Origin of the sequence: Chromohalobacter sp. 296-RDG, assembly GCF_029889885.1 — a bacterium.
Lineage (GTDB): Bacteria > Pseudomonadota > Gammaproteobacteria > Pseudomonadales > Halomonadaceae > Chromohalobacter.
This window is the reverse complement of the sequence record NZ_JARANY010000020.1, coordinates 1-51498: the sequence shown is the minus strand read 5'-3', so window position 1 is coordinate 51498 and position 51498 is coordinate 1. Positions and strand designations below refer to the sequence as shown.

Here is a 51498-nt window from a genome sequence, read left to right as displayed (position 1 = left end):
TTGTTGCCGAAGCGCCTAACGAGGAAGGCGTATTCTACCGAAAGCGCCGTGATTGTCAAGGCCGAAGCCGGCGAGACAATGCTTGGCAACGCTTCAAATCGCGGCGTTGCCCGAGGCCTTTCGAGATGCGGCGCATTCTACCGAAATCGGCGTTACTGTCAAGCGAGAAGCCACCCGAAGGCTTGAATTTCTCAAGCAAGTCAGCCACTTGCGCCACCCCTTCACCGCCGGCCACGAAGCCCGTCGCCGGCAGCGGATGCGTACTTTACGGATCCGCCGACGCGAACGCAAGGGGTTTTTGCTCAGATTACAAAGCTATCGACGAAACGGTGTACAGGGGTGCTTTCCAGGCGCGCCTGATCCGCGCACAGCGCCAGAATGTCATCACAGTGACGCGTCGGGAATCGTGTCGCGAGATTAGCGCTAAACTTCGCTTCCAGGAGGGGCATACCTTCCTCCCGGCGCCGACGATGGCCGATGGGATATTCGACAGCCACTTGCTCGGTCTTACTGCCATCCTTGAAGAACACCTGAATCGCATTGGCGATGGAGCGTTTGTCGGCCTCGAGATACTCGCGGCTGTAACGTGCGTCTTCAACCACTTCCATCTTGTCACGCAATTGATCGATGACCGGATTCGCCGCATGGAAAGCATCTTCGTAATGCTCGGCGACCAGATGTCCGAAGATCAAGGGGACAGCCGTCATGTACTGAAGGCAATGGTCGCGGTCGGCGGGGTTGGCTAGATGCCCTTCCTTGGAGATGATGCGAATCGCCGATTCATGGGTGGTAATCACGACCTTATCGATGTCCTCCAGGCGGTCCTTGATCTGAGGATGCAGCGTCACGGCTGCTTCGCAGGCGGTCTGGGCATGGAACTCCGCCGGAAAGCTGATCTTGAACAGCACATTTTCCATGACATAGGAGCCATAGTCCTGACTGACACGAAAGTGGCGATCTTCTTCCGGCTTGAGCTTCTGATCCTTGTTGGTCTTGGAGAACAACACATCATAGAAGCCCCATTGTGGCGCAGTCAGCACACCGGGAATCCCCATTTCGCCACGCATGGCGATATCCGCCAGGCGTACGCCGCGCGAGGTTGCATCGCCCGCCGCCCAGGACTTACGTGACCCGGCGTTCGGCGCATGTCGATAAGTGCGCAGACTCTGGCCGTCGACGAAGGCATGCGACAGCGCGGCGAGCAGCTGTTCACGGTCTGCTCCCATCAGCTTGGCGGCCACTGCGGTAGACGCCACCTTGACCAGGGCGACATGATCTAGCCCTACCCGATTGAACGAGTTCTCGAGTGCCAGTACGCCCTGAATCTCATGGGCCATGACCATCGCCTCGAGTACATCACGCACGGTCAACGGTGCTTCGCCTTCGGCTACGCGCTTTTGCGATAGATGATCGGCAATCGCCAGGATCCCCCCCAGATTGTCTGAAGGATGCCCCCACTCCGCTGCCAGCCAGGTGTCGTTGTAATCCAGCCAACGAATGATGGCGCCGATATCCCAGGCTGCCTTGACCGGATCGAGACGCAACTGGGTACCCGGCACACGCGCACCGTGCGGTACGACCGTCCCCTCGACCAACGGCCCTAGATGTTTGGTGCACTCGGGAAAGCGCAGTGCCAACAAGCCGCACCCCAGTGTATCCATCAAGCAGTAACGGGCGGTTTTCAGTGCCTCCTGCCCGGTGACGCGATAGTCCAGCACATAATCGGCGATGGCCTGCAGCTCGGGATCGTAGTCAGGACGTTGGTTCTGTTCGACGTTGGCACTCATGTTGATTCCTTGAAGTCAGACTCGAAGCTCGAAGCTCGAAGCTCGAAGCTCGAAGCCAGTATTATTGGCGCTGCTCGATGGGCACCCAGTCGCGCTTCTCCGGCCCTACATAATCCGCGCTGGGGCGAATGATGCGATTGTTCTCGCGCTGCTCGAACACATGGGCACACCAGCCGGTGAGGCGCGAGCACACGAAGATCGGGGTGAATAGCTTGGTGGGAATACCCATGAAGTGGTAGGCGCTGGCGTGGAAGAAGTCGGCATTGCAGAACAGTTTCTTCTCCCGCCACATCACCGCCTCGACACGCTCGGAGACGGGATAGAGCTGCGTATCGCCCACGTCGTCCGCGAGACGTTTCGAGCACTGCTTGATGATGGCGTTACGCGGGTCGGATTCGCGATAGATCGCATGCCCGAAGCCCATGATCTTTTCCTTGCGTTCGAGCATGCCCATCAGCTCGCGTTCGGCCTCCTCCGGCGTTTGCCAGTTCTCGATCATGGCCATCGCGGCTTCGTTGGCTCCACCATGCAGCGGACCGCGCAACGAGCCGATGGCGCCGGTCACGCAGGAATGAATGTCCGACAGCGTCGAGGCGCACACGCGTGCAGTGAAGGTCGAGGCATTGAACTCATGCTCGGCGTACAGGATCAACGAAACGTTCATCACTCGTGCATGCAGCTCGGAGGCCGGCTTGCCATGCAGCAAATGCAGGAAATGGCCGCCCACCGAGTCATCGTCTGTCTCGGTATCGATCCGCACGCCGTCATGACTGAAGCGATACCAGTAGTTGATGATCGAGGGAAACGCCGCCAGCATCCGGTCGCTCTTATCCTGCTGCGCGGCGAAGTCCTCCTCCGTCTCGAGATTGCCCAGCATGGACGCCCCGGTACGCATCACATCCATCGGGTGGGCATCGGCGGGAATCTGTTCAAGCACGGCCTTCAGCGGACCGGGCAGGCCACGTAGCGATTTGAGCCTGGCCACGTAGGCCTCGAGCTCCGCCTGATTGGGCAATTTCCCCTTGAACAATAGATAGGCGACTTCCTCGAAGCGCGCCTGCTCGGCAAGGTCGTGAATGTCATAGCCACGATACGTGAGTCCGGAGCCGGACTGGCCCACGGTACATAACGCAGTGCTGCCGGCGCTCATGCCGCGCAAGCCGGTACTGGTAGGCGTTTTATCCGCCATGGCGAGCCTCCTTGTGCCAGATCGTTATCGTTGTTGCCTCATGCCGATAGTGCATAGCCATGCCGCCCGTTCACTTGTCCTCGTCGAACAGGGCATCCAGCTTGCGCTCGAAGGTGTGGTAATCGAGAAACTCGTAAAGCTCATCGCGCGTCTGCATTTTGTCGAGGACATCGCGCTGATGCCCGTTGTCGTGAATGCTGCGGTACACCTCAAGTGCTGCGGCATTCATGGCCCGGAACGCCGACAACGGATACAGCACCATGCGGCAACCCACATCATGCAGTTCCTGTTGGGTGAACAATGGCGTGGCGCCAAACTCGGTGATATTGGCCAGGATCGGCGCATTGATGCGCGTGCAAAACGCGCGATAGTCCTCGAGGGTATGCACGGCCTCGGCGAAGATGGCATCGGCACCGGCCTCGAGACACGCATTGGCGCGCTCGATGGCCGCTTCCAGCCCTTCCTTCTGGAAGGCATCGGTGCGCGCAATCAGATAAAAATCGTCATCCAGACGCGCATCGGCTGCCGCCTTGATGCGATCCACCATCTCTTGCTGCGACACGATGGCCTTGTTGGGCCGATGTCCGCAGCGCTTCTGGGCCACCTGGTCTTCCAGGTGCACCGCCGCCACGCCAGCGCGCTGCATTTCCTTGATGGTGCGCGCGATATTGAACGCTCCGCCCCAGCCAGTATCGATATCGACCAGTAGCGGAGTCTCTGAGGCTGCCGTAATACGCCGGGCGTCCTCGGCCACATCGTTCATGGTGGTCATGCCCAGATCGGGCAAGCCGAAGGACGCATTGGCCACGCCACCTCCGGAGAGATAAATCGCCGGATGGCCGACTTTCTCGGCCATGAGCGCCGTATAGGCATTGATGGTGCCGACGATCGGCAAGGGGCGATGCGCCTCGAGTGCCGCACGGAAACGTGCACCGGGAGTAGGATGGCTCATGACGTCGTATTCTCCTCGAAACGGGTTTGGGACGTCTGCTCGTCGAGTGTCTCGGCATAATGCTTGGCGACATTCTCGCGAGACGCACTGACGTGGCGACGCATCAAGAGTTCGGCCAGTTCCTCGTCGCCTGCCTCGATGGCATCGACGATACGATGGTGCTCGACGAAGGCGCGCTGCGGGCGCGCGCCGCTGGCACTGAATTGCGTGCGGTAAAGACGCACCAGGTAATAAAGGTCGTCACAAAGCATGGTCATCAGCATGCGATTGTGGCTGCCCTGCACGATGCAGTAGTGGAAATCCAGGTCACCCTCGCGCTGGAAATAGGCCTCGTCGCGCTGCAGGTCCTCCTGACGCTCGTGGATCGCCAGCACATCGCGCAGTCCGGCGATTTCAGGCGCCGTCATGTATCGCGCCGCCAGGCGCGCCGCCATGCTCTCGAGGGCTTCGCGCAGATCGAACAACTCCAGCAGTTCACGCATGGAGAGTTTGACTACGCGCGCACCGACATGCGGGACACGCTCGATCAAGCGGTGGGCTTCCAGGCGTCGCATAGCCTCGCGCAGCGGGCCGCGCGAGATGCCATACGTCTTGGCAAGGCCCGGCTCGGTGATCTTGGCACCGGGGGCCAGCTCACCTCGCACGATGGCGCTTTGAAGTTGGTGAAAGACGCGCTCGGCGAGTGTGCGCACTTCGGGAGCGTCGTCATGACCAGTCGCCGACTGCCAAGCATCATGGGAATCGGCGTTATGAGGTAAAGGAGGAAGCGTCATGTAATTGTCGACAATAAAGAATAAGCATTACCTTAGTAATCTACTCCAAAAGGGTCAACTGCCTGAAGCCCGGCGCTCCTACACCTTTCGCCGCATGGCCAGCACTCACCGGTGACCACGTTGTCGACAATTACTCATCGTCATCCTTATTAAGCGAAGCTGCTTATTGCAACAGGCCGGCGAGTCGCCGGGGTTTTTGAAACGGCAGGGAATGGTCAGTGCCCGGCAGTTCAATGTAGCGCCAGTCGGACCGCCGCTGCGCCAAGGTTGAGTGGTAGGCTTGCATGGCCGCGAGGCTCTTGCCCCCCACGACGCTCGTGACGTCGCATTGCGCTTCGAGCAGGGCATCGCGGTCGAGACGCCGAACGGCATCGGTCACGCAATCCAGCGCATTGGCGAACCCTTGGGGACGGTACGCGAGACGGCGTATCATCATGCGCTCGGCTCGTGGGTTGCGCGATCGATGCGGCGCAATCAAATCCAGAAAGGCGACGATACCCGCTTCCGGTGTCGGTGCCTCGCGAATGGCACACGCCGCCTCGGCATAGCCATCGCGCACCCGTACCATGGTCGCGTGATCCTCGCGCTCCAGAAGTGCCGGCTCGAGCAGCATCGTACGTTCAATACGGGCGCCTAAGCGTTGCTTGAGACGCATCGCTACCAGCCCGCCAAACGAATAGCCCATGACATCGCATTGCTCGATACTCTGGGCGTCGAGCACGGCTTCGATATCGTCGACGACGTCATCCAGCGAGAAAGGCCGCTCACGACCATCTATCGCACGCGTCGCCCCCATGCCCCGCAAGTCGGGCATCAGGAACGTTCGCCAGGTATCGAGATAAGTCACCATCGGCCCCCAGGTCAGCTCGGCCGCTACCCCGGCACCGTGCAGCATGACCACATTGCCCGCGCCCTCGCGACGCTCGAGGCGACGCCAATGGCACTGCTGATCCGGGCGCACCAATATGCCTTGCCGCATCTCGGCCTCGTCCGGCGACATTGTCATATTCGTCATCCTCTATGTGCCGCGCCTCAGGGGCGTTGAATGGCCGTCATTATCCGCACACGCTCACGGGCGGACAAATCCGGCTAGTTTCCCTACAATGAGTCGCCCGTGACAGGACGCTGCACCGATGCCGAGACTCGAACTGACGCCCCTGCCCTATCATGGCGACCCGCTGGCACGCTTCGAGCGCATGCGCCGTCGCCCCGGCGCCGTACTGCTGGACAGCGGCTTCCCGGCGGCTCCCGGTGGACGTTACGACATCCTTAGCTGCGACCCCATCGCCTGGCTGGAGGTCAACCGAGACGGCCGGGTAGCCAGTGACGTCGCGGACCTTCCCGATGATCCGCTCGCCGCTCAGCGTGCCTTGCTCGAGCACCTTCCCGACCCTGGCGTGACGAGCGAGCTGCCGTTTCTGGGCGGCTTGATCGGCTATTGGAGCTACGATTTCGGGCGTCACCTGGAGACTTTTGCGGATCATGCCTGCGAGGCAGTCACGCTGCCCCACAGCCGTGTCGGACTCTACGACTGGGCCCTCATCCACGATCATCACGCTCGCCAAGCCTGGCTCGTGGCTACACCGGCGCGGCGCGCCCAGGTGTGGGAATGGCTAAAAGTCGCGCCAGCGTTGGACTCGACATTCAAGTTGCTCTCCCCCTTTCGAGGCGAACTCGACCGCGTCGCCTACGGCGAGCGCTTCCGTGCCGTACAGCATTACATCCGCAGTGGCGACTGTTACCAGATCAACCTGGCCCAGCGTTTCAGCGCCCCCTACCAAGGCGATTTATGGCACGCCTATCGGCGACTGCGCCAAGCCACGCCGACACCTTATGGCGCCTACCTCGCCTGGGACGACAAGGGCATTCTGTCGCTGTCGCCGGAGCGCTTCCTCGAAGTCGTCGAGGGACGCGTAGAAACGCGCCCCATCAAGGGCACCCGGCCGCGCGGCAACACTACCATCGAGGATCGGCGCTACGCCCGCGAGCTGCGCGACAGCCTCAAGGATACCGCCGAAAACGTGATGATCGTCGACTTGCTGCGCAACGATCTGGGGCGTGTCTGTCAGCCGGGGAGCGTCCGCGTCCCCCAATTATGCCGCCTGGAGAGCTACGCCAATGTTCACCACCTGGTCAGCGTGGTGACCGGTAAACTCGACGCGACACGCCATGCGCTGGACCTTCTGGGAGCGGCGTTTCCCGGCGGCTCGATCACGGGCGCGCCCAAGATCCGCGCCATGCAGCTCATCGACAGTCTCGAACCCAGTCGCCGTAGCGTGTATTGCGGCAGCATCGGCTACGTCGATGTGCGCGGACGAATGGATACCTCCATCGCCATCCGCACCGCCGTGGCGGATGCCGGGCAACTGCATCTCTGGGGCGGTGGTGGCCTGGTCGCGGACTCCGACGAGGAAGCCGAGTACCAAGAGACACTCGCCAAGATTTCGCGCCTGATGGAGGCGCTCGGCACCGAAGAGCCGCATGAGCGCAACGAATCGCGTATCCTGAACGAATGACAACCGCTATGCCTGAATCCGCGTCTACCGACAGCGTCAGCCGGTATCGCATGCGTCGGCGCCGTCAGCGGCGTCTCATCGTCGGCGTCAGCGTACTGACGCTCGCCATGGTCATCGCCGATATCGCCACCGGCCCAGGTCACTATCCGTTGCGCGATGTGCTCATGACCCTGGTCGCGCCGAATCAATCGTCGGATGCGCTGCGCGTCATCGTGTGGAACATTCGTCTGCCGGTGGCCTTGATGGCAATCGTTGTCGGTGTGAGCCTGGCACTCGCTGGCGCCGAGATGCAGACTATCCTCAACAACCCCCTGGCCGACCCGTTCACGCTGGGCATTTCCTCGGCGGCGAGTGTCGGCGCAGCGCTCGCTATCACTCTTGGCGTCGGCATCGTGCCCTTCGCCGATACGTTACTGGTCACCGGCAACGCTTTCCTGCTGGCCCTGGCCGCATCGCTTATCATCTGGGGCGTGAGTCGCCTGCGTGGTGTCAGCGTGCAGACCCTGGTGCTGATGGGCATCGCCATCATGTTCTTCTTCAACGCCATGCTCGGCCTGATGCAGTACGTCGCTTCCCCCGAGGCCTTGCAGCAACTGGTGTTCTGGTCACTGGGCAGCCTCGGCAAGGCCAGTTGGGGCAAGGTCGGCCTGGCGACACTGGCGCTTTGCGTGACGCTGCCGGTATTTCTTCATGCCGGCTGGCGACTCACCGCGCTGCGCCTGGGCGATCTTCACGCCCAGGCCATGGGCATCGATGTCGCGCGCTTGCGGCTGCGTATTCTTCTGTGCTGCTCGCTGTTGGCGGCCACCGCCGTGGCCTTCGTGGGGACGATCGGCTTCGTCGGCTTGGTGGGCCCGCATATCGCTCGCTTGCTAGTCGGTGAGGATCAGCGTGTCTTTCTGCCCATGTCCGCCCTCAGCGGGGCACTGATCATGTCCGTCACCTCGATCCTCTCGAAAACGCTGGTGCCCGGCATTCTGCTGCCGATCGGTTTGCTCACTGCACTCATCGGGCTGCCGTTTTTCGTCTCGCTGATCCTGCGCAGCCGCAAGGAGATATGGAGATGACGCTAACACTCGAACGCCTCGATTGCCGCTTGGGTGACACACCCATCCTCGAGGGTATCGCCGGCCTCGAGGCCCGACCGGGCGAGATCACTGCCTTGGTCGGCCCCAACGGTGCCGGGAAATCCACACTGCTCAAGGCCGTCGCCGGCCTCCAACGCGCCAACGGTTCGTTCATGTTGCATGGCCAGGGATTGGCGGCACTATCGCTCGAACAGCGTGCCCGACATCTTTATTACTTACCGCAAGAACTCGGCTCCCGCGCCGTCCTCAACGTATTCGAGGCCGTGCTGCTGGCACGTCGCACCTGCATTCACGAGCCACATGAACGCGCGCTGTTCAAGGTGCAGGAGACACTTCAGGCTCTGGAACTGGAACCGCTGGCCGAGCATGAATTGAGCCAGCTCTCGGGCGGGCAGCGTCAACGGGTCGCCATCGCGCAAGCCGTGACGCGCGAGCCGTCGCTGATGCTGCTCGACGAACCGACCAGCGCGCTGGATCTGCATCATCAATTGCAAGTGCTCGACTGGCTGACTCGACTCGCAGCACAGCGCCATATCATCGTCGTCATCGCCATTCACGACCTAAGCCTGGCGGCGCGCTTCGCCCAGCATGTATGGATGCTCAAGGCAGGCCGCGTCGCCGCCAGTGGTACTCCCGGCGGCGTCCTGACCCATGCGCGTCTACGCGATGTCTATGCCATCGAGGCGCACATTGAATGGCCGGACGACGAACCGCCGCGTATCACGCCCCTCACAGCGATTCACTCATTGGGGCGATGAACACAGGATTTAATGCAGATAAGTTCTAACAAGTAACCCGAAACCTTCGTTAAAGGTATATAAGCTTCGAACCAATCGATATTGGGGGATCGTTTCGGCGGTTTGCTAGGGTATATCCATTCGTCGAAGTCGACAGACTTCACGCCACCTTCCACAGGAGCTCATCATGTCCCTCGATATCGATGCCATCAATCGCGATCTTGGCCACGACCCGGAGGCCCTGGTTCGCTGGGCACTCTCGCTCGATGGCAAGGCGATCTGCACGACCAACTTCCGGCCTTTCGAGGCAGTGATCCTGCATATGATCACGCAGGTGCAGCCGAACATTCCCGTGGTCTGGATGGACTCAGGCTATAACACCGAGGCCACTTATCGCTTCGCAGAAGAGATCAGCCGTCAGCTGGACCTCAACTTGACGATCTATCATCCGCGCCGCTCACGCGCGCATCGCGATGCCGTCGAGGGTGAGTTTCCAACCATCGACGATCCGCGCCACGCGGCGTTCACTGAGGAAGTCAAGTTAGAGCCATTCCAGCGGGCGCTGCGCGAGGCCGCGCCGCGTGTCTGGCTCACCGCGCTGCGCGCCGAGGACACCGCTGAACGTGCCCAGATGCAGCCGGTCTCGGTCAATCAGGATGGCTTGATCAAGGTCGCGCCCGTGCTGCACTGGAGCGCCAAGGACATGTATCAGTACCTGCAGAAGCACGATCTACCCAACAACTTCGATTACTTCGACCCGACCAAGGTGGAAGACAAGCGCGAGTGCGGGCTGCATCTTCAGCACTAGGCGTTAAACCCCAACCATCGAACGAATGACACGAACGCGCGCCATGCCGATGCCCACCTCCACGGAGCATCGGCATTCTCGTCTTTCCGGGCCGCTCTCAGCGCACCGGCAGCTCGATGCCCTCGAACAGAACCTGTTCGTGACGTGGCCCTGCCGCCAGCGCAGCTTCGATACTGTCTCGATCGAGGTGGGGGGCGAAGCGATTGACGAAGTCGAACATGAAGCCGCGCATGAAGGTGCCACGGCGAATACCGATCTTGGTCGTCGAGCTTTCGAACAGGTGGCTGGCATCGAGCGCTACCAAGTCGCGATCGACGACAGGGTCGACCGCCATGTGCGCGACGATACCCACCCCGAGCCCCAGGCGAACGTAGGTCTTGATGACATCGGCATCGGCAGCGGTGAGTACCACGTTGGGTGTCAAATCATGCGCCTTGAAGGCATCGTCGAGCTGCGAACGACCGGTAAAGCCGAACAAGTAGGTCACCAGCGGATACTCGGCCAGGGCTTCGAGCGTCAGCGTTTCCACCGACGCCAAGGGGTGGTCCTGTGGAACCAGCACGCAACGGTTCCAGCGATAGCATGGCAACAGCACCAGATCGGTAAAAAGCTCCAGCGACTCGGTACAGATCGCGAAATCAGCCTGCCCTTCACTGACCATCTGAGCGATCTGCTTGGGCGTACCCTGCTGCATGTGCAGGGCGACATCGGGATACTTCTGCCGGAACTCATGAATGACCGGCGGCAGGGCATAACGCGCCTGGGTATGAGTAGTGGCGATCGATAGGCTACCGCGCCGCTCGTCGCTGTGCTCCTGCGAAACGTGCTTTATGTTGTCGACGGTGCGCAGCACCTTGCCGGCCAACTCGATTATTGCCTCGCCGGCCGGTGTCACACGAGTCAGGTGCTTGCCGCTACGCGCAAAGATTTCCACCCCCAGCTCATCCTCCAGCAAGCGTATCTGCTTGGAAATGCCCGGCTGAGAAGTAAACAGACTTTGCGCGGTGGCGGAGACATTCAGGTTGTGCCGGGCAACTTCCCAGATATAGCGCAGTTGCTGGAGTTTCATGAGCGATGCCTCCCGACCTGGCAATCTTTTATGGCATAAAATTTAAATTTGTGATTACTTTAAAGCATATGGTGCGAGAGTAGAAGAGCGTCGACACCCTGGCAATACCGCACCATGGTGGTGCGTGAAAAAGCGCCGACATGATAGGCTGATGCTATTGTCACCATACCGATGGGGCATTTGCCAGGGCCATGGTCAACGGCTACCATCGCCTCATCTACGCTCGCGAAAGCGCAACGGAATACTGGAGAGATTCGTAATGGCTAATAATGTCGATGTCACCTCCGCTAACTTCGAGCAGGAAGTCGTCAATGCCGAACAGCCCGTACTGCTCAAGTTCTGGGCACCGTGGTGCGGCCCTTGCAAGATGATGGCCCCCGTCGTCGATGAAGTCGCCGATGAGAAGGCCGGTGGCGTCAAGGTCGTCAGCATCAACGTCGACGACGCACCGGAAATCGCCGCCGAACAAGGCGTGCGCGGTGTTCCGACCGTGATGATGTTCAAATCCGGCGCCAAGGTCGCTTCCCTGGTCGGTGCACAGTCCAAGTCACAGCTGACACAGTTCATCGATCAGAACGCCTGAGATCAACGGCGTTAAGCTATCGAAGCATGCTGACAATCGCCCCGCTCATGCGGGGCGATTGTCGTTACGGGATCATCGAAGCATAGGCTAGTCGGGAGGTGGCTCCGGGTTCATCTCAGCACGACGACGTTGCACGCGCTCGGAAGGACTCAGCAATCTCGCCAGCCAACGCGTCTCGGGATGACTATCCAGGGCAATCTTGAGCGTCATGGTCAACGGCACCGACAGCAACATACCCACCGGCCCGAAGATCCATCCCCATACCACCAGCGACAAGAAGGCCACCAGCGTGGAGAGCCCCATTGTGCGCCCCATGATCCGTGGCTCGATGATATTGCCCATGAGGAAATTGATCGCCAGATAGGCACCTGCCAGCAGCATCGCCTTGAAGGGGCCTCCTTCCGGCATCGCCAAGGTCAAGAGCACGGCAGGAACGGCCGCCAAGGCCGAGCCGATATTGGGAATGTAGTTGAGACAGAACGCCAGGGTCCCCCATAACAGCGCGAAGTCGACACCGATCACCACGCACGTGCCCCACACCAGCACGCCGGTCACCAGACTGATCACCGTCTTGATGGCTAGATAGCGCTTGAGATTGCGACTGAACTCGGTGAAACGCTGGAGACTCGGCGCCGGATTGAGCAAGGCCTGCGAGATCTTGTTGCGGAACTCCAGGGTCTCGAACAACATGAAGATCACCAACAGCATGATCACAACACTCTGCGAGAGCAGGTTACCCACGCTGCCCAGAAAGACGGGGACCCAATCGGTCGCCTGGGAAGCATCGAGAAGCCGCGAGACACCCTGGGGGTTGATAGAGATTCCCTGCTCCGCCAGCCATCGCAGCACGGTCAGATAGTGCTCTTGCAGTTGCTCCTGAAGCTTGGGCAAGGCGTTCATGAAGGTCGTGAAACTATTGCCGAGCAGTGCACCCAACAGGGTCATCAACACGCCGAGTATCAGCAACGTAACCAACACCGACAACCGCATGCCCAAGCCATGCTCATGCAGCCAATGTACCGGCGATGTACAGATGACGGCGATGAAAAGCGACAGCAATATGGGGATCAGCAAGTCGGAGCCGGCTTGCATGCCGCCAACGATGACCACCAAAGACGCCAGCGTCAGCATCAGGTTGAGAGGGAGGTTCTGTGAACCGGGGTCGTGTCCGGGGGACATGGGGCGTTCGCATCCTTGACGAAACCAAGACCCTATTCTGCCTGGCAGGGGTTACTTGCACAAACGCCACATCACGCCACACGAGAATAAAAGGCGAACCCGAACGGTCCGCCAAGCATCATTCAGATATGTGAGCCCGAGGCCACGATCAAATGGCGAAACCGTGCTCGAAGTCCTCAGCCTGCATGGACATCAACGTCTCGCCACCGGCACGTATCATCTCGGCATGCGCGCGGGTACGCGGCAACAGACGCTGATAATAGAAGCGAGCGGTATCGAGCTTGGCACGGTAGAACGCCGCATCATCGGGGTTACCGGACAAGGCTTGATGCGCCGCCTGCGCCGCGCGGGCCCAGAAGAATGCCAGAGTGACGTAGCCGGCATACATCAGGTAATCGAAACTCGCGGCCCCCACTTCTTCGCGATCCTGCATGGCCTTCATGCCTACCGCCATGGTCAGATCGCCCCACTCGGCGTTGAGCTTCGCCAGAGGCGTGACGAATTCCGCCATGGCGTCATTGCCCTCGTGAGCCTGGCAGAACTTGTGAATCTGCCTGGTGAAGGATTTGAGTGCCTCACCTTGGCTCATCAACACCTTACGCCCCAATAGATCCAGCGCCTGGATCCCCGTGGTGCCTTCGTAAAGCCGCGTTATGCGGGCGTCACGCACGTACTGTTCCATGCCCCATTCGCGGATGTAGCCGTGCCCCCCGAAAACTTGCACGCCCTCATTGGTGGCCTCGAACCCCACCTCGGTCAAGAACGCCTTGACGATGGGCGTCAACAATCCCAGCTCGGTTTCAGCCGCTTCGCACCCGGTAGCGTCGGTCGCGTATTCGATGCGATCCGCGAGTTGCGCAGCATGCAGCACCAGCATGCGACCACCCTCGGTAAACGCCTTTTGAGTCAGCAACATGCGGCGTACATCGGGATGCGAGATAATCGAATCGGCTGGCTTGTCCGCTTCTCGAGTGCCGGACAGTGCACGCATCTGCAAGCGATCGCGGGCGTAGGCCAAGGCATTCTGGAAGCTCACCTCCATCAGCCCCAGTCCCTGGATGCCGACACCGATACGCGCCACGTTCATCATGGTGAACATGCAGGTCAGCCCCTTGTGAGGTTCGCCGACGAGATAGCCGCGCGCGCCATCGAAGTTCATCACGCAAGTGGCGTTGCCGTGAATGCCCATCTTGTGTTCCAGGGCGCCGCAACTCACTGCATTGCGCTCACCGATCTCGCCCTCGGCATCGGGCAGATACTTGGGTACCACGAAGAGGGAAATCCCCTTGGTACCCTCCGGTGCATCGGGCAGTTTGGCCAGGACCAGGTGCACGATGTTCTCGGCCAGGTCATGCTCACCCGCGGAGATGAAGATCTTGGTCCCGGTGATGAGACACCCACCCGCCTCGTCGGGACGTGCCCGGGTCTTGATCAAACCCAGGTCGGTGCCGCATTGCGGTTCGGTCAGACACATGGAGCCCGTCCAGGTGCCGTCGTTGAGCTTGGTCAGATACTGCGCTTTCTGCTCATCGCTACCATGATGGCGAAGCGCATCAGCGGCGCCCTGGGAGAGCCCCGGATACATGCCCCATGCCAGATTGGTTGAACACACCATCTCCGAGAGCATCATGCCGAGCGACGTCGGCAACCCTTGACCGTGATACGCCGTATCGCCGGATAGACTCGGCCAGCCACCTTCCACGTACTGGGCATAGGCCTCCTTGAAACCGGAAGGCGTCAACACCTCGCCACCTTCGAGTCGACAGCCCTGCTCGTCGCCAGTCTGATTGAGCGGCAGTAACACCTCGCGTGTAAAGCGTGCACCCTCTTCCAGAATCGCGCTCACCACATCTGGGGTGATCTCTTCGGCCTGGGGCAACTGGGCATAATGACGGGGATAATCGAGAACCTCGTCCATCACGAAACGAAAATCGCGTAGCGGCGCCTGATAGCTGGGCATCTTTAAGCTCCTGAACGGTACGGGCAGGTATCCCGAAGGCATCAAACATTCGTTTGAAATTAAGCGCCGCCCAACATCAAGTCAAGCGCTCGTTTTAATTTCATGAGATGACCTTGGCAGCACGCTCAGGCAGTTCCCAATGGCGCCATGGCCAGTTGCCATGCCACTAACAAGAGTATGGCGCAGATCCCGCCTTCGATGACCTGCCAGACACGCGGGTTGGCCAGACGCGGGGCCAACCAGCCCGCGCCACCCACGAGCCCGAAGAACCACCCCAACGACGCCATGGCCGCACCGACCACGAAGGCTTCGGGCACGGCCTGTTGGGCACCGATGGCGCCGAGCATGATCACCGTATCCAGATACACATGCGGATTGAGCAAGGTCACGGCCAGCGTTGCCATCAACACACTCCACAGGCGAGGCCGCGTCTCACCACCGGCCTTGAGCGAGGAAGGACGACGCACACGGTGCCAGGCTTGCCACGCCTGCCAGCACAAGAATGCTACTCCGCCCCAACGCGCTACTTGCATGAGCTCAGCATGCGACGCCAGCAAGGCCCCCAGCCCCAGTACGCCTGCACCGATCAGCATCAGGTCGCACAATGCACAGACGGTCGCCACCCACCAGGGATATTCATTCATCAGCCCACGTTGAAGTACGAAGGCATTCTGCGCGCCGATGGCTATGATCAAACCCGCCCCCACGAACAGACCATTGAGCCAGGAGCCCCACATATCCGTTCCCTCCTTTTCACCCGGGATACATTGATAAGTGACGCAGAATACGCTTGACTACGTGAATAAGTTAAATTAATTCGAAAAATGAGTGATAACTTTTACTAATGCTCGATTACAAACTTCTCGAAGCACTGGCCGTCGTGGTCGACCAAGGAGGATTCGAACGCGGTGCGCATCATCTAGGACTTACCCAGTCGGCCGTCTCGCAACGCATCAAGTTGCTCGAAGCGCGCCTCGGCCAACCGGTGCTGGTACGCGCGCCCAAGCTCGCCCCTACACCACTGGGTCGACGGCTACTCAATCATGTGCAACAGGTTCGGCTTCTCGAGCATGACCTGCTCGACCAGATCCCAGCATTGGGGGAACGCGAGCAACGCCTGCGCCTGGCCATCAATGCCGACAGCCTGGCCACCTGGTGGTCGCCGACCACCGGCGACTTTTGTCGACGCCAAGGCGTTTTACTGGACTTGATCGTCGAGGATCAGGACGTCGCGCTCAAGCGCATGCGCGATGGCGAGGTCGCCGGCTGCATCTGCGCCACACCGCGCCCCATTCAGGGTGCCCGCGCGCACGCTCTGGGCAGCATGCGCTACCGTGCCATTGCCAGCCCCGGTTACGTGTCACGCCATTTTAGCGAAGGGCTGACGCACGATGCCCTGCGTAAAGCGCCGGCCATTGTGTTTGGTCCCGATGACCGCCTTCAACATCGTTATCTGGAGATGCGGGGCTATAAGGAATCATTTCCTCACCATCTATGCCCGTCCTCGGAGGGCTTCGTGCATCTGGCCCTGGCCGGCATGGGCTACGGATTGATTCCCGAGCGGCAGGTGGAGCGCGAACTACGCGAGGGGCGTCTGGTCGATCTCGACGCGGACAGCTACATCGATGTGCCGTTGTACTGGCATCACTGGCGTCACGGCGGCGACACGCTGGATGCCTTGACCACCCACCTGCTCGATATGAGCAGCGCTTGGCTCATGCCACCCTCACCACAGTCTCAATCTCTATTCTAGACGCGTCTCATAGCCCCAAATCAAGGCGACTGCAGGTGCTGCTCGACGCTGGCCACCTTGTCATCCATGTGTTGCTCGCGACCGGTGCGCGTGCCCACCTTCAACGTCGTGGTAATGCGTGGCGCACCCATTTCGTGCACGCGTTGATGACACGCCTTGACCACCGCCATGACGTCGTCCCACGGGCCCTCGATATTGGTGCCATAGGCATGCATGCGGTACTCGAGACCCGAGGCCTCGAGGACGCGCTGACAGGCCGCGACGTGTTCCCCCACCGAAACGCCCACCCCCAGCGGCACAACGCATAGATCGACGATGACATGCATAACACTTCCTCCTCGTCTTGACGCTCGCTTGCCTCAATCATATCGGCAAGCACGCTATGAAACGCAAAACGCCAGGCCACGGGGACCTGGCGTATCAGTAGACGGCGCCGATCAACCGCCTTCGCGGATGACGTCCGCCCCGTCGGGAATCTCGAATTCGAAACGCGATGCCGAAATGTCGTCGTTGACGTCGATATCATCGAAGTTGATCGCGGTACGCTGTCCGGTGCTGTCTTCCATCTCCAATCCCTCCAGGCGGTCATCCTCGAAGGTAAGTTCGAGACTCTCGAACAACGTGTCGGGCGACTTGGGTATGAGCGTGAAGGTTTCGAGACCGGATTCTTGGCGGCTTGTTACTTCATAGTTTTCGGTCAGGGCCTCGGCGCTTCCCGAGAGCAACAACGCTGGCGTGTGCGTCACCCGCGTGTCGAGCGGGCGAATGCTGACCTGTTGCAGGTCGGGGTCGTAGAGATACACCTTGTCGCCATCAGAGACCACAACCTGCTGGTACGGCGCGTCGACTTCCCAGTGAAATTTGCCGGGGCGGGATAACCACATATGGCCTTCGACCTTCTGCAGGCGCTGGCCGCTACCATCGAGGATCTGCTGCTCGAAATCCGCCGAGTAGCTTTCCAGCGGCTCCAACAGATTCGTCAAACGCTCCACACCATCCGCTTGCGCTTGCGCCATACTCGGCAACGCGAGGACCGCGCCCAGAACCAAGGCCAGCTTGAATATTCTCATTACCACTCCTTGTTTACTCATCCTGCATTACACGGTGTGACGCCATCTCGGGCGAAAAGTTGCGCTGCACCAGGCGACGTCCACCGTCTTTGCACTTTTTACCGGCCTCGAGGAGCGCTTGCGCGCTCAATGATCGGGGGCGGGCGGCGATGCCAGTACTTCGCGGGCGCCGTTGGTGCCCATCGGCGACACGACACCCGCCGATTCCATGGACTCGACCAGGCGCGCAGCCCGGTTGTAGCCGATCTTGAAACGACGCTGTACCGCCGAGATCGAGGCACGACGTGACTCAGTGACGAATTGCACGGCTTCATCGTAGAGCGCGTCCCGCTCGGGGTCGTTGCTTTCAGCACCTTCCGACTCAAGCCCCGCCAAGGCATCGGCCGAAACACCTCCCGAGAGAATTTCATCGACGTATTCAGGCTCGCCGCGCCGTTTCCAGTCCTCGACGATACGATGGACTTCATCGTCGTCGACGAAGGCGCCGTGCACACGCGTCGGCATGCCAGCACCAGCTGGCAGGTAAAGCATGTCACCATGGCCAAGCAGGTTCTCCGCTCCGCCTTGGTCGAGGATGGTGCGCGAATCGACCTTGGAGGACACCTGAAACGCCATACGCGTAGGGATATTCGCCTTGATCAGACCAGTGACCACGTCGACCGAGGGCCGCTGAGTGGCAAGGATCAAATGGATTCCCGCCGCGCGGGCCTTTTGCGCCAGGCGCGCAATCAGCTCTTCGACCTTCTTGCCGACGATCATGAACATATCAGCAAATTCGTCGATCACGACCACAATGTATGGCAACTTCTCGAGTACCGGAGGCTGCTGATGCATTTCCCACGGCTGCGGCTCCCATAGCGGATCGGCAACCTGCGCTCCATGGCGCTCGGCCTCGTCGAGCTTGGCGTTGAAGCCCTCCAGATTGCGCACTCCCATCGCTGCCATCAGCTTGTAGCGTCGCTCCATTTCCGCCACGCACCAGCGCAACGCATTGGCGGCCTCCTTCATGTCGGTGACCACCGGGGCCAGCAAGTGCGGGATGCCGTCATAAACCGACAGCTCCAGCATCTTGGGGTCGACCATGATCATGCGCACTTCATCTGGCGTCGTCTTGAGCAACATCGAGATGAGCATGGTATTGACGCCCACCGACTTGCCCGACCCCGTGGTGCCGGCCACCAACAGATGTGGCATCTTGTCGAGGTTAGCGACCACCGGATTGCCGCCGATATCCTGCCCCAGCCCCATGGTGAGCGGCGATTCGGCCTGCTGATAGACATCCGAATCGAGCACTTCGCGCAGCCGGATCATGGCACGGTGGGGGTTGGGGATTTCGATCCCCACCGTAGGCCGCCCAGGGATGATCTCCACCACGCGCACGCTCTTGACCATCAGCGAACGCGCCAGGTCCTTCGACAGATTGCTGATCTTGGAGACCTTGACCCCGGCGGCGGGCTTGATCTCGAAGCGGGTGATGACCGGACCCGGCCAGGTATCGACGACTTCGGCCTTGACACCGTATTCACGTAACCGAGTCTCCAGAAGCTCGGCCATGTCAGCCAATTGCTCATCGGTATAGTTGGGCTTTTGCTCACCGGTGGGCGTCAACAGCCGCAACGTGGGCAATGCCCCTTCAGGTTCGGTCGATGGAACGGCCTCGGGACGCTGGTTCTGCAGATGCTCCACCGTCCACAACGCTGGGGCCTCGTCATCGCCTTCCGGCTCGCGCCTCGATGATTCGGAAGCGCCCACGTCAGCCGTTTCCCCTGGCGCCTTTTCCACCTCACCACGCACGGATGCCTGCGGCGTGGCCGATGACTCGTCTTCAAGGGCATCGGATTCGGCGTCGGAAGCCGCTGGAGAAGAGGCTGGCGACGCGACGGATGAGCTGTCCTCCGAGGCGTCGTCCCAACTGATGCGGGAACGCGTTTGCGCCGACTCTTCTTGAGAGGGGGACGCCTGCGACGATCTGGAGTCTTCAGCAGACGGCGATGAAGTGACATTCGTCTCGCGCTCGGGAGATGAGTGAGGCGTTGCCGCCTCAACGCCGTCATCGTCGCGGCGTGCCTGGATACCCCACTCACCGAGCGATACGTCGTCGTCATCGTCGGCCGTCAGCGGCTCCGGAATGGACTCGGGGATGCGACGACGAGTGACGTCAGCCCGCATCGGGGCTTCGGGATCCGCATCCGCTTGAGACGACACATCGGGCTCCTCGGACGCATGCTGCGTGGAGCGAGGCTCCTCGCTCTCGTCACGCTCGTTGCGAGCCTGGTCATGCGGCGCTGAACGAGCCTGGTCATGCGGCGTTGAAGAAGTGGTCGCATGGCGCTCTGGCGCGTCGGCGATGGCGGAGCCGCCGCGCTCGTCATCGGCACGTTGGCGAGCCGTATAGGCGGCTTCCGGGCGCTTGGCAGAGGGCGTGTGCTCGGGGACATCCCAAGGGATATCGGTCTTGCCGTCATTGCGCCATGCCGAGGTTTCGAGCGTGGGCTCGGTAGTTTCTAAGGACGGCTCCACACGGCGTTCACTGGCCGTCGCATACGATGGCTCCGCGGTCGCACTCGCCAGTTGAGAAGTACGCCTTGATGCCCGCCAGCGTTGCCACCATGAGGGGCGTTTCACCTCATCCGCCGGCGCCTCATCCTCCTCCGGTGCCGCCTCAGCCTCGGCGGTGTCCATGTCGTCATCGCCGTAGGTATCGCGCCGCTGGGCTAGACGCTGCCGACTGCCGCGCCACTTGGCAATGCTCCACGCCAGCAGGCGATACATGCCACGCCCCAGTTCATCCATGACCGCCAGCCAGGTCATGCCGGTAAACAGGGTAAAGCCGCACATGAAGGCGACCAGCGATACCAGTGTAGTGCCTTGCACATTAAGCAGCGGCTGTAACGCACCGACCAGCCCTTCGCCGAGAATACCACCCGCCGCGTAAGGCAGCTCGCTGTCGGGATGATAGAAATGCAGCGTCCCCAGAGTGGTCGTGCTCAGCAGAAGCAGCACCAGGCCACTAGTACGTACCGAAAGCGCCGTCGGGTCCCAGGCAATGTTCACTTCCCGCGCGCGCAGCATCCGCCAGGCCGCAAAACCGAACATGCCCGGCCACCACAGGGCGCTGGCACCGAATAGCGAATACAGCACATCCGACAACCACGCCCCGACGGGGCCCATCCAGTTATTGATCGTTTGATCGGGGCCACTGTGTGACCAGCCCGGGTCACCAGGCACATAACTGAAAAGCGACAACAGGAGAAAGACACAGATAGCCAGCAGCACGATGGCCGCGCCCTCGCGCGTCACCCCCTGCAAATGCATCACGACTCGACGTGCCTGCTCCTTGGCCTGAGACGCCGTTTGTCCGCGCTCATTGCGTTTTCCATTGACACTCAAGTGGCCATCCCCCTTGCGCCACGTATGGCGATACTAATATTGCCGACACTGCCCGACGCGTGCCGTCCCTGTCGTCCACGTGCGAGAGAACGGCTCGCATCTCATCCAATGGGCTTTTCTGGTTTGCCATCATACCCACCCCATGCGCTGCGTCACAGGGGAAAAGCCATACCTCTCGTTGTCGCGGAAGGGCGACGCCACGCGGCCGGGAGGCGAAGCGGGTAGTTATCGATGCCGCACCTGGCGTACGCTGAAACTCCCTCTTGAACGATATCAGCAGAGACGCGTGCCCATGTTGCCTTGGCTACCTCCCAACCGGGTCGGATTCCCGCCCGTCGAACAAGCGTTACGCGAGCCCGACGGGCTGCTTGCCGCGGGTGGCGAGCTTTCGCCGGACTGGCTGTGCTGCGCCTATCGGCGCGGCATATTTCCATGGTTCGCACCAGGTGAACCCATCCTGTGGTGGAGTCCCGATCCGCGCTTGGTGTTGTTCCCCGACGAGATCCACGTGCGCCGCAGCCTCGCCAAGCGCCTACGCAACGCCGGCTTTACGGTAACCTTCGATCACGCTTTCAGCGCTGTCATCGACGCCTGCGCAACCCCCCGTGAAGACTACGCAGGCACCTGGATCACCCCGGAGATGCGTCATGCCTACTGCCGCTTACATGCCGAAGGCGTTGCCCATTCAGTGGAGGTATGGCGCGATGGCAAGCTGGTCGGCGGGCTCTACGGCATCGGTCTGGGCGGCGTGTTCTTCGGCGAATCGATGTTCAGTCGCGTCGCCGATGCGTCGAAAGTGGCGCTGGTGCATCTTGCCCGGCATCTGGCGGCACACGGCGGTCGGCTGATCGATTGCCAGGTGCATACGCCTCATCTGGCCAGTCTTGGCGCACGCCGCATCGCCCGTTCAACGTTCATCGACTATCTTGACCAGTATGCGGAGGGTCACGGATCACCGATGCTGTGGTCTTCCTCGACGCTCGACCATTTCCCCGTCGAAGAGCCAAAACCAACGTGAGCAGCAACACGCCGTCCCAACTCACGCGAGATCTGCGTTTCTTCCTTACGGTTCCGCATGGATGCAGCTATCTACCGGACCGCGAGGCGACCACGCTATTTCTGGACCCTCAGGAACAGCCCGGTCAAGGCGTCTACGACGCGCTGTCGTTGCTAGGCTTTCGGCGCAGTGGCCGACATCTCTATCGCCCGCACTGCGAGGGGTGCCGGGCTTGCATTTCGGTGCGTATCCCGGTGCAAGACTTCGCGGCTTCTCGCACGCAGCGCAAGCTGATGTCGCGCAATGCCGATCTCGAAACACACATACGACCAGCGGCTTTTCACGAAGAACATTATGCGCTTTACGCACGTTACATTCGCACCCGCCACGCCGACGGCGACATGTTCCCGCCCAGCCACGAACAATACCGTACCTTCCTGACTCTGGATCACCCCTACGCACGCTTGATCGAATTTCGTCTGGAAGGCCAACTGCTTGCCGTCGCGGCGACGGACCTGCTGAGCCATGGCGTGTCGGCCATTTACACCTTCTTCGACCCGGGCTTGGAATTCGAGCGCCGCTCTCTCGGCACCTATTCGATTCTCCATCAGATCGAGCTGGCTCGCGGGCTCGGGCTGCCCCACCTCTACCTCGGCTACTGGATTCGTCAGTGTCGCAAGATGCGCTACAAACAGGATTTTCAGCCTCTAGAATACCTCGATGGCCGATATTGGAGGCGTCGAATCCCTCTAGCCGCTACCCCCTTGTCATGACGATAACGCAACATCATGCACATGATTTTTGCCTTAACCCTCGGCATGCGGCAGAATATCGGGCTATCTTCAAAACCGATGCTTGCCACGGTCGGTAATTAGCGCTGGCAACGGCAACGCAAACCGTGGCGCACTTTCGAAGAAGCTTTCAACGCAATACGAGGAAATGCCTAATATGGCACGTGAAGACCATATTGAAATGGAAGGTGTCGTGGTCGATACCCTTCCCAACACCATGTTCAGAGTCGAACTGGAAAACGGACACGTCGTGACGGCCCACATCTCCGGCAAGATGCGCAAGAACTACATCCGCATTCTGACCGGCGACAAGGTCAAGGTCGAGCTGACTCCGTACGATCTTTCCAAGGGTCGCATCGTCTACCGCGCCCGCTGAGCGACCACCACGGCGCACTCGCGCTGCGCTGTTGGCTTGCTACTGCGCCCACGAAAACGCCCCGTCATGACGACAGGGCGTGAAGCGTGCGGCGTTATGGGCGTGAGTTGAGCAGCCGCTCAGACCACGGCCGCCTCCGTCTCCAGGTGTAGCTCGCCTTCCTCGAGGGTGACGTATACGACGCCACCATGCTCGGCAAGGTCACCGAACAGAATCATCTCGGCAAGCGGCTTCTTGAGCTTCTCCTGGATGACACGCGCCATCGGACGCGCCCCCATTTCCGGATCGTAGCCCTCCTCGGCAAGCCAGGCTCGCGCCGATTCGTCGACATCCAACTGAACGCGTTTCTCGTCGAGTTGCGCCTGTAGTTCGACCAGGAACTTGTCGACCACGTTGCGCACCACCGAGGGTGCCAGGCCTTGGAATTGGATGATGCCATCCAGGCGATTGCGGAATTCAGGCGAGAAGGTATTGCGCAGCACCTCCATGGCATCCGAAGAGTGATCCTGAGTCTGGAAGCCGATGGAGCGACGCGCAATCTGCTCGGCCCCGGCATTCGAGGTCATGATCACGATCACATGGCGGAAATCGGCCTCACGACCGTTGTTGTCCGTCAGACGGCCATGATCCATGACCTGCAGCAGCAGGTTGAAGACCTCGGGATGCGCCTTTTCGATCTCGTCGAGCAACAGCACGCAATGTGGCTGTTTGGTGATCGCCTCGGTCAGCAAGCCGCCTTGGTCGTATCCCACATAGCCAGGCGGTGCGCCGATCAGACGCGACACCGTGTGGCGCTCCATGTACTCGGACATGTCGAAGCGCACCAGCTCGATACCCATCAATTGCGACAGCTGGCGCGCCACCTCAGTCTTGCCGACCCCGGTCGGCCCCGAGAACAGGAAGCTGCCGACTGGCTTGTCGGGCGATTTCAGGCCCGCACGCGATAGCTTGATCGCTGCCGAGAGGCTGGTAATGGCTTCATCCTGGCCAAATACCAGCATCTTGAGATCGCGCTCTAGGTTCGACAGCAGCGTGCGGTCCGAGCTGGAAACGCTCTTCGGCGGAATCCGCGCAATGGACGCGACCACTGCCTCGACCTGATCGACATCAATGGTCGAGACGCGCATTTCCGGCGGCAACAACCGCTGATGCGCCCCCGCCTCGTCGATCACATCAATGGCTTTATCCGGCAGGAAACGCTCGTTGATATAACGATCCGCCAGACGTACCGCGCTGTCCAGCGCGCCATCGGTGTACTTGAGCGCGTGATGCTCCTCAAAGCGCCCACGCAGCCCTTGGAGGATGCGGATGGTGTCGTCAACCGTCGGCTCGGGCACGTCGACTTTCTGGAAACGCCGCGCCAGGGCACGATCCTTTTCGAAGATGCCACGATATTCCTGAAAGGTTGTCGAGCCGATACAGCGCAGCTCACCCGAGGACAGCAGCGGCTTGAGCAGGTTGGAAGCATCCATGACGCCGCCCGATGCTGCGCCGGCACCGATCACGGTATGGATCTCGTCAATGAACAAGATCGAGTTAGGCTGTTTGCGCAACTCAGCCAACAGCCCCTTGAGCCGCTTCTCGAAGTCACCCCGATACTTGGTACCGGCCAGCAAGGTACCCATGTCCAGCGAGTAGACGACACCATCGCTGATCACATCGGGAACATCTTCCTCGACGATTCGCTTGGCCAGACCTTCAGCGATGGCGGTCTTGCCGACACCTGCCTCGCCCACCAGCAACGGATTGTTCTTGCGCCGCCGCGCGAGGATCTGAATCACGCGCTCCAGCTCACGGTCGCGACCGATCAACGGATCGATCTTGCCCAGGCGCGCTTGTTCGTTGAGGTTGGTGGCATAGCCCGTCAACGGATGAGTGCTACCCTCCGACACACCCTCTTCGGCATCTTCACTTTCATGCGAGGAGGGAGACTGACCATGTCCGGCAACCTTGGAAATGCCATGCGCGATATAATTCACTGCATCGACGCGCGCAACATTCTGTTGCTTGAGGAAGTAGACAGCCTGGCTTTCCTGCTCTGAGAAAATCGCGACCAGGACGTTGGCCCCCGTGACTTCCGATTTCCCCGAGGATTGCACATGGAAGACGGCGCGCTGTAACACACGCTGGAAGCCCAGCGTAGGCTGCGTCTCACGATCTTCCTGATCGTTGGGGATCAAGGGGGTGGTTGAATTGATGAAATCCTGTAGATCGGCGCGCAGCTTTTCAAGGTTGGCGCCGCAGGCTCGCAACACATCGGCTGCGGAGGCATTGTCCAACAACGCCAGCAGCAGATGTTCCACGGTCATGAACTCATGGCGCTTGGAGCGCGCCACGGTGAAGGCCGTGTTCAGGGTGAGTTCAAGTTCTTTGCTCAACATGGCAATCCCCTCTTGGCCGCCTATGGCGTCTGTCGGCACTTTCACAATCGGGCACAAACAGAGGTTATGCAAGTGCTACCTTGGACCACGATTTAACGCAGTAGTGCCGTCTCAGTCCGCCTCGTCGATATCGCACAGTAACGGATGCTGGCATTCGCGTGCGTACTCGTTGACTTGGTGACATTTGGTTTCCGCGATATCACGGGTGAAGATGCCACAGGTCGCCTTGCCATGGGTATGCACGACAAGCATGATCTGCACGGCTTTCTCCCGCTCCAACGCAAAGAAGGTTTGCAACACCTCGACGACGAACTCCATGGGAGTGAAGTCATCGTTGTGCAGCACGACCTTGTACATCGGCGGCTTGGCCAGCTCCGGGTCCGCCGACTGGACCGATACATCGCCCTCCGGGTCTTCTTGGGGATCCTCGCCAGGCGGTCGCGTCATGCCAAGGATGACCGCCGCGTCAGGCGCTCGAGATACGAATGGGCTTTCTGATTCAAACATAGATGGAAATGTCCGTGAGTGCGCGCCGGACAGGCAAGACGAAGCGCGCCAAGGCCAACACCGCCGCCTATCTCCGGTTTCTTCAATGTGCGGCCGGCTGGGCATGGATGCAAGGTAGGCGCCATGAAAAAGCCTGCTCCTGACAAAAGCAAGTATGGCATCGCGCCCCGAGTGCGGAGTAGGCTTTACCCTAGCCGTTGCTTGTCGAAAGGTCCGAGACCGCCCATGAGTTCGCTTTACCTGCTGCATAAACCCTATCAAATGCTCTCGCAGTTTACCGATACGCAAGGCAGGGCAACGCTCGCCAACGTCATCGACGTCCCCGAGGTATACCCTGCCGGACGTCTCGATTACGACTCGGAGGGCCTGCTTCTGCTGACCGACGACGGTGCCCTGGCCCACCGCATCAGTCATCCGCGCCACAAGCAGCCCAAAACCTACTGGGTGCAGGTCGAAGGTGCTCCCGGGGAAACGGCCCTAAATGCGCTGCGCAGCGGCGTCACACTGAAAGATGGCCCGACGCGACCCGCCCAGGTGCGGCGCCTCGAGGCGCCCGATATCGCGCCACGCCAGCCGCCGATACGCCAACGCGAGGCCATTCCCACCGCCTGGCTTGAGATCGTCCTCGGCGAAGGCCGAAACCGGCAGGTACGCCGCATGACGGCACATGTCGGCCACCCCACGCTGCGCCTGATCCGCGTCGCCATCGGCCCCTGGCGCCTCGACGATATGGCGCCTGGCGCCTGGCGCAAGGAGACACTGCATGCTCCGCGCAGCAAGGCCTCTACACCAGCCAAGCGCCACCGGAGCCGTCGATGAGCCGCTGGACGCCCCACGTCACTGTTGCCAGCGTCGTCGAACGCGCCGGCCGTTATCTACTCGTCGAGGAGGACAAGGGCGGCCCGTTCAGCCTCTTCAACCAGCCCGCCGGCCATCTCGAACCCGGCGAGCGCCTGACCCAGGCCGCCGAACGCGAAACTCGCGAGGAAGCCGCCTGGCACATCACGTTGACCGGCTACCTGGGGCTTTATGTGTATACCGCCCCTGATGAATTGACGTTTCACAGTCACGCCTTCGTGGGCATTCCCCTGGCGCATCTGGGCAATGAGCTGGACAGTAGCATCATCGCCGCGCATTGGCTCACACTCGACGAAATCGAGGCGCTGGAGCACGCGCATCGCCTGCGCAGCCCACTGGTGCTCAAGCGCATACGTGACGCCATCGCCGGACGCCAGTTTTCGCTCGATGTGATTCACGAGCGCTGATGGCTCAAGCTCGAAGCACGAAGCCGGTTTCAGGTATAATATCGTCCCGAACATCAATCCATCCTCAACCCATTCGAGAGTGACCATGTCTCACGCCACGGAATCCTCCACCGCGGGGGCCGCTACCGCGTGCAAAGTCATCGTCGGCATGTCGGGCGGTGTCGATTCGTCCGTGACCGCCCTCGTCCTGCTGGAGCAGGGCTACGAGGTCGAAGGCCTGTTCATGAAGAACTGGGACGAGGACGATGGCACCGAGTACTGCACCGCCAAGGACGATCTTGCCGATGCCCAGGCCGTGTGCGACAAGCTCGGCATGCGGCTGCATACCGCGAACTTCGCCGCCGAGTACTGGGATAACGTCTTCGAACATTTCCTCGCTGAGTACAAGGCCGGCCGGACGCCCAATCCGGATATCCTTTGCAACCGCGAGATCAAGTTCAAGGTTTTCCTCGAATACGCCGAAATGCTCGGTGCCGAACGCATCGCTACCGGACATTACGTGCGCAACGGCGAGCGTGACGGTCGCGTGCGCCTGCTCAAGGGCCTGGATGCCAACAAGGACCAGAGCTACTTCCTGCACGCCGTGCCGGAAGACGCCATCGCGCGTACGCTCTTCCCGGTCGGAGAAATGGAGAAAAGCGAGGTCCGCGCCATCGCTGAGCGTCATGGCCTGGCCACCGCACGCAAGAAGGATTCCACCGGCATCTGCTTCATCGGCGAGCGGCGCTTCAGCGACTTCCTGAAGCAGTACCTGCCCGCACAGCCCGGCACGATCGAAACGCCCGAGGGCGAGGTCATCGGCGAGCACATGGGACTGATGTATTACACTCTCGGCCAGCGCCAGGGCCTGGGCATCGGTGGCCTGCCCAACCATCCCGACGCGCCCTGGTACGTGGCTGCCAAGGAGCTAGAACGCAATGTCCTGGTCGCCGTGCAGGGCAAACACCATTCGCTTTTGTACACCGACAGCCTGGGCACCGAGCCCATGGAGTGGGTCGCCGGTCAACCGCCGGCACCGGAAGCACGCCTCCAGGCCAAGACCCGCTATCGCCAGCAGGACGTCGCCTGTCAGGTTCGCGTGCTCGAGGACGGCGGTGTCGAAGCATTCTTCGACGATCCCCAGCGCGCGGTCACGCCGGGCCAGTCGCTGGTGCTCTACGAGGATGATATCTGCCTGGGCGGCGGCGTCATTCGCGAGACATGGAACCGACACGCGCGCCAAGGAGACAACGCCGCATGACGCCCACCCCGATCCAAAGCGCACCACAAAGCGCCGTCGCCCGCCAGGCGCTGGCACTGGCAGGCGTCTTCCAGGCCGCCGCGGTGGTCGACGAGATGGCCCGTACCGGACAGTGCGACGAACGCGCCTGGAACACACTGATTCATGCCACGCTGGAGACCAACCCGGAAAACTTCGCGGCCATCTACGGCGGCCACCACAACAATCTGCGTCTGGGCATTGATACCCTCAGCGCGGTGATGGACCGCCAGCGCAACGATCCCGCCGTGATGCGCTACGGCTTCTCGCTGGTGCTACTGATGCAGAAGCTGCGCAAGAACGATGCCATGCTGGCCTCGCTGGGAGAGCGCCTGGGGCGCGTTCAGGGCCAAGCCAAGCATTTCGGCGAGACGCACGAAAACGTGATTGCCAGCCTAGGTCAGCTCTACCAGGACACGATTTCCACATTTCGTTACCGCATTGTCGTGCAAGGCGACCCCAGCTTGCTGCAAAGCCGGATGATGCCCGAGCGCGTGCGCACCGCCTTGCTGACGGGCGTACGCTTCGCCCTGCTTTGGCACCAGCAAGGCGGCCGCCGCTGGAAGCTGCTGCTTCAGCGTCAGTCCATCAAGAAATCACTCAATGCCCTCGACGACCGCTGACGGTCCTCGCCGCGCGATTCGATCCACGACCCGGAAGACGACATCCATGGAACTTTCCGCTCTCACTGCCCTATCCCCCGTCGATGGTCGCTATGGTGCCAAGGCTGCAGCCCTGCGCGAGCATTTCAGCGAGTACGGCTTGATTCGTGCCCGCGTGACCGTCGAAGTCCGCTGGTTGGAGCGCCTCGCCGCGCACCCACAGATTGCCGAGGTGCCCCCGCTATCGGCACAGGCCACGGCCTTTCTCGGCCAACTGGTAAGTGAGTTCTCGGTCGCCGACGCCGAGCGCATCAAGGAGGTCGAGCGCACCACCAATCATGACGTCAAGGCGGTGGAGTACTTCCTGAAGGAACAGGTCGCCGACTTCCCGGAACTGCATGCGATCACCGAGTTCATCCATTTCGCCTGCACCAGCGAGGACATCAACAACCTGTCCCACGGCGTGATGCTTCGCGGTGGCCTCGACACCTTGTTGCCCACGCTGCGCGAGATCGTTACCGCCGTCGAACGTCTGGCTCATGAGCACGCTGAGCAGCCCATGCTCTCGCGCACCCATGGCCAGACCGCCAGCCCCACCACCCTGGGCAAAGAAATGGCTAACGTGGCATATCGTCTGCGTCGCCAGCTCAAGCAGATCGAAACCGCCGAGATCCTTGGCAAGATCAACGGTGCGGTAGGCAACTACAATGCTCACTTCACCACCTATCCAGAAATCGATTGGGCAGCCAACGCCCGCACCTTCGTCGAAGGGCTGGGGCTGAGTTTCAACCCCTACACCACGCAGATCGAACCGCACGACTACATCGCCGAGCTGTTCGACGCCATCGCACGTTTCAACACCATCTTGATCGACTTCGACCGCGACGTCTGGGGCTATATCTCGCTGGGTTACTTCAAGCAGAAGACCGTCGAAGGCGAGATCGGATCCTCGACCATGCCGCACAAGGTCAACCCTATCGATTTCGAGAACTCCGAGGGTAATCTCGGGCTCTCCAACGCCCTGCTCAGCCATCTCGCCGAGAAGCTACCGATTTCACGCTGGCAGCGCGACCTGACCGATTCCACGGTACTGCGCAATCTCGGCGTGGGGCTAGCGTACGCGCTGATCGCCTATCAGGCCACGCTCAAGGGCGTCGGCAAGCTGGAAGCCAATCCGGCCCGCCTCGACGAGGACCTCGACCAGAACTGGGAAGTCCTCGCCGAGCCGATCCAGACAGTGATGCGCCGCTACGGGATCGAAAAGCCCTATGAAAAGCTCAAGACTCTGACGCGCGGCAAGCGGGTCGACCAAGCAGGATTCGCAGCCTTCATTGATTCTCTGGAACTGCCCGACGACGTCAAGACCGAACTCAAGACGCTGACGCCGGCTGCCTACATCGGCAATGCCGCCGAACAAGCGCGCGCGCTGTAAGCTGGAAGAGTTCGCACCATCAAGGTGAGCAGCGCTGGGGACAGGCCGTAGAGGGGGTTTTTTGCCATGGATGGCAAAAGTAGCGTACAGGGATGTATTGACAGCGCCCCCTCGCAGGCCTGTCGCCAGAACAACCGCGACTCGAAGCCACCACGGCTTTAGTATTCCAAGAGATAGTGCCCATGTCTTCCCATACTCCTTTATCGATACTCGGCGGTTTAACCGCCGCTGAGTTCCTGCGTGACTACTGGCAAAAAAAACCGCTACTGATTCGTGGCGCCTTCGCCGACTTCGAATCGCCGCTTACGCCGGAGGAACTCGCCGGCCTGGCCTGTGAAGACGGCATCGAAGCGCGCCTGGTCGAGGTGCACGGCCCCGACAAGCCATGGCAGGTCAGCCAGGGCCCCTTCGATGACGCCACCTTCGCGCGCCTGCCCGACCGAGAATGGTCTCTGCTGGTTCAGGCCGTCGATCATTACGTGCCCGACGTCGCCGCCTTGCTCGAGGCCTTCGATTTCCTGCCGCGCTGGCGCCTCGACGACGTCATGGTCAGCTACGCGCCGCCCGAGGGCAGTGTCGGCCCCCACGTCGACAGCTACGATGTCTTCCTGCTTCAGGGAAGCGGCCAGCGCCGCTGGCAACTCGGCGGCGAGCAGCCCGACGATGCCCCCATCGTCTCGGGCCTCGACCTGCGCATGCTCGAACGCTTCGAGGTCACCCCCGGTGAGGACTGGGTGCTCGAGCCCGGCGACATGCTGTATCTGCCACCGCGCATCGCCCATCACGGCGTCAGCCAGAGCACCGACTGCATGACCTATTCGATCGGCTTTCGCGCACCGTCCACTGACGAGATCATCACCTCGTTCGCCGACTATCTCGGTGAAATGCAGTCCGAGACCTCACGTTACACCGACCCTGATCTGGGCCCCATCGAACACGCCGGCCGTCTCGATGACGATGCCATCAAGCGCGTGCGCACGTTGATGCTGTCGGTGATCGACGATCCGGCGCAGATGACGCAATGGTTCGGACGCGTCATGACCCAGCCTAAGTATGCCGATCAGCTCGCGCCCCTCGAGGCACCAACCGATAGCGATGCCATCGCCGCGGCATTATCGCAGGGACACTACCTGGAACGCGCGCTGGGCTCGCGCTTCGCATTTCACGAGGAGAACGGCCACGCCACGCTGTTTACGGATGGCGACGGCCATGCCTGTCCGCCAGGGCTCGCGCGCCTGCTAGCCGATACCACGCCACTGCATGCCGCCACGCTGGCCTCCCACCTGGACGATCAGGCTCTGATGCTGCTTGCCGAGCTGGTCAGTCATGGCAGCCTCCAATGGCAAGACGAGACGCAGGAAGACGACGATGCGTGAACGGCATGTCACCAGCGGTGACTGGGTGACGCTGGGCGCAGCGTGCAGCGCGATTCGCAAGGCCGTCTTCATCGAGGAGCAGAAAGTCCCCCAGGCGGAAGAATGGGATGGCCGCGACCCACAAGGTCTGCATTTTTTGCTGCATGTAGATGACCGCGCCATGGGCACGGCGCGTCTATTGCCGGACGGCCATATCGGGCGTGTGGCGATTCTCGAGGAAGCCCGCGGCCAGGGACTAGGCCTGCATCTGATGGAAGCGACGCTGGTGGCGGCCCACGAAGCCGGCCACCACGCTGTGCATCTGGATGCACAGACCTACGCGATCCCCTTCTACGAACGCCTGGGCTTTACCGCGCATGGCGACGAGTTCCTCGATGCCAATATCCCTCACTACCATATGAGCCTGCATTTTCAATAAAAGAGTCTATTGCCGGACTCATGACCCGACGTCCACAAATACGAAGGGCGCCCATGCGGCGCCCTTCGTCTTGCTTTTCGATGCGTATAATTGAAAGACCTACAGTTTCAATACCTACAGTTACAAGGCGTGCGGTTCAACGCTGTTCGCGCAGGATGCCCAGCATCCGCTTGAGCGGCTCCGCCGCTCCCCACAACAGCTGATCGCCCACCGAAAAGGCGGAGAGGTATTCGCCGCCCATGGCCAGCTTGCGCAAGCGCCCAACCGGTACATCCAGCGTGCCAGTCGCGGCCGCCGGTGTCAGGCTTTGCAGGGTGGCATCCTTATCGTTGGGAATCACCTTCGCCCACTGGTTGTGCTTGGCCAGACGGTCTTCGATCTCGTCGAGCGGTACGTCCTGCTTGAGCTTGATGGTGAACGCCTGGCTATGCGAGCGCATCGCACCGATCCGTACGCACAAGCCATCGATGGGAATCGGTGAATCGCCGGTGGCGAGAATCTTGTTGCTCTCGGCACCGCCTTTCCATTCTTCCTTGCTCTGACCGTTGTCCATCGCCTTGTCGATCCACGGCAACAGGCTTCCGGCCAGCGGCTCGCCGAACTGATCGGTGGGGAAATCACCGCCGCGCATGGCCTGCGTCACCTGACGGTCGATATCCAGGATCGCACTGCCCGGATCCGCCAGCGACGACGCCGCAGCACCATGCAGGGCACCCATCTGAGAAAGCAGTTCACGCATGTGCTTGGCGCCCGAGCCTGACGCGGCCTGGTAGGTCATGGAGGTCATCCACTCCACCATATTGGCCTCGAACAAGCCACCCAAGCCCAGTAGCATCAGGCTGACGGTGCAATTGCCGCCCACGAACGTCTTGCCGCCATTGGCGAGACTGCGTTCGATGACGTGACGGTTGACCGGATCGAGCACGATCGTCGCCTCGTCCGCCATACGCAGCGCGCTGGCGGCGTCGATCCAGTAGCCCTGCCAGCCCGCTTCACGCAGGGGCTGGTAGACCTTCTCGGTGTAATCGCCACCCTGTGTGGTCACGATCACATCGAGCGTCTTGAGCGTTTCCAGATCATGCGCATCCTTCAGGGGCGGTACCTCGCCCCCGATATCGGGGCCCGGCTGACCTACCTGGGAAGTGGTGAAGAACACCGGTTCGAGGCCGGCGAAATCGCCATCCTCGCGCATGCGTTGCATGAGGACGGACCCCACCATTCCCCGCCAACCGACAAAACCGACTCTAAGCATGTGTCGTCCTCCTGCAATCTACGAATGGGCGTATGGCCATGATACGTGAGCCGCGCTCACTGCGCCTGGAATGCCGCCAACACGGCATCGCCCATCGCCTGGGTCGACACGGGCGTCGTGTCCTCAAAGGCGATATCGGCGGTACGCAGTCCCTGATCGAGCACCGAGCCCACGGCGCGTTCGATGCGCTCGGCCAGCGCCGGTGCCTCGAGGGAATAACGCAGCATCATGGCCACGGACAAGATCGTCGCCAACGGATTGGCGATGCCCTGCCCGGCAATATCCGGCGCACTGCCATGGCAGGGTTCGTACATGCCCTGCCGTTGTTCGTTGAGCGATGCCGAGGGCAACATCCCGATCGAGCCCGTCAGCATCGCCGCCGCATCGGAGAGGATATCACCGAACATGTTGCCGGTAACGATGACGTCGAACTGCTTGGGCGCGCGCACCAGTTGCATGGCGGCGTTGTCGACGTACATATGCGACAGCTCGACGTCGGGATACTCCGGCGCCAGCCGCTCCATGACTTCGCGCCACAAAATGGTGACCTCGAGCACGTTGGCCTTGTCCACCGAACAGAGTTTACCGCCCCGCGCACGCGCCATCTCGAAGGCCACCCGCCCGATGCGTTCGATCTCGTGCTCGGCATAGACATAGGTATTAAAGCCGACCTTTTCGCCATCGCGCTCTTCGATGCCACGCGGCTGGCCGAAGTAGATACCGCCGGTCAATTCGCGCACGATCATGATATCCAGCCCGGCGACGATCTCGGGCTTGAGGCTCGAGGCCGAGGCCAGTTGCGGATAGAGCAGGGCCGGACGCAGGTTACCGAACAGGTTGAGATTCTTGCGCAAACCCAGCAAGCCTTTCTCGGGCCGCTTGGCCAGATCCTCGATCTTGTCCCAGTTCGGGCCACCCACGGCGCCCAGCAACACGGCATCGGCCGCCTTGGCGCTCGCCAGTGTCTCATCGGGCAGCGGCACGCCATGGGCGTCGATCCCCGCCCCACCGACCAGACCTTCCTCGATGCTGGTCTCCAGGCCCGCCTCGCGGCACGCGTTGAGGATCTTGACCGCCTCGCGGGTAATTTCCGGGCCGATACCGTCGCCCGGTAGAACGAGAATCTTGCGACTCATGGCGTACTCTCTCACTACTCGACACATCATCGTGGATGACGTGAGTGATGGTTCGTGGGTGGTCGGCGCCACGACGCCGACCACGAGAAGGTGGGCATTCCCTGCCATCCCGACTCATTGAGCCGGGCTTCCCTATTGGTTGTGTCCAGCGTTGTTGTTATTCAAAGGGTGCCGGCGTCATCCGGCCTGGCGGAACAGCCATGGCCGCGCCTGACGATGGCGCTGCTCGAAATCCGCAATGGCATCGCCATCCTTGAGCGTCAGGCCGATATCGTCCAGCCCTTCGAGCAGGCATTGCTTGCGAAACGAATCGACCTCGAAGGTAAGCGTCTCGCCATGCGGCGTGATGACCTGCTGGCTCTCCAGATCGACATCCAAGCGATAGCCCTCCTCGGCCTCGGCTTCCTGGAACAGGCGATCCACCGTGGCTTCATCGAAGGTGATCAGCAACAAGCCATTCTTGAAGGCGTTGTTATAGAAGATATCGGCAAAGCTCGGCGCAATGATCACGCGAAAGCCGAAATCCTCGAGTGCCCAGGGCGCATGCTCGCGCGAACTACCGCAGCCGAAGTTACGGCGCGCCAGCAACACGCTGGCGCCCTGATAGCGCGACTGGTTGAGCACGAAATCCGGATTGAGCGGCCGGTTCGCGACATCCTGCCCCGGATAGCCTTCATCCAGATAGCGCAGCTCGTCGAACAGATTGGGGCCGAAGCCGGTACGCTTGATCGACTTCAGAAACTGCTTGGGAATGATCAGGTCCGTGTCCACGTTGGCGCGATCCATGGGCGCCACGAGGCCCTGATGACGGTCGAACTGTCGCATGCTCACGCCTCCTGTACTTGGCTATCGTCGTTGGCGGCGCGCCCGGCACCGAAGTCGCGTACATCGACGAAGTGACCGGCGATGGCCGCCGCCGCCGCCATGGCGGGGCTCACCAGGTGCGTGCGGCCACCATAGCCCTGGCGCCCCTCGAAGTTGCGATTCGAGGTCGAAGCGCAATGCTCACCGGTCCCCAGCTTGTCGGCGTTCATCGCCAGGCACATGGAGCAGCCCGGCTCGCGCCATTCGAAGCCCGCCTCGAGGAAGATCTTGTCCAGTCCTTCCTCTTCGGCCTGGCGCTTGACCAACCCGGAGCCAGGCACGACCATCGCCAGTTGAATGGTATCCGCCACCTTGCGGCCCTTGGCGACCCTGGACGCCTCGCGCAGATCCTCGATGCGCGAGTTGGTGCACGAGCCGATGAAGACCTTGTCGAGCTGGATATCGGTGATCTGCTGCCCCACCTGGAGCCCCATGTACTCGAGCGCGCGCGAAACGCCCTGCTGCACGGTCTCATCGCCGGCAGCGGCCGGATCCGGTACCTGTGCACCGACGCCCGCGACCATTTCCGGGCTAGTGCCCCAGGTGACCTGCGGTTCGATCGCGGCGGCGTCGAGCTCGACGACCTTGTCGAAAGCCGCATCGGCGTCAGAGACCAGCTCGCGCCAGTCGGCGACCGCCGCGTCCAAGTACTTCTCGCTGGGCGCGAAGGGGCGCCGACGCAGGTATTCGATGGTGGTGTCATCGACCGCCACCAACCCCACACGCGCGCCGGCCTCGATAGCCATGTTGCAGATGGTCATGCGGCCTTCCATGGACAGCTCGCGAATCGCGCTGCCGGCAAACTCGATGGCATAACCGGTGCCGCCGGCGGTGCCGATCTTGCCGATCACCGCCAGTACGATATCCTTCGCCGTCACGCCAAGACCCAGTTCACCCTCGACGCGCACCTGCAGGTTCTTCATCTTATGCTGGATCAGACATTGAGTCGCCAGCACATGCTCGACTTCGGAGGTCCCGATGCCGTGCGCCAAGGCCCCGAAGGCGCCGTGCGTGGCGGTGTGAGAATCGCCGCAGACGACCGTCATGCCGGGCTGAGTGGCACCTTGTTCCGGCCCCACCACATGCACGATGCCCTGGCGCGCGTCGTTGATGCGGAATTCCTCGATGCCGAAGCTGGTGCAATTGTCGTCCAGCGTCTCGACCTGAATGCGCGAGACCGGATCGACGATACCCGCATTGCCCTCGGCACGCTCCTTGAGCGTGGTCGGCACGTTATGGTCCGGCGTGGCGAGGTTGGTATCCAATCGCCATGGTTTGCGCCCGGCAAGACGCAGCCCCTCGAAGGCCTGCGGCGAGGTCACCTCGTGCAGCAGGTGACGGTCGATATAGATCAACGCCGTGCCATCGTCGCGTTCCTTTACCAGGTGCCGCGACCAAAGCTTGTCGTAAAGAGTCTGGCCTGCCATGGAATCTCCTCCACTCGTGCCTCCCCGACAGGGAAGGTTGGGCGATGACGCTCTATGTCGTCTTGAAACACGTCGCCTTGCTAAATGTCGCCTTGCTAAGCACCGCGATAACCGGCGCAACCTCTGATATTCCCGAGACTAAGGGGGCTTATGGATAAAAGCAATTCATGTTATTTATGCTTTGCATTCCGTAATAGAATACAGAGCCACTAGAGCGCATTCATGGACACACAAAGCCTGCAAGCCTTCCTCGCCGTGGCTGACAATGGCTCGTTCTCGCTCGCCGCGGAGCAGCTTCACTTGACCCAACCTGCGGTCAGCAAGCGTATCGCAGGGCTCGAAAATCAAGTCGACGCGCCGTTATTCGACCGACTCAATCGTCGCGTGACGCTCACCGAAGCCGGCCGCACGCTACTGCCCCGCGCCCGCGAGATCCTGGTGATGTTCGACGACAGCCGTCGCGCACTTTCCAACCTCGCTGGCGACGTCAGCGGCAGCCTGACCATGGCGACCAGTCACCATGTCGGCCTGCATCGTCTGCCACCGCTGCTCAAGGCTTACACTCAAGCGCATCCCGAGGTGCGCATGGACATGCGCTTTCTGGATTCCGAGCAGGCCTATCAGGGGGTTCTGGATGGCGAACTGGAACTCGCCGTGGTCACGCTGGCGCCGGTGCCCGACCCGGCACTGACGGTGGTGCCGGTGTGGATCGACCAGTTGCGTTTCGTGTGCGGGCGTGAGCATGCCCTCGCCGGTCGCGAGGAACTCGCCTTGTCGGCGCTGTCCGATTACGACGCCGTGCTGCCGGGGCATTTGACCTTCACGCGCGGCATCGTGGTGGATACCTTCGCCCGCGACGGACTCAAGGTAAACGTCTCGCTGTCCACCAACTACCTCGAGACGCTCAAGATGATGGTGGCCATCGGGCTCGGCTGGAGCGTATTGCCCGACACCATGATCGACGACGAGATCGAGGTACTACCCATCGATCATCGTCCCATTCAGCGCCCGCTGGGTTACCTGTTCCACAAGAGCCGCACCCTCTCCAATGCCGCCAGGGCCATGCTAGAGATGCTGGATGATGCCCGGGATCACCGTGCCATGGACTGGCCGTCGTGATCCGGATGTCGTTAAAGGTCAACACTAATCAGTAGACAGCCAGGGTCTTCGCCTTTTTTCGTCACCTTCATTTGATCGATAGCGACACAAAAACGTCGCTTACTATCAAATCGACGGATACGTCATGTCAGAAAACATCATGTAGCCCTCTCGGTACCGCCTTAGCCTTGTGCCAGACCAACGACACAAACCGCTTGCATGAGGCAGGACATGACCAATACCACTCCCCACGCGTGGGCGGAGCAGTCTACGGAAAAGGCGCTGACGCTTCCTTCACGCTACTTCTTCGATCCGCAACTCTTCGCCGCCGAACGCGACCGCATTTTCATGGGCGCCTGGCACTTCGCCTGTCATGTCAATGAGGTAGCCGAACCCGGTGCTTTCGTGGTGCGCGAGATCTTCGATCAGAGCGTGATCGTGATACGTGACCGCCAAGGCGACTTGCATGCGTTTCATAATGTCTGCCAGCACCGTGGCACCCGTCTGCTCGACGAGACGCGCGGCGTTCAGAAAGGTGTCATTCGTTGTGCCTACCACTCCTGGTGCTACGGGCTGGATGGCAGCCTGCGCGCCGCACCGCGCAGTGACCGGATTGCGGCCTTCAACGTCGATGATTACCACATCCCGCCGGTACGTCTGGAAGTCTTCGCCGGGTGCGTCTACTTCAACTTCGATCCCGACGCGACCGACATGCAGACGCTCTTCCCTGGCGCCGAGACCGCCATTCATGAAGCCATTCCGGACCTGGATGACATGCAACTGATCCAGGAAGACGACGTCATCATCCCCGCCAACTGGAAAGTGATCATGGATAACTCCATCGAGGGCTATCACTTCCAGCTTTCCGGGCCCCATCACGTCGACCTGGCCGCCTTGATCGACTTCGATGGCTACCGCCTGACCCATCATGACAACTGGTGGACCTATGGCGCACCGCCCAATGCCAGCGCCAAGGAAGCCTACGGCGTGCCATTGGATCGTCCGGCCGGCAACGGCGACGGCTTTTTCAACATCGGCATCTGGCCGCATAACACCTTCTACCAGTTTCCGTTCTCGCAGTGCATGGGCACGTTCATGATCATCCCGCTGGATGCCGAGCGTTCGATTCTGCGCTTCGGATACTACACCCCCCACGACACACTGCCGGAAGTGACAAAGGCCAGCATGCGCTGGATGAACGAAGAGCTCGGCCCCGAAGACATCGAGCTCAACATCAGCGTGCAGAAAGGCCTCCACTCGCTGGGCTACGACCAGGGGCGCTACATGATCGACGCCGCGCGCAGCAATGAAAGCGAGCATCTGGTGCTTCACTTTCATCGCCTGGTATTCCAGGCCTTGCACGGCGACGCCACCACGCGCCAGGAGGCACCGTCATGACATTCACCGGTCAACGCGTGCTGGTGACCGGCGGCGCCCGCGGCATCGGTGCCGCCACCGCACGACGCTTCCTGGAACAGGGCGCGAACGTCGCCATCGGTGCCCGTCACCAATCGTCCATCGACGCATTTCGCGACTCGCTGATGGACACCGACCTTGCCTCAGCCACGGTGGAAGCCGCCGTGGGCGAGATCGGCACCCAGAGCGAGTGCCAGGCGGTCGTGGAGGCTGCCGTCGAGCGCCTCGGCGGGCTCGACATCCTGGTCAATTGCGCCGGCGTCTTCGAAGAAGTGCCCTTCGAAGCGGTCACTCAGGCGCATTGGGATTCCACCTTCCGCGTCAACGTCGGCGGCACGTTCTTCTGCATCCAGGCGGCGCTACCGCACCTCGAGTCCAGTGGCGGCAACGTCGTCAACCTGGGCTCGGATGCCGGACTGATCGGCTTTCCACCGAGCAGCGTCTATTCCGGTGCCAAGGCCGCCGTGGTCAACCTGACCCGCGCCCTGGCCCTGGAGCTGGCCGGGCGCATACGTCTTAACTGCGTATGCCCGGGCAATGTCGAGACCGACATGATCCAACACGCCACCGAGACCAGCGACGACCCACGCGCCTACCGAGACGCGGCCCATCGACGTGCGCCCTTGAAGCGCATGGGGCAACCGCAAGAGATCGCCGATGCCGTGCTTTATCTCGCCTCCCCCCAGGCCGGCTTCACACATGGCGCCATCCTATCCGTGGACGGTGGTGGCGTATGCGGCTTTTGAGCACTTCGCATCGCGCTCTCGCACGCACAACGACAACACCAGACTCAACGAGGATATTCCCATGACCGATACGCTCCCACACCGTCTCAGGGATGGCCGCCTGATGGGCGCTCTCATTGGCGGGGCCATGGGCGCGTTGCTGCTCACGCCCTTCAGCCTCGCCCAAGCCGAGACCGATGTGGTTCGCTTCGGCACACCCCAATGGCCCGGCGCCACCGTCAAATCAGAAGTGGCACGGCAACTCCTGGACACGCTTGGTTATCGCGCCACCCTGCAAGAAGCCAGCCCATCTATTCTCTTGGAAAGCATGGTCAGTGGTGATCTCGATATCAACATGGCGCTCTGGCGGCCGTCGCAGAGCGACATGCTCGATCCTCGCCTAGAGGCTGGCGAATTGATCGAGGTCGTCAAGAACATCGACGGTGCACGCTTCCAGCTCGCGGTGCCCGAGTACGTGTGGGACGCCGGCGTGCACACGATGGCCGACCTCGCCGAGCACGCGGAACGCTTCGATCGCACCTTCTATGGCATCGAGCCGGGCAACGTCGGCAACGAATTGATGCACAAGGCCATCACCAACGACACTTACGACTTGGAAGGCTGGCGCGTCGCGGCTTCCAGCGTGACCGGCATGATGTCTCAGGTCGCAAGCGACATTAGCAATGATCAATGGATCGCTTTCCTGGGCTGGGAGCCGCATTGGATGAATGTCGACTTCGACATTCGCTATCTGGAGGATCCCGAGAACCTCTGGGGCGACGCCAGCTCGGTGTCCTCGGTCGTCGCCAGCGACTTCGCCGAACACCATCCCAACGTCATCGCCTTTCTCAAGAACATGGTCGTGCCCATCGCCGTCCAGAACCAATGGGTCTACGCCTACAGCCGTGAGGAGCAACCGCTGGAAACGGTCGCCGCCGACTGGATCCAGTCGCATCCCGAGCGGGTCAACGCCTGGCTCGAAGGCGTCACCACGGCGGATGGCGACACGCGCGCTCAAGACGCCTACCAGGCCTCGCGTTGATCTTTCGACCTTCGCCTCAGGATGCTTGCATGACGACTAACCAAGATTACGATTACATCATCGTCGGGGCAGGCTCGGCCGGCTGCGTACTGGCCGATCGACTCACCGCCGATGGCGAATCCCGCGTATTGTTGCTCGAAGCCGGGCCTCGCGATCGCTCGTGGACCATCGACATGCCCGCCGCCATGGGAGCGGCTATCGACGGCCCGCACTTCAACTGGCATTACTGGTCGGGCCCCGAACCCTATCTCGACGGGCGGCGCATCGCCACGCCGCGTGGGCGCACGCTGGGCGGCTCATCGTCGATCAACGGCATGGTGTACATCCGTGGCCACGCCCGCGATTACGATGCCTGGGAAGAAGCCGGCTGCCACGGCTGGGGCTACCGGCACGTCCTGCCCTACTTTCGCCGTGCCGAAACCCACGAGCTGGGCGCCGATGCCTACCATGGCGAGACAGGGCCTCTGCATGTCAGTGCCGGTCGCCCCGAGGATCCTCTGGCGAAGGCCTTCCTGGCCGCCGGTGAAGAGGCCGGTTATGCCGCCAGTGACGACCTCAACGGCTATCGTCAGGAAGGCTTCGGGCGCGTCGACCGCACGACGCGCGCGGGCAGGCGCTGGAGCACGGCGCGTGGCTACCTGGCGCGCGCCGAAAAGCGCACCAACCTGACGGTCATCACCCAAGCGTTGGCGCAGCGCGTACTCGTCGGCGAGACCGGGGCCGAGGGCATCGAATATCGCCACGCCGACACGCTGCACCGGGCACGCGCCACTCGCGAGGTCATTCTGGCGGGCGGCGCCATCAACAGTCCCCAGTTGCTGATGCTCTCCGGCATCGGCCCCGACGACGAACTGACCCGCTGGGGCATCCCTCGCGTCCACACGCTCGAGGGCGTGGGCCGCCGGCTCAGCGACCATCCGGATACCGTCGTGGCATATCGCTGCCAACAACCGGTATCGCATGCGCCCTGGACCTACGCACCCCGCAAGTGGTGGCTGGGCATGCGCTGGTTTCTCGACCGGCGCGGCCTGGCGGCGAGCAACCAGTTCGATGCCGGCGCCTTCATCCGCTCGCGGGCAGGGGTCGAGCATCCCGACATCCAGTTGACGTTCATGTCACTGGCCATCGCGCCCGGCACCACTGAAAGCCTGCGCGAGCATGCGTTCCAGATACATATCGATTTGATGCGCCCCACGAGCATGGGCCGCTTGCACCTCACGGGTACTGACCCCGCTCAAGCGCCGGAAATCGTCTTCAACTATCTCGCCAGCGAGCGCGACCGCGCCGACATGCGCGCGGCCGTGCGTCGCGTCAGGGAGCTGGTCGAACAGCCGGCATTCGCGGATTTACGGGGCGAAGAAATTTCCCCCGGCGCCGAATGCCAGAGCGATGAGGCGCTGGATGCCTGGGCGCGCGCCACGACGGAAACCGGCTATCACGCCGCCGGCACCTGCAAGATGGGCCCGGCCGAGGACCCGGATGCCGTGGTCGATCACGCGCTTCGCGTGCATGGCATCGCCGGCTTGCGTGTGGTCGATGCCTCGATCATGCCACGCGTGGTCAGCGGCAATACCAATGCACCGACCGTCATGATCGCCGAAAAGGCCAGCGACATGGTCCTCGGCCATGTGCCGCCGGCGCCCTCTGACGCCCCGTTCTGGCTGCATGACGACTGGCAACATCAGCAACGTTGAGGAGGCCATGCCATGACCGCGACGCCATTCGACGTCGTGATCGAGAGCCATCAGCGGCTATCGAGCGCTATCTACCAGATCGAGCTGGTCGCCGCCGATGGTGTCGACCTGCCGCCGGCCCCGGCAGGTGCCCATCTCGAGGTGCACCTCCCCAATGGGCTGATACGTCACTATTCGCTGCTGGACGACGCGCGTCACGGCCGCTATCGCATCGGCGTGCTGCATGATCCGGCATCGCGCGGGGGATCCGCCTTTCTGGCCGAGCAGGCAGGCGTCGGCACGCGGCTGCGTGTTTCTCCGCCCCAGGATCGTTTCCCTCTCACCGACGACCGGCAGCACTACCGGCTGATCGGGGGCGGGATCGGCATCACGCCGCTCGTCGCCATGGCGCGCCGGCTCGTCGAGCGGGGCGATACGATCGAGGTGCATTATCTGGTACGCCACCGGGACGAGGCGGCGTTCCTCGATGAACTCAGCGCGTTCCTGCCCGCGTCGCGGCTGCACCTGCACGCCTCCGCCACGCAGGGAAGGCTCGCCCCGCATGCGCTGCTGGGCGACTACACGCCAGATACAGGCGTTTATGCCTGCGGCCCTGAAAGCCTGCTGGACGCCTTGACCGACGCGGCACAGGCGTGGCCTCCGGGCGCACTGCAAATGGAACGCTTCCGGGGCGCATCGCAGGCACCGGTAGCGCGTACCACGCCTTGCCGGATCGAACTCGCACGCAGCGACAAGCACTTCACGCTCGCCGAGGACGAAACCCTGCTCGACGGCCTGGCGCGTGCCGGCGCAGCGCCGGACAGTCTGTGCTGCGAAGGCGCCTGCGGTACCTGCGGGATCCCCGTACTCGAAGGCGAGGTCGAGCATCGCGACGTCCTTCAGTCCGATGCCGAAAAAGCCGCCAACGATATTATTTACGTCTGCGTTTCGCGCCCCAGGGGGGAGCGACTGGTGCTCGACCTGTGAGGTCGGCGCGAGCGCTTTCAACGCCCATTCGACAATCGCCAAGGTATGCTTATGTCTTCTTCTCTCATGTCCATCACCCACGCCGACTGGCAACGCCGTGCCGCCGCCCTCTCGCTGGATGGTGCCGCCTACATCGACGGTCACCGCTATGTGACGCGCCAGGGTGAATCGCTCGCGTCGATCAATCCCATGACGGGCACGTCGCTGACAGCGATCGCGGCCTGCGGCCCGGAGGATATCGATGTCGCGGTCGACGCGGCACGTCGTGCATTCGATACCGGTGACTGGTCACGTGCCGAGCCGACGACACGCCGCCGGTGCTTGCAGACGCTTGCCGCCCACGTGCGCGATCATGCCGAGGAACTGGCCCTGCTCGACAGCCTGGAAGTCGGCAAGTGTATCCACGAAGCCCTGGACGACGTCGAGGAGGCGGCCTTGCTATTCGACTGGTTCGGCGAGCTTCAGGACAAATGCTATGACCAGCTTGCCCCTAGCCCGAATCACGTGCAGGCTACGGTCGCTCACGAGCCGCTTGGCATCGTCGCCGCCGTGGTGCCCTGGAACTTTCCCCTGCATAACGCGTCGGTGAAACTGGCGCCCGCGCTGGCCGCCGGCAATAGCGTGGTACTCAAGCCCGCCGAGGAATCGTCGCTCTCCGCACTGCGCCTGGCGGAACTCGCGACCCAGGCCGGCCTGCCGCCCGGTGTGCTCAATGTCGTGCCGGGATACGGGCATATTGCCGGCGAAGCGCTGGGCCGGCATGCGGATGTCGACGCGCTCGGCTTCACCGGCTCCACCGAGATCGGCAAACGCTTTCTGGTCTACTCGGGCGAATCCAACATGAAACCCGTGTGGCTGGAATGCGGCGGCAAGAGCCCGCATCTGGTGTTCGACGATTGCCCCGACCTGGAGGCCGCCGTGGACAACGCCGTGGCCGGTATCTTCACCAACGCTGGCCAGGTCTGCTCGGCGCATTCGCGCCTGTTGTTACAAGACGGCATCGCCGAGCGTTTCCTCGAGGCCTTGCAGGACCGCATCGCGGCGCTCGTGCCGGGGGACCCGCTCGATCCGGCGACGACGCTCGGCCCGCTCGTCAGCCAAGCGCAGTTCGACAAGGTCCGCGACTACCTGGCGGTCGGCAAGCGTGAAGCCACGCTGTTGTGCGGCGGCGAGACGCAGCAGGCGGCAGGCGGCGCGTTGTTCGTCGCCCCCACGGTGTTCATCGATGTCGAGTCGCACCATCGGATCTTCCAGGAAGAAATTTTCGGCCCGGTGCTCAGCGTGACGCGCTTCAGCGATGAACGCCAGGGCGTGACATTGGCCAACGCCAGCCAGTATGGTTTGGCGGCGTCCCTGTGGACCGCCGACCTGGGACGCGCCCATCGCCTTTGCGATGCTCTACAGGCCGGCACCGTGACGGTCAATGGCGTCGATGCCGTCAGCCCGCAGACGCCCTTCGGCGGCATGAAGCAATCAGGCATCGGCCGCGACTACGCGCTGGCCGGCATGCACAAATACATGGCGCTCAAGACGCGCTGGATCCACTATTGATGGCCTCGGTTTCGCCATCGACACAGGAGCGTTACATGACGACTGCTACCGAGCTTCCCGGTAAACCCCGCGAACAACTGGCGTGTGCTTTCCGCTGGCTGGCCCGCCTCGACATGCACGAAGGGGTCGCCAATCATTGCAGCCTGGCCACCCAGGCAGACGGCAAGCGCTTTCTGGTCAACCCCGAGGGGCGTCATTTCGCGGAAATGCGTGCCAGCGACCTCGTCGAGGTGGATGCCAGCGCCGCGCAACGCCCCGAGTCCATCGATCCCACCGCCTGGGCCATTCATGGCGCCATGCATCGTCAGGGCCGTGGTGTGGGATGCGTCATGCATGCCCACTCCCTTTATGCCACCGCCCTGGCTTGCCTGGAGACACCGGAACTGCCTCCGGTGGAACAGAATGCCATGCGCTTCTTCGAACGCGTGCATATCGACGCCGGGTTCGACGGCATGGGCCTCGACGAGGAGGCGGAGCGTCTCGGTGAGTTGGCCGACACGGCACCTATTCTCCTGCTCGGCAATCATGGCGTGGTCGCCACCGGCCGGGACGTCGCCGAAGCCTTCGACCACCTCTACTACTTCGAGCGTGCCTGCCGCTCCTATCTGGTGGCTCGTGCCAGCGGCCTTCCCGTGCGCCCGGTTGCCCCCGAGATCGCTCGCAAGACTGCACAGCAATGGGAAGACTATCTGACACAAGGCTCGGCGCACATGCACCTTGCCGCCTTGATGCGCCTGCTCGACCGCGATGCGCCCGACTATCGTGATTAATACGCAGCGCACAACGCCAGCCCCAGAACGCATCGCGATCCTGTTGATGCCGCAGTTTTCCTTTGCCGGCCTGGGCGCGATGCTGGATCCGTTGTTCATTATCAACTGGCTGGCTCAGGAGCCGCGCTTCAAGTGGCAATTATTGGGCAGCGATGCCACGGTCGCCGCCTCCAACGGCGTACCTCTAAGCGTGGCTACCGAGTGGCCCACGCCGGCCGAGCTGGATAGCGTCTTCGTCCTTGCCAGTTTCGAAACCAAGACATATACCGGCGATAAACGCATCGCCATGTGGCTGCGCCAGTGCGCGGCGGCCGGCGTGGCACTGGGAGGCATCGAGATGGGCAGCGAAGTGCTAGCCGCAGCGGGCGTGTTCGACGACCATCAGGTAGCCGTGCACTGGGATAACCTGGAAGGCTTTCGCGAGCTTTACCCGCGTATCCAGGCCACCCGCGATCTTTATCGCATCGCGGGCCAGCGGTTGAGCTGCGCCGGTGGTACCGCCGTGCTCGACATGATGTTCGCCTGGCTCACCCCGCGCGTGGAATCTCCCTACATGGAAGAGTTGCGCAACCACTTGCTGGAACGCCGCCAGCGTCGCGACGACAGCGAACAATTGTCGGCAGCGCCCGAGCATCACGTCGAGACCTCGGCGCAGTTGCGCAAGGTGATACGTACTATGCGCCGCACCCTTGAAGCCCCGCTTTCGGCGCCGGCGATGGCCGCTCTCGTCGGGCTCTCTCCGCGCCAATTGGAGCGGCGCTTCAAGGCCGAACTCGGTGTCTCGCCGATTCGTTACTATCTGTGGCTGCGCATCAATCGCGCGCATCGACTACTGCAGCAAACCGACCTGAGCGTGGCAGAAGTCGCCAATTGCGCGGGATTCGGTTCACTAGAGCACTTTTCACGGGTCTACCGGCGCTTCTTCGACTGCGCCCCCAGTGACGATCGCCTGCAATCGCGAGACGCACCAGTGGTCCCGGTGCGCCTCTTTCCCGTCAAGCGCTGAGCGGCACCTCGCCGTCGTCACGACAAATCGCTATCTTCCGGGGGCCGTTTGCGCATCGATTCGAAGCAGCCTGCCTAACAAGAGAGCCTCAACGCCACGCCTATCTCAAGCGTGGCGTGTCCACCTCGACATCGGCGTTCTGGCCGCGCTGGCGCAAGAAGTGATCCATCAATGTGAGCGCCATCATCGCCTCGGCGATGGGCGTGGCTCGGATACCTACGCATGGGTCATGGCGTCCCTTGGTGACGACCTCAGCCGGCTCGCCGTGGATATCGATGGAGCGCCCTGGTTGGGTGATGCTGGAAGTCGGTTTAAGCGCCAGGTGCGCGATCAGCGCCTGACCGGAACTGATGCCGCCCAACACACCCCCGGCATGATTGGAGAGAAAACCCTCGGGCATCATCTCATCGCGATTCTCGCTGCCGCGGCTTGCCACCGCGGCGAAGCCATCGCCGATTTCCACGCCCTTGACAGCGTTGATGCTCATCAAACCATGAGCCAGTTCGGCATCCAGGCGGTCGAAGACCGGCTCGCCAAGCCCCACCGGCACGCCCTCGGCAACGACGGTAATCCGCGCACCGACACTGTCCTGATCACGGCGCAACTGGTCCATGAAGGCCTCGAGTTCGGGCACCTTGTCCGGGTCGGGACAAAAGAACGGGTTGCTATCGACGGCGTCCCACTGTTTAAAGTCGATGCCGATGGGGCCCAGTTGGCTCATATAGCCACGTACACGGATACCCTGCGACGCCAAGTACTTGCGCGCGATAGCCCCGGCGGCGACACGCATGGCCGTTTCGCGGGCGCTCGAACGCCCACCGCCGCGATAATCACGAATCCCGTACTTGTGATGATAGGTGTAGTCGGCATGCGCGGGTCGGAACTGATCCTTGATCTTCGAATAGTCCTTGGAGCGCTGGTCGGTATTCTCGATCAACAGGCCAATCGACGTGCCGGTGGTCACACCCTCGAAAACGCCCGAGAGGATGCGCACCTGATCGGGTTCGCGGCGCTGCGTGGTATGCCGCGAGGTGCCCGGCCGCCGCCGATCCAGATCATGCTGCAAATCCGAGGCATCGAGCTCGACCCCCGGTGGGCATCCGTCGATGATGGCGCCTAGCGCTTCGCCGTGGCTTTCGCCAAAGGTCGTGACGGTGAACAACTTGCCAAAGGTATTGCCGGACATTCCGCGCTCCTCAACGATCAGGCGAACGATGCCGCATATTGGTCGAGCTCAGCAGCGGTCAGTGCAAATACGCCCTCGCCGCCGCGCTCGAACTCGAGCCACAAGAATGGGACTTCGGGAAACGCCGCGTCGAGATGCCGGGCGGAATTGCCCACTTCGACGATCAACACGCCATCGTCGGTCAAATGTTCACGCGCCTCACACAGCATGCGGCGCACGATATCCAGACCATCGTCGCCCGCCGCCAGGGCCAGGCTCGGCTCGTGGCGGAACTCGGTGGGCATGCCCGCCAGGTCACGCGCGTCCACATAGGGAGGGTTGGAGACGATGATGTCATAGCGCTGACCGACTACGCCGGCAAACAGATCCGAGGTCACCGCACGCACACGCTTGCCAACATCGTGATGCACGATATTGGCCTTGGCCACCTCCAGCGCCTCGGGGCTGATATCGACCAGATCAACCTCGGCCGTAGGCAGGTATAGCGCCGTGGCGATGCCGATGCAACCGGAACCGGCGCACAAGTCCAGCACCCGCGTCGGCGACCACTGAGGAAACCAGGCCGCGAAACCGTCCTCGACCAACTCGGCAATCGGCGAGCGCGGGATCAGCACCCGCTCGTCGACCTCGAAGGGATGGCCGGCGAAAAAGGCCTCGCCCAGCAAATAAGGTAACGGCGTGCGCTGTTCGATACGCTGGCGCACCAGGCTCACGATCCGATGGCGCTCGAGCGGCAACAGGCGAGCGTCGAGCACCGCCGGATCGACATCCCAGGGCAGATGCAGCGCGCCCAGCACCAGCCCCACCGCCTCGTCCCAAGCACTGGCCGTGCCATGCCCGAAATGCAGGCGGTGCGCATTGAATTCACTGGTCGCCCAGCGCAGGCAATCACGCAGCGACACCAGCCCTTCGGCCAGTGATGGGTCATCGAGCGTCAGCGTGGAAACGGCGGTCGGTCGGGAAGCAGGCACGAAGCATCCTGTTAAGCGGTTCCATGGAATCGGCGATTGTACCCGGAGCGCGCGCCGGTTCACAGCCGTGGGCAAGTCGCTATACTGGGTGACCTTTCAACCGACCGTGCCGCCTGGGGAGTATCGTCATGAGCCGACGCCGTGGTCAGCCCGACGACGCCGATATCAACGTGTTTCGTCAAGCGCTGGAAGACACCGGTGTGCATCGCCTGCATACCAACCGCGCCGATACCGGACGCCCGCGCCGCCACGACGACGATGCCGTAGCGGAGCGCCGTGCGGCCGCCACCAGCGCCGACACCCAAGCGCCCACCAGCCGCACCAGTGATGGGCGTGTCGAGCCTGTGCGCCCCAGCGAGGCACTGGACTTCGCGGTCCCCGATCTTCCCTACCGGACGCGGACACAACTCAAGCGCGGCAATATCGAGTGGGAAGCCGGCCTGGACCTTCATGGCTACACCGTCAGCGAGGCACGCGAGCAACTCGAGACCTTCCTTCACGACGCCCACGGGCAACGCTGGCGTTGCGTACTCGTGGTACACGGCAAGGCCCGCTCATCGCTACTGGGCAAGGACGACGATTACCCAGTCATCAAGAGCCACGTCAATGCCTGGCTACGCGAATGGCCTGCGGTGCTCGCCTTCTGCTCGGCACGTGATGCGGATGGCGGCACCGGGGCGGTCTATATCTTGCTCCGTCGACGCGGCGATGCCGTATGATCGACCGCCACCGGCCACGAGCAGCCCGAAATGGCGGCGATCTCGTACCCGCGAGCCACTAGCTCGTCGATCACGCCGATATGCGTATAGCCCCGCGCGCCACCACTGCCCAGCACCAACGCAACTCGCTTGCCCATATCAGCGTTCTCCTTCACCACTCATGACGCCTCGTCGTCTCATCCGAGTCGGCAACGATAGCGTCGGCCACGGCATCGACGGCGTGCGCCTCGAGATGCAGATGATGTCCACCGGGCAGCATCACGCGCGTTAGCCGAGCGATGGCGTCACGGGCCCGCTGGGCGTAGGCACGCTCGGCGAGAATGCCCTGCTCGCCCTCAATCAACAGCACCGGGGCTTCGATGGTGTTGAGTAGCGACAGCATCTGCTCGGTGGTAAAGCGCACCAACGATGGACGCAGCAAGCGACCGTCGGAGCGCAAGCGCACGTGTCCATCGTCTTCCACATCCAGATTGCGGCGCACCAGGGGAGCCGCCGTGTCAGTATCGATGGGCGTCACGCCGCCCGCCACGCGCGCCGCGATGGCGGTGGCCTCATCAGGATAGCGCGGCACCATGGAGCGCGAGCGACGGCGCTGGAGCAAGCCCATGCGCAGTTGCTTGGCGGTGTCGTCGACCTCGGTGGTCAAGGTGCCCAAGCCATCGATCAGCACCAACCGAGCGACACGCTCCGGCATCGCAGCCGCCACCAGACACGAGACAGCCGCGCCCATCGAATGTGCCAGCAGCGGCGCTTCATCGAGTCCCAATGCATCGAGTGCGTCCAACACGTCCAGCGTATATTCCCAGATCGGATAGTCGCCGCCTTCGGCGCGCGGCTGCGAGCGCCCGTGGCCAGGGAAGTCGATCGCGACGATGCGAATCCCCAGACGCTCGACCAGCAACGGCGCCAAGCGCGAAAAGCTCTCGGCGTTATCCAGCCAGCCATGCAGCGCCAACCACACGGGCGCGTCGGCATCGCCCCAGGCCAGGCCCGCAAGGCGCCCATGGGCCAAATTCAGAGATTCTACTTCGCGCATGGAGACTCCCACAGTTGATTGATCGAGGACCCGCTCGCCACGCAGCCCTTTTCATCGGTCATTGGGCGGTTTGAAGCGCGGCACTGGGCCTAGCAGGCTAACGGGTTTACCATAAACCTTTTCGTTTCCCAAGCCGACCAAGGAACAAGGAACCCTGCGTGCCAAGATCTCGACCGCCCCGCCCCACTCGTCTACGCAACACTCTCTTTTGGCTCGTCGTGGCCGCCGCCATCATCGTGGGCTTCATCCTAGCAAGACAAGGAAACTGACTGCGCATGGACCTGCTGGCCGTTTTCTCGCATACGCTGCAAGTCACGCTGCCCGTCTTCGCCATGGTGTTTCTGGGGATCGTCTTCAAACGCATCGGCTGGATCGACGCGCA

At 61.8% G+C, this 51498-nt stretch carries 47 protein-coding genes and 2 pseudogenes; 27 read left to right on the top strand and 22 right to left on the bottom strand.

Annotated features, from left to right (window positions below):
• Positions 1-302: 302 nt before the first annotated feature.
• The 5 genes from prpD to OP495_RS09710 form a co-directional block, all read right to left on the bottom strand.
• Entirely contained in the window at positions 303-1787 is a 1485-nt protein-coding gene (prpD, locus tag OP495_RS09730; RefSeq protein WP_280568805.1) for a 2-methylcitrate dehydratase, read from the bottom strand.
• Between the two features lie 61 nt (positions 1788-1848).
• A complete protein-coding gene (gene prpC / locus OP495_RS09725) occupies positions 1849-2976 on the bottom strand; it encodes a 2-methylcitrate synthase (RefSeq protein WP_280568804.1) in 1128 nt (375 codons plus the stop codon).
• 70 nt (positions 2977-3046) lie between these two features.
• Positions 3047-3928, bottom strand: coding sequence for a methylisocitrate lyase (prpB, locus tag OP495_RS09720; RefSeq protein WP_280568802.1), 882 nt, complete (start codon positions 3926-3928; stop codon positions 3047-3049).
• Positions 3925-4701 (bottom strand): GntR family transcriptional regulator, encoded by a 777-nt coding sequence (locus tag OP495_RS09715; RefSeq protein ID WP_280568799.1) that lies wholly within the window; start codon positions 4699-4701, stop codon positions 3925-3927. Before OP495_RS09715 ends, prpB begins: the two co-directional genes overlap by 4 nt.
• Before the next feature lie 163 nt (positions 4702-4864).
• A complete protein-coding gene (locus tag OP495_RS09710) occupies positions 4865-5707 on the bottom strand; it encodes an alpha/beta hydrolase (protein ID WP_280568797.1) in 843 nt (280 codons plus the stop codon).
• Positions 5708-5834: 127 nt separating this feature from the next.
• Here OP495_RS09710 and pabB point away from each other — a divergent pair, with 127 nt between their 5' ends.
• The 4 genes from pabB to OP495_RS09690 all read left to right on the top strand — a co-directional run bounded on the left by pabB (position 5835) and on the right by OP495_RS09690 (position 9850).
• Positions 5835-7217, top strand: a complete 1383-nt coding sequence (pabB, locus tag OP495_RS09705) for an aminodeoxychorismate synthase component I (RefSeq protein ID WP_280568795.1) — start codon at positions 5835-5837, stop codon at positions 7215-7217.
• Positions 7218-7225: 8 nt separating this feature from the next.
• Entirely contained in the window at positions 7226-8284 is a 1059-nt protein-coding gene (locus OP495_RS09700; protein ID WP_280563387.1) for an iron ABC transporter permease, read from the top strand.
• Positions 8281-9063, top strand: coding sequence for an ABC transporter ATP-binding protein (locus OP495_RS09695; protein ID WP_280563388.1), 783 nt, complete (start codon positions 8281-8283; stop codon positions 9061-9063). Before OP495_RS09700 ends, OP495_RS09695 begins: the two co-directional genes overlap by 4 nt.
• 166 nt (positions 9064-9229) lie before the next feature.
• Positions 9230-9850, top strand: coding sequence for a phosphoadenosine phosphosulfate reductase family protein (locus OP495_RS09690; protein ID WP_280563389.1), 621 nt, complete (start codon positions 9230-9232; stop codon positions 9848-9850).
• Positions 9851-9947: 97 nt separating this feature from the next.
• Here the strand turns inward: OP495_RS09690 and cysB are convergent, their stop codons facing one another.
• Entirely contained in the window at positions 9948-10919 is a 972-nt protein-coding gene (gene cysB / locus OP495_RS09685) for an HTH-type transcriptional regulator CysB (RefSeq protein ID WP_178999988.1), read from the bottom strand.
• A gap of 259 nt (positions 10920-11178) precedes the next feature.
• Here cysB and trxA point away from each other — a divergent pair, with 259 nt between their 5' ends.
• Complete coding sequence (trxA, locus tag OP495_RS09680) at positions 11179-11502, top strand: thioredoxin (protein WP_280563390.1); 324 nt, start codon at positions 11179-11181, stop codon at positions 11500-11502.
• Positions 11503-11589: 87 nt separating this feature from the next.
• Here the strand turns inward: trxA and OP495_RS09675 are convergent, their stop codons facing one another.
• The 3 genes from OP495_RS09675 to OP495_RS09665 all read right to left on the bottom strand — a co-directional run bounded on the left by OP495_RS09675 (position 11590) and on the right by OP495_RS09665 (position 15378).
• Positions 11590-12681 carry an AI-2E family transporter gene (locus OP495_RS09675; protein ID WP_280563391.1) on the bottom strand — a complete coding sequence of 364 codons (1092 nt, stop codon included), beginning with the start codon at positions 12679-12681 and terminating at the stop codon, positions 11590-11592.
• A gap of 148 nt (positions 12682-12829) precedes the next feature.
• A complete protein-coding gene (locus tag OP495_RS09670) occupies positions 12830-14641 on the bottom strand; it encodes an acyl-CoA dehydrogenase C-terminal domain-containing protein (RefSeq protein ID WP_280568790.1) in 1812 nt (603 codons plus the stop codon).
• Positions 14642-14766: 125 nt separating this feature from the next.
• The gene (locus tag OP495_RS09665; protein ID WP_280563393.1) at positions 14767-15378 is read right to left on the bottom strand and encodes a LysE/ArgO family amino acid transporter; all 612 of its coding nucleotides are present in this window, start codon (positions 15376-15378) and stop codon (positions 14767-14769) included.
• Positions 15379-15485: 107 nt separating this feature from the next.
• On the opposite strand from OP495_RS09665, the gene OP495_RS09660 reads away from it, so the two are divergent.
• Positions 15486-16394: a LysR family transcriptional regulator ArgP gene (locus OP495_RS09660; protein ID WP_280563394.1), complete on the top strand. Its 909-nt coding sequence runs from the start codon at positions 15486-15488 to the stop codon at positions 16392-16394.
• A 20-nt stretch (positions 16395-16414) separates the two neighbouring features.
• Here OP495_RS09660 and OP495_RS09655 read toward each other — a convergent pair whose 3' ends face one another.
• The 3 genes from OP495_RS09655 to OP495_RS09645 all read right to left on the bottom strand — a co-directional run bounded on the left by OP495_RS09655 (position 16415) and on the right by OP495_RS09645 (position 20779).
• A complete protein-coding gene (locus OP495_RS09655; protein ID WP_280568788.1) occupies positions 16415-16720 on the bottom strand; it encodes an MTH1187 family thiamine-binding protein in 306 nt (101 codons plus the stop codon).
• Between the two features lie 111 nt (positions 16721-16831).
• Positions 16832-17464 (bottom strand): outer membrane lipoprotein chaperone LolA, encoded by a 633-nt coding sequence (lolA, locus tag OP495_RS09650; protein ID WP_280568786.1) that lies wholly within the window; start codon positions 17462-17464, stop codon positions 16832-16834.
• A gap of 126 nt (positions 17465-17590) precedes the next feature.
• The gene (locus OP495_RS09645; RefSeq protein WP_280568807.1) at positions 17591-20779 is read right to left on the bottom strand and encodes a DNA translocase FtsK 4TM domain-containing protein; all 3189 of its coding nucleotides are present in this window, start codon (positions 20777-20779) and stop codon (positions 17591-17593) included.
• Between the two features lie 367 nt (positions 20780-21146).
• Between OP495_RS09645 and aat the strand changes: the two genes are divergently transcribed.
• The 3 genes from aat to infA all read left to right on the top strand — a co-directional run bounded on the left by aat (position 21147) and on the right by infA (position 23018).
• Positions 21147-21872, top strand: coding sequence for a leucyl/phenylalanyl-tRNA--protein transferase (gene aat / locus OP495_RS09640; RefSeq protein ID WP_280563397.1), 726 nt, complete (start codon positions 21147-21149; stop codon positions 21870-21872).
• Complete coding sequence (locus tag OP495_RS09635) at positions 21869-22624, top strand: arginyltransferase (protein WP_280568785.1); 756 nt, start codon at positions 21869-21871, stop codon at positions 22622-22624. Before aat ends, OP495_RS09635 begins: the two co-directional genes overlap by 4 nt.
• A 175-nt stretch (positions 22625-22799) precedes the next feature.
• Positions 22800-23018 (top strand): translation initiation factor IF-1, encoded by a 219-nt coding sequence (infA, locus tag OP495_RS09630; protein ID WP_011507732.1) that lies wholly within the window; start codon positions 22800-22802, stop codon positions 23016-23018.
• Positions 23019-23137: 119 nt separating this feature from the next.
• On the opposite strand, the gene clpA is transcribed toward infA, so the two are convergent.
• Both clpA and clpS read right to left on the bottom strand, forming a co-directional pair.
• Complete coding sequence (gene clpA, locus OP495_RS09625; RefSeq protein ID WP_280563400.1) at positions 23138-25399, bottom strand: ATP-dependent Clp protease ATP-binding subunit ClpA; 2262 nt, start codon at positions 25397-25399, stop codon at positions 23138-23140.
• A 111-nt stretch (positions 25400-25510) separates the two neighbouring features.
• Positions 25511-25846, bottom strand: coding sequence for an ATP-dependent Clp protease adapter ClpS (clpS, locus tag OP495_RS09620; protein WP_280563401.1), 336 nt, complete (start codon positions 25844-25846; stop codon positions 25511-25513).
• 285 nt (positions 25847-26131) lie between these two features.
• On the opposite strand from clpS, the gene OP495_RS09615 reads away from it, so the two are divergent.
• From OP495_RS09615 to OP495_RS09585, 7 genes are all read left to right on the top strand, one after another.
• On the top strand, positions 26132-26725 hold the full coding sequence (locus tag OP495_RS09615) for a pseudouridine synthase (protein ID WP_280563402.1): 594 nt from the start codon (positions 26132-26134) through the stop codon (positions 26723-26725).
• Entirely contained in the window at positions 26722-27171 is a 450-nt protein-coding gene (locus tag OP495_RS09610) for an NUDIX hydrolase (RefSeq protein ID WP_280563403.1), read from the top strand. The genes OP495_RS09615 and OP495_RS09610 overlap by 4 nt, the downstream gene beginning before the upstream one ends.
• A gap of 85 nt (positions 27172-27256) precedes the next feature.
• The gene (gene mnmA / locus OP495_RS09605; RefSeq protein WP_280563404.1) at positions 27257-28411 is read left to right on the top strand and encodes a tRNA 2-thiouridine(34) synthase MnmA; all 1155 of its coding nucleotides are present in this window, start codon (positions 27257-27259) and stop codon (positions 28409-28411) included.
• The gene (gene hflD, locus OP495_RS09600) at positions 28408-29052 is read left to right on the top strand and encodes a high frequency lysogenization protein HflD (protein WP_280563405.1); all 645 of its coding nucleotides are present in this window, start codon (positions 28408-28410) and stop codon (positions 29050-29052) included. The genes mnmA and hflD overlap by 4 nt, the downstream gene beginning before the upstream one ends.
• Positions 29053-29098: 46 nt before the next feature.
• Complete coding sequence (gene purB, locus OP495_RS09595) at positions 29099-30463, top strand: adenylosuccinate lyase (RefSeq protein WP_280568782.1); 1365 nt, start codon at positions 29099-29101, stop codon at positions 30461-30463.
• A 182-nt stretch (positions 30464-30645) separates the two neighbouring features.
• Complete coding sequence (locus tag OP495_RS09590) at positions 30646-31839, top strand: cupin domain-containing protein (protein ID WP_280563408.1); 1194 nt, start codon at positions 30646-30648, stop codon at positions 31837-31839.
• Positions 31832-32257: a GNAT family N-acetyltransferase gene (locus tag OP495_RS09585; protein ID WP_280563410.1), complete on the top strand. Its 426-nt coding sequence runs from the start codon at positions 31832-31834 to the stop codon at positions 32255-32257. Before OP495_RS09590 ends, OP495_RS09585 begins: the two co-directional genes overlap by 8 nt.
• 136 nt (positions 32258-32393) lie before the next feature.
• Here the strand turns inward: OP495_RS09585 and asd are convergent, their stop codons facing one another.
• From asd to leuC, 4 genes are all read right to left on the bottom strand, one after another.
• Positions 32394-33509: an aspartate-semialdehyde dehydrogenase gene (gene asd, locus OP495_RS09580; protein WP_280563412.1), complete on the bottom strand. Its 1116-nt coding sequence runs from the start codon at positions 33507-33509 to the stop codon at positions 32394-32396.
• 56 nt (positions 33510-33565) lie between these two features.
• The gene (gene leuB, locus OP495_RS09575; RefSeq protein WP_280568780.1) at positions 33566-34645 is read right to left on the bottom strand and encodes a 3-isopropylmalate dehydrogenase; all 1080 of its coding nucleotides are present in this window, start codon (positions 34643-34645) and stop codon (positions 33566-33568) included.
• A gap of 177 nt (positions 34646-34822) precedes the next feature.
• A complete protein-coding gene (gene leuD / locus OP495_RS09570; protein WP_280568779.1) occupies positions 34823-35470 on the bottom strand; it encodes a 3-isopropylmalate dehydratase small subunit in 648 nt (215 codons plus the stop codon).
• A 2-nt stretch (positions 35471-35472) separates the two neighbouring features.
• Complete coding sequence (leuC, locus tag OP495_RS09565; RefSeq protein WP_280568778.1) at positions 35473-36936, bottom strand: 3-isopropylmalate dehydratase large subunit; 1464 nt, start codon at positions 36934-36936, stop codon at positions 35473-35475.
• Positions 36937-37158: 222 nt separating this feature from the next.
• Between leuC and OP495_RS09560 the strand changes: the two genes are divergently transcribed.
• The 9 genes from OP495_RS09560 to OP495_RS09520 all read left to right on the top strand — a co-directional run bounded on the left by OP495_RS09560 (position 37159) and on the right by OP495_RS09520 (position 47204).
• Positions 37159-38055: a LysR family transcriptional regulator gene (locus OP495_RS09560; RefSeq protein ID WP_280563418.1), complete on the top strand. Its 897-nt coding sequence runs from the start codon at positions 37159-37161 to the stop codon at positions 38053-38055.
• A gap of 210 nt (positions 38056-38265) precedes the next feature.
• Positions 38266-39432 carry an aromatic ring-hydroxylating dioxygenase subunit alpha gene (locus tag OP495_RS09555; RefSeq protein WP_280568773.1) on the top strand — a complete coding sequence of 389 codons (1167 nt, stop codon included), beginning with the start codon at positions 38266-38268 and terminating at the stop codon, positions 39430-39432.
• Positions 39429-40196, top strand: a complete 768-nt coding sequence (locus OP495_RS09550) for an SDR family NAD(P)-dependent oxidoreductase (protein ID WP_280568771.1) — start codon at positions 39429-39431, stop codon at positions 40194-40196. Before OP495_RS09555 ends, OP495_RS09550 begins: the two co-directional genes overlap by 4 nt.
• Before the next feature lie 61 nt (positions 40197-40257).
• Entirely contained in the window at positions 40258-41217 is a 960-nt protein-coding gene (locus OP495_RS09545; protein WP_280568770.1) for an ABC transporter substrate-binding protein, read from the top strand.
• Between the two features lie 29 nt (positions 41218-41246).
• On the top strand, positions 41247-42911 hold the full coding sequence (locus tag OP495_RS09540; RefSeq protein ID WP_280563422.1) for a choline dehydrogenase: 1665 nt from the start codon (positions 41247-41249) through the stop codon (positions 42909-42911).
• A gap of 12 nt (positions 42912-42923) precedes the next feature.
• Entirely contained in the window at positions 42924-43877 is a 954-nt protein-coding gene (locus tag OP495_RS09535; RefSeq protein ID WP_280568769.1) for a PDR/VanB family oxidoreductase, read from the top strand.
• Between the two features lie 51 nt (positions 43878-43928).
• Complete coding sequence (locus OP495_RS09530; protein ID WP_280568768.1) at positions 43929-45428, top strand: aldehyde dehydrogenase; 1500 nt, start codon at positions 43929-43931, stop codon at positions 45426-45428.
• Between the two features lie 35 nt (positions 45429-45463).
• The gene (locus tag OP495_RS09525) at positions 45464-46198 is read left to right on the top strand and encodes a class II aldolase and adducin N-terminal domain-containing protein (RefSeq protein WP_280568766.1); all 735 of its coding nucleotides are present in this window, start codon (positions 45464-45466) and stop codon (positions 46196-46198) included.
• 46 nt (positions 46199-46244) lie between these two features.
• Positions 46245-47204: a helix-turn-helix domain-containing protein gene (locus OP495_RS09520; RefSeq protein WP_280568765.1), complete on the top strand. Its 960-nt coding sequence runs from the start codon at positions 46245-46247 to the stop codon at positions 47202-47204.
• Positions 47205-47304: 100 nt separating this feature from the next.
• On the opposite strand, the gene aroC is transcribed toward OP495_RS09520, so the two are convergent.
• On the bottom strand, positions 47305-48390 hold the full coding sequence (gene aroC / locus OP495_RS09515) for a chorismate synthase (protein WP_280568764.1): 1086 nt from the start codon (positions 48388-48390) through the stop codon (positions 47305-47307).
• A gap of 17 nt (positions 48391-48407) precedes the next feature.
• On the bottom strand, positions 48408-49361 hold the full coding sequence (prmB, locus tag OP495_RS09510; protein ID WP_280568763.1) for a 50S ribosomal protein L3 N(5)-glutamine methyltransferase: 954 nt from the start codon (positions 49359-49361) through the stop codon (positions 48408-48410).
• Between the two features lie 128 nt (positions 49362-49489).
• On the opposite strand from prmB, the gene OP495_RS09505 reads away from it, so the two are divergent.
• Entirely contained in the window at positions 49490-50080 is a 591-nt protein-coding gene (locus OP495_RS09505; RefSeq protein WP_280568760.1) for a Smr/MutS family protein, read from the top strand.
• 17 nt (positions 50081-50097) lie between these two features.
• Here the strand turns inward: OP495_RS09505 and OP495_RS09500 are convergent.
• Together OP495_RS09500 and OP495_RS09495 are read right to left on the bottom strand one after the other, a co-directional pair.
• Positions 50098-50217, bottom strand: a pseudogene (locus tag OP495_RS09500) (patatin); the annotation flags it as partial.
• Positions 50218-50231: 14 nt separating this feature from the next.
• The gene (locus tag OP495_RS09495) at positions 50232-51116 is read right to left on the bottom strand and encodes an alpha/beta hydrolase (protein ID WP_280568758.1); all 885 of its coding nucleotides are present in this window, start codon (positions 51114-51116) and stop codon (positions 50232-50234) included.
• A 275-nt stretch (positions 51117-51391) separates the two neighbouring features.
• Between OP495_RS09495 and OP495_RS09490 the strand changes: the two are divergent.
• Positions 51392-51498 (top strand): annotated as a pseudogene (locus OP495_RS09490) (AEC family transporter); the annotation flags it as partial.

What these genes read in the sequence shown, in the direction of transcription:
- prpD (WP_280568805.1), bottom strand. Translation starts at nt 1,787, where the DNA reads ATGAGTGCCAACGTCGAACAGAACCAACGTCCTGACTACGATCCCGAG.
- prpC (WP_280568804.1), bottom strand. Translation starts at nt 2,976, where the DNA reads ATGGCGGATAAAACGCCTACCAGTACCGGCTTGCGCGGCATGAGCGCC.
- prpB (WP_280568802.1), bottom strand. Translation starts at nt 3,928, where the DNA reads ATGAGCCATCCTACTCCCGGTGCACGTTTCCGTGCGGCACTCGAGGCG.
- OP495_RS09715 (WP_280568799.1), bottom strand. Translation starts at nt 4,701, where the DNA reads ATGACGCTTCCTCCTTTACCTCATAACGCCGATTCCCATGATGCTTGG.
- OP495_RS09710 (WP_280568797.1), bottom strand. Translation starts at nt 5,707, where the DNA reads ATGACAATGTCGCCGGACGAGGCCGAGATGCGGCAAGGCATATTGGTG.
- pabB (WP_280568795.1), top strand. Translation starts at nt 5,835, where the DNA reads ATGCCGAGACTCGAACTGACGCCCCTGCCCTATCATGGCGACCCGCTG.
- OP495_RS09700 (WP_280563387.1), top strand. Translation starts at nt 7,226, where the DNA reads ATGCCTGAATCCGCGTCTACCGACAGCGTCAGCCGGTATCGCATGCGT.
- OP495_RS09695 (WP_280563388.1), top strand. Translation starts at nt 8,281, where the DNA reads ATGACGCTAACACTCGAACGCCTCGATTGCCGCTTGGGTGACACACCC.
- OP495_RS09690 (WP_280563389.1), top strand. Translation starts at nt 9,230, where the DNA reads ATGTCCCTCGATATCGATGCCATCAATCGCGATCTTGGCCACGACCCG.
- cysB (WP_178999988.1), bottom strand. Translation starts at nt 10,919, where the DNA reads ATGAAACTCCAGCAACTGCGCTATATCTGGGAAGTTGCCCGGCACAAC.
- trxA (WP_280563390.1), top strand. Translation starts at nt 11,179, where the DNA reads ATGGCTAATAATGTCGATGTCACCTCCGCTAACTTCGAGCAGGAAGTC.
- OP495_RS09675 (WP_280563391.1), bottom strand. Translation starts at nt 12,681, where the DNA reads ATGTCCCCCGGACACGACCCCGGTTCACAGAACCTCCCTCTCAACCTG.
- OP495_RS09670 (WP_280568790.1), bottom strand. Translation starts at nt 14,641, where the DNA reads ATGCCCAGCTATCAGGCGCCGCTACGCGATTTTCGTTTCGTGATGGAC.
- OP495_RS09665 (WP_280563393.1), bottom strand. Translation starts at nt 15,378, where the DNA reads ATGTGGGGCTCCTGGCTCAATGGTCTGTTCGTGGGGGCGGGTTTGATC.
- OP495_RS09660 (WP_280563394.1), top strand. Translation starts at nt 15,486, where the DNA reads ATGCTCGATTACAAACTTCTCGAAGCACTGGCCGTCGTGGTCGACCAA.
- OP495_RS09655 (WP_280568788.1), bottom strand. Translation starts at nt 16,720, where the DNA reads ATGCATGTCATCGTCGATCTATGCGTTGTGCCGCTGGGGGTGGGCGTT.
- lolA (WP_280568786.1), bottom strand. Translation starts at nt 17,464, where the DNA reads ATGAGAATATTCAAGCTGGCCTTGGTTCTGGGCGCGGTCCTCGCGTTG.
- OP495_RS09645 (WP_280568807.1), bottom strand. Translation starts at nt 20,779, where the DNA reads ATGCATTTGCAGGGGGTGACGCGCGAGGGCGCGGCCATCGTGCTGCTG.
- aat (WP_280563397.1), top strand. Translation starts at nt 21,147, where the DNA reads ATGTTGCCTTGGCTACCTCCCAACCGGGTCGGATTCCCGCCCGTCGAA.
- infA (WP_011507732.1), top strand. Translation starts at nt 22,800, where the DNA reads ATGGCACGTGAAGACCATATTGAAATGGAAGGTGTCGTGGTCGATACC.
- clpA (WP_280563400.1), bottom strand. Translation starts at nt 25,399, where the DNA reads ATGTTGAGCAAAGAACTTGAACTCACCCTGAACACGGCCTTCACCGTG.
- clpS (WP_280563401.1), bottom strand. Translation starts at nt 25,846, where the DNA reads ATGACGCGACCGCCTGGCGAGGATCCCCAAGAAGACCCGGAGGGCGAT.
- OP495_RS09615 (WP_280563402.1), top strand. Translation starts at nt 26,132, where the DNA reads ATGAGTTCGCTTTACCTGCTGCATAAACCCTATCAAATGCTCTCGCAG.
- OP495_RS09610 (WP_280563403.1), top strand. Translation starts at nt 26,722, where the DNA reads ATGAGCCGCTGGACGCCCCACGTCACTGTTGCCAGCGTCGTCGAACGC.
- mnmA (WP_280563404.1), top strand. Translation starts at nt 27,257, where the DNA reads ATGTCTCACGCCACGGAATCCTCCACCGCGGGGGCCGCTACCGCGTGC.
- hflD (WP_280563405.1), top strand. Translation starts at nt 28,408, where the DNA reads ATGACGCCCACCCCGATCCAAAGCGCACCACAAAGCGCCGTCGCCCGC.
- purB (WP_280568782.1), top strand. Translation starts at nt 29,099, where the DNA reads ATGGAACTTTCCGCTCTCACTGCCCTATCCCCCGTCGATGGTCGCTAT.
- OP495_RS09590 (WP_280563408.1), top strand. Translation starts at nt 30,646, where the DNA reads ATGTCTTCCCATACTCCTTTATCGATACTCGGCGGTTTAACCGCCGCT.
- OP495_RS09585 (WP_280563410.1), top strand. Translation starts at nt 31,832, where the DNA reads ATGCGTGAACGGCATGTCACCAGCGGTGACTGGGTGACGCTGGGCGCA.
- asd (WP_280563412.1), bottom strand. Translation starts at nt 33,509, where the DNA reads ATGCTTAGAGTCGGTTTTGTCGGTTGGCGGGGAATGGTGGGGTCCGTC.
- leuB (WP_280568780.1), bottom strand. Translation starts at nt 34,645, where the DNA reads ATGAGTCGCAAGATTCTCGTTCTACCGGGCGACGGTATCGGCCCGGAA.
- leuD (WP_280568779.1), bottom strand. Translation starts at nt 35,470, where the DNA reads ATGCGACAGTTCGACCGTCATCAGGGCCTCGTGGCGCCCATGGATCGC.
- leuC (WP_280568778.1), bottom strand. Translation starts at nt 36,936, where the DNA reads ATGGCAGGCCAGACTCTTTACGACAAGCTTTGGTCGCGGCACCTGGTA.
- OP495_RS09560 (WP_280563418.1), top strand. Translation starts at nt 37,159, where the DNA reads ATGGACACACAAAGCCTGCAAGCCTTCCTCGCCGTGGCTGACAATGGC.
- OP495_RS09555 (WP_280568773.1), top strand. Translation starts at nt 38,266, where the DNA reads ATGACCAATACCACTCCCCACGCGTGGGCGGAGCAGTCTACGGAAAAG.
- OP495_RS09550 (WP_280568771.1), top strand. Translation starts at nt 39,429, where the DNA reads ATGACATTCACCGGTCAACGCGTGCTGGTGACCGGCGGCGCCCGCGGC.
- OP495_RS09545 (WP_280568770.1), top strand. Translation starts at nt 40,258, where the DNA reads ATGACCGATACGCTCCCACACCGTCTCAGGGATGGCCGCCTGATGGGC.
- OP495_RS09540 (WP_280563422.1), top strand. Translation starts at nt 41,247, where the DNA reads ATGACGACTAACCAAGATTACGATTACATCATCGTCGGGGCAGGCTCG.
- OP495_RS09535 (WP_280568769.1), top strand. Translation starts at nt 42,924, where the DNA reads ATGACCGCGACGCCATTCGACGTCGTGATCGAGAGCCATCAGCGGCTA.
- OP495_RS09530 (WP_280568768.1), top strand. Translation starts at nt 43,929, where the DNA reads ATGTCTTCTTCTCTCATGTCCATCACCCACGCCGACTGGCAACGCCGT.
- OP495_RS09525 (WP_280568766.1), top strand. Translation starts at nt 45,464, where the DNA reads ATGACGACTGCTACCGAGCTTCCCGGTAAACCCCGCGAACAACTGGCG.
- OP495_RS09520 (WP_280568765.1), top strand. Translation starts at nt 46,245, where the DNA reads ATGCCGCAGTTTTCCTTTGCCGGCCTGGGCGCGATGCTGGATCCGTTG.
- aroC (WP_280568764.1), bottom strand. Translation starts at nt 48,390, where the DNA reads ATGTCCGGCAATACCTTTGGCAAGTTGTTCACCGTCACGACCTTTGGC.
- OP495_RS09505 (WP_280568760.1), top strand. Translation starts at nt 49,490, where the DNA reads ATGAGCCGACGCCGTGGTCAGCCCGACGACGCCGATATCAACGTGTTT.
- OP495_RS09495 (WP_280568758.1), bottom strand. Translation starts at nt 51,116, where the DNA reads ATGCGCGAAGTAGAATCTCTGAATTTGGCCCATGGGCGCCTTGCGGGC.